Origin of the sequence: Burkholderia cepacia ATCC 25416, assembly GCF_001411495.1 — a bacterium.
In the GTDB taxonomy this organism is placed as follows: domain Bacteria; phylum Pseudomonadota; class Gammaproteobacteria; order Burkholderiales; family Burkholderiaceae; genus Burkholderia; species Burkholderia cepacia.
Genome location: NZ_CP012983.1, coordinates 1,142,000 through 1,196,214, shown reverse-complemented (window position 1 = coordinate 1,196,214; position 54,215 = coordinate 1,142,000). Strand labels below are relative to the sequence as shown.

General features: G+C 65.3%; 49 protein-coding genes (1 of these 49 cut by a window edge). 18 read left to right on the top strand and 31 right to left on the bottom strand.

Going from position 1 to position 54,215, the window contains the following annotated elements:
* Nucleotides 1-6: 6 nt before the first annotated feature.
* The 5 genes from APZ15_RS37545 to APZ15_RS37525 all read right to left on the bottom strand — a co-directional run bounded on the left by APZ15_RS37545 (nt 7) and on the right by APZ15_RS37525 (nt 5,321).
* Nucleotides 7-1,194, bottom strand: coding sequence for an FUSC family protein (locus APZ15_RS37545; protein ID WP_057056499.1), 1,188 nt, complete (start codon nt 1,192-1,194; stop codon nt 7-9).
* Between the two features lie 100 nt (nt 1,195-1,294).
* A complete protein-coding gene (locus tag APZ15_RS37540; RefSeq protein WP_027792352.1) occupies nt 1,295-2,218 on the bottom strand; it encodes a LysR family transcriptional regulator in 924 nt (307 codons plus the stop codon).
* Nucleotides 2,219-2,416: 198 nt separating this feature from the next.
* Nucleotides 2,417-2,941, bottom strand: a complete 525-nt coding sequence (locus tag APZ15_RS37535; protein ID WP_021164278.1) for a flavin reductase family protein — start codon at nt 2,939-2,941, stop codon at nt 2,417-2,419.
* Nucleotides 2,942-3,007: 66 nt separating this feature from the next.
* Nucleotides 3,008-4,234 carry an FAD-dependent monooxygenase gene (locus APZ15_RS37530; RefSeq protein ID WP_027792353.1) on the bottom strand — a complete coding sequence of 409 codons (1,227 nt, stop codon included), beginning with the start codon at nt 4,232-4,234 and terminating at the stop codon, nt 3,008-3,010.
* Between the two features lie 40 nt (nt 4,235-4,274).
* Entirely contained in the window at nt 4,275-5,321 is a 1,047-nt protein-coding gene (locus APZ15_RS37525) for an LLM class flavin-dependent oxidoreductase (RefSeq protein ID WP_230942759.1), read from the bottom strand.
* Nucleotides 5,322-5,606: 285 nt separating this feature from the next.
* Here APZ15_RS37525 and APZ15_RS37520 point away from each other — a divergent pair, with 285 nt between their 5' ends.
* The 4 genes from APZ15_RS37520 (at nt 5,607) to APZ15_RS37505 (ending at nt 9,774) form a co-directional block, all read left to right on the top strand.
* Nucleotides 5,607-6,407, top strand: coding sequence for a 2-amino-3,7-dideoxy-D-threo-hept-6-ulosonate synthase (locus tag APZ15_RS37520; RefSeq protein WP_021164281.1), 801 nt, complete (start codon nt 5,607-5,609; stop codon nt 6,405-6,407).
* Nucleotides 6,408-6,459: 52 nt separating this feature from the next.
* The gene (locus APZ15_RS37515) at nt 6,460-7,524 is read left to right on the top strand and encodes a 3-dehydroquinate synthase II family protein (RefSeq protein ID WP_027792354.1); all 1,065 of its coding nucleotides are present in this window, start codon (nt 6,460-6,462) and stop codon (nt 7,522-7,524) included.
* A 49-nt stretch (nt 7,525-7,573) separates the two neighbouring features.
* Nucleotides 7,574-8,674, top strand: coding sequence for a 3-dehydroquinate synthase II family protein (locus APZ15_RS37510; protein WP_027792355.1), 1,101 nt, complete (start codon nt 7,574-7,576; stop codon nt 8,672-8,674).
* A 77-nt stretch (nt 8,675-8,751) separates the two neighbouring features.
* Complete coding sequence (locus APZ15_RS37505) at nt 8,752-9,774, top strand: methyltransferase (protein WP_027792356.1); 1,023 nt, start codon at nt 8,752-8,754, stop codon at nt 9,772-9,774.
* Between the two features lie 33 nt (nt 9,775-9,807).
* Here APZ15_RS37505 and APZ15_RS37500 read toward each other — a convergent pair whose 3' ends face one another.
* A complete protein-coding gene (locus APZ15_RS37500; RefSeq protein ID WP_021164174.1) occupies nt 9,808-10,515 on the bottom strand; it encodes a FadR/GntR family transcriptional regulator in 708 nt (235 codons plus the stop codon).
* Nucleotides 10,516-10,817: 302 nt separating this feature from the next.
* Here APZ15_RS37500 and APZ15_RS37495 point away from each other — a divergent pair, with 302 nt between their 5' ends.
* Nucleotides 10,818-13,067 (top strand): TonB-dependent siderophore receptor, encoded by a 2,250-nt coding sequence (locus APZ15_RS37495; protein ID WP_226153388.1) that lies wholly within the window; start codon nt 10,818-10,820, stop codon nt 13,065-13,067.
* Nucleotides 12,995-14,143: an alpha/beta hydrolase family protein gene (locus tag APZ15_RS37490; protein ID WP_138143334.1), complete on the top strand. Its 1,149-nt coding sequence runs from the start codon at nt 12,995-12,997 to the stop codon at nt 14,141-14,143. The genes APZ15_RS37495 and APZ15_RS37490 overlap by 73 nt, the downstream gene beginning before the upstream one ends.
* Nucleotides 14,144-14,311: 168 nt before the next feature.
* Here the strand turns inward: APZ15_RS37490 and APZ15_RS37485 are convergent, their stop codons facing one another.
* The 4 genes from APZ15_RS37485 to APZ15_RS37475 form a co-directional block, all read right to left on the bottom strand.
* Nucleotides 14,312-14,923 (bottom strand): ATP phosphoribosyltransferase regulatory subunit, encoded by a 612-nt coding sequence (locus tag APZ15_RS37485; protein WP_080982144.1) that lies wholly within the window; start codon nt 14,921-14,923, stop codon nt 14,312-14,314.
* Between the two features lie 451 nt (nt 14,924-15,374).
* Nucleotides 15,375-15,881 carry a hypothetical protein gene (locus tag APZ15_RS41580; protein WP_138143333.1) on the bottom strand — a complete coding sequence of 169 codons (507 nt, stop codon included), beginning with the start codon at nt 15,879-15,881 and terminating at the stop codon, nt 15,375-15,377.
* A gap of 178 nt (nt 15,882-16,059) precedes the next feature.
* Nucleotides 16,060-16,356: a hypothetical protein gene (locus tag APZ15_RS37480; protein WP_138143332.1), complete on the bottom strand. Its 297-nt coding sequence runs from the start codon at nt 16,354-16,356 to the stop codon at nt 16,060-16,062.
* Between the two features lie 115 nt (nt 16,357-16,471).
* Entirely contained in the window at nt 16,472-16,969 is a 498-nt protein-coding gene (locus APZ15_RS37475) for a hypothetical protein (protein WP_027792360.1), read from the bottom strand.
* Between the two features lie 73 nt (nt 16,970-17,042).
* On the opposite strand from APZ15_RS37475, the gene APZ15_RS37470 reads away from it, so the two are divergent.
* Entirely contained in the window at nt 17,043-17,939 is an 897-nt protein-coding gene (locus APZ15_RS37470) for a helix-turn-helix transcriptional regulator (RefSeq protein WP_027792361.1), read from the top strand.
* A 162-nt stretch (nt 17,940-18,101) separates the two neighbouring features.
* On the opposite strand, the gene APZ15_RS37465 is transcribed toward APZ15_RS37470, so the two are convergent.
* Nucleotides 18,102-18,893 carry an SDR family NAD(P)-dependent oxidoreductase gene (locus tag APZ15_RS37465; RefSeq protein WP_027792362.1) on the bottom strand — a complete coding sequence of 264 codons (792 nt, stop codon included), beginning with the start codon at nt 18,891-18,893 and terminating at the stop codon, nt 18,102-18,104.
* Nucleotides 18,894-18,968: 75 nt separating this feature from the next.
* The gene (locus tag APZ15_RS37460; protein WP_027792363.1) at nt 18,969-19,733 is read right to left on the bottom strand and encodes an SDR family oxidoreductase; all 765 of its coding nucleotides are present in this window, start codon (nt 19,731-19,733) and stop codon (nt 18,969-18,971) included.
* Nucleotides 19,734-19,872: 139 nt separating this feature from the next.
* On the opposite strand from APZ15_RS37460, the gene APZ15_RS37455 reads away from it, so the two are divergent.
* The gene (locus APZ15_RS37455; RefSeq protein ID WP_027792364.1) at nt 19,873-20,817 is read left to right on the top strand and encodes a LysR family transcriptional regulator; all 945 of its coding nucleotides are present in this window, start codon (nt 19,873-19,875) and stop codon (nt 20,815-20,817) included.
* Between the two features lie 336 nt (nt 20,818-21,153).
* On the opposite strand, the gene APZ15_RS37450 is transcribed toward APZ15_RS37455, so the two are convergent.
* The 4 genes from APZ15_RS37450 to APZ15_RS37435 form a co-directional block, all read right to left on the bottom strand.
* Nucleotides 21,154-22,364, bottom strand: a protein-coding gene (locus APZ15_RS37450; protein WP_088611304.1) for an IS3-like element ISBcen6 family transposase whose coding sequence is annotated in 2 segments (ribosomal slippage) — nt 21,154-22,049 and nt 22,049-22,364 — 1,212 coding nt in all. Because the reading frame shifts where the segments join, the coding sequence is not laid out codon by codon here.
* Between the two features lie 167 nt (nt 22,365-22,531).
* Nucleotides 22,532-22,981 carry a hypothetical protein gene (locus tag APZ15_RS40485; protein ID WP_080982148.1) on the bottom strand — a complete coding sequence of 150 codons (450 nt, stop codon included), beginning with the start codon at nt 22,979-22,981 and terminating at the stop codon, nt 22,532-22,534.
* Between the two features lie 102 nt (nt 22,982-23,083).
* A complete protein-coding gene (locus tag APZ15_RS37440; protein ID WP_057056498.1) occupies nt 23,084-23,425 on the bottom strand; it encodes a hypothetical protein in 342 nt (113 codons plus the stop codon).
* Nucleotides 23,426-23,570: 145 nt separating this feature from the next.
* A complete protein-coding gene (locus APZ15_RS37435; protein ID WP_027792366.1) occupies nt 23,571-24,308 on the bottom strand; it encodes a transporter substrate-binding domain-containing protein in 738 nt (245 codons plus the stop codon).
* A gap of 837 nt (nt 24,309-25,145) precedes the next feature.
* Here APZ15_RS37435 and APZ15_RS41575 point away from each other — a divergent pair.
* Nucleotides 25,146-25,772, top strand: coding sequence for a hypothetical protein (locus tag APZ15_RS41575; protein WP_138143331.1), 627 nt, complete (start codon nt 25,146-25,148; stop codon nt 25,770-25,772).
* Between the two features lie 56 nt (nt 25,773-25,828).
* On the opposite strand, the gene APZ15_RS37425 is transcribed toward APZ15_RS41575, so the two are convergent.
* Nucleotides 25,829-26,707, bottom strand: a complete 879-nt coding sequence (locus tag APZ15_RS37425; protein WP_027792368.1) for a LysR family transcriptional regulator — start codon at nt 26,705-26,707, stop codon at nt 25,829-25,831.
* A gap of 108 nt (nt 26,708-26,815) precedes the next feature.
* On the opposite strand from APZ15_RS37425, the gene APZ15_RS37420 reads away from it, so the two are divergent.
* Nucleotides 26,816-27,565: an SDR family NAD(P)-dependent oxidoreductase gene (locus APZ15_RS37420; protein WP_027792369.1), complete on the top strand. Its 750-nt coding sequence runs from the start codon at nt 26,816-26,818 to the stop codon at nt 27,563-27,565.
* An 18-nt stretch (nt 27,566-27,583) separates the two neighbouring features.
* On the opposite strand, the gene APZ15_RS40480 is transcribed toward APZ15_RS37420, so the two are convergent.
* The 5 genes from APZ15_RS40480 to APZ15_RS41570 all read right to left on the bottom strand — a co-directional run bounded on the left by APZ15_RS40480 (nt 27,584) and on the right by APZ15_RS41570 (nt 31,011).
* Nucleotides 27,584-28,156 carry a YbhB/YbcL family Raf kinase inhibitor-like protein gene (locus APZ15_RS40480; protein ID WP_080981895.1) on the bottom strand — a complete coding sequence of 191 codons (573 nt, stop codon included), beginning with the start codon at nt 28,154-28,156 and terminating at the stop codon, nt 27,584-27,586.
* Between the two features lie 189 nt (nt 28,157-28,345).
* On the bottom strand, nt 28,346-29,278 hold the full coding sequence (locus APZ15_RS37415; protein WP_027792370.1) for an MBL fold metallo-hydrolase: 933 nt from the start codon (nt 29,276-29,278) through the stop codon (nt 28,346-28,348).
* Nucleotides 29,279-29,862: 584 nt separating this feature from the next.
* Complete coding sequence (locus tag APZ15_RS37410; RefSeq protein WP_027792371.1) at nt 29,863-30,249, bottom strand: hypothetical protein; 387 nt, start codon at nt 30,247-30,249, stop codon at nt 29,863-29,865.
* A 226-nt stretch (nt 30,250-30,475) separates the two neighbouring features.
* Nucleotides 30,476-30,709: a hypothetical protein gene (locus APZ15_RS37405; protein WP_027792372.1), complete on the bottom strand. Its 234-nt coding sequence runs from the start codon at nt 30,707-30,709 to the stop codon at nt 30,476-30,478.
* A 23-nt stretch (nt 30,710-30,732) separates the two neighbouring features.
* Complete coding sequence (locus tag APZ15_RS41570) at nt 30,733-31,011, bottom strand: hypothetical protein (protein ID WP_138143330.1); 279 nt, start codon at nt 31,009-31,011, stop codon at nt 30,733-30,735.
* Between the two features lie 339 nt (nt 31,012-31,350).
* Here APZ15_RS41570 and APZ15_RS37400 point away from each other — a divergent pair, with 339 nt between their 5' ends.
* The 5 genes from APZ15_RS37400 to APZ15_RS37380 all read left to right on the top strand — a co-directional run bounded on the left by APZ15_RS37400 (nt 31,351) and on the right by APZ15_RS37380 (nt 38,104).
* Nucleotides 31,351-31,992, top strand: coding sequence for an HAD family hydrolase (locus tag APZ15_RS37400; RefSeq protein ID WP_201800284.1), 642 nt, complete (start codon nt 31,351-31,353; stop codon nt 31,990-31,992).
* A 476-nt stretch (nt 31,993-32,468) separates the two neighbouring features.
* Nucleotides 32,469-34,259: an acyl-CoA dehydrogenase gene (locus tag APZ15_RS37395; protein WP_027792374.1), complete on the top strand. Its 1,791-nt coding sequence runs from the start codon at nt 32,469-32,471 to the stop codon at nt 34,257-34,259.
* An 81-nt stretch (nt 34,260-34,340) separates the two neighbouring features.
* The gene (locus APZ15_RS37390; RefSeq protein ID WP_063812871.1) at nt 34,341-35,969 is read left to right on the top strand and encodes an electron transfer flavoprotein-ubiquinone oxidoreductase; all 1,629 of its coding nucleotides are present in this window, start codon (nt 34,341-34,343) and stop codon (nt 35,967-35,969) included.
* 48 nt (nt 35,970-36,017) lie between these two features.
* Nucleotides 36,018-37,211, top strand: a complete 1,194-nt coding sequence (bktB, locus tag APZ15_RS37385; RefSeq protein ID WP_027792376.1) for a beta-ketothiolase BktB — start codon at nt 36,018-36,020, stop codon at nt 37,209-37,211.
* Nucleotides 37,212-37,249: 38 nt separating this feature from the next.
* Nucleotides 37,250-38,104, top strand: a complete 855-nt coding sequence (locus tag APZ15_RS37380; RefSeq protein ID WP_027792377.1) for a 3-hydroxybutyryl-CoA dehydrogenase — start codon at nt 37,250-37,252, stop codon at nt 38,102-38,104.
* Nucleotides 38,105-38,284: 180 nt separating this feature from the next.
* Here APZ15_RS37380 and APZ15_RS37375 read toward each other — a convergent pair whose 3' ends face one another.
* The 8 genes from APZ15_RS37375 to APZ15_RS37340 all read right to left on the bottom strand — a co-directional run bounded on the left by APZ15_RS37375 (nt 38,285) and on the right by APZ15_RS37340 (nt 51,296).
* A complete protein-coding gene (locus APZ15_RS37375; RefSeq protein WP_027792378.1) occupies nt 38,285-40,417 on the bottom strand; it encodes an AprA-related methyltransferase in 2,133 nt (710 codons plus the stop codon).
* A gap of 11 nt (nt 40,418-40,428) precedes the next feature.
* Nucleotides 40,429-44,256, bottom strand: a complete 3,828-nt coding sequence (locus tag APZ15_RS37370; protein WP_027792379.1) for an AMP-binding protein — start codon at nt 44,254-44,256, stop codon at nt 40,429-40,431.
* 89 nt (nt 44,257-44,345) lie between these two features.
* Entirely contained in the window at nt 44,346-45,242 is an 897-nt protein-coding gene (locus APZ15_RS37365; RefSeq protein WP_027792380.1) for an MBL fold metallo-hydrolase, read from the bottom strand.
* A 5-nt stretch (nt 45,243-45,247) separates the two neighbouring features.
* Nucleotides 45,248-46,246, bottom strand: a complete 999-nt coding sequence (locus APZ15_RS37360) for a ketoacyl-ACP synthase III (RefSeq protein WP_027792381.1) — start codon at nt 46,244-46,246, stop codon at nt 45,248-45,250.
* Nucleotides 46,243-47,373 carry a 3-oxoacyl-ACP synthase III family protein gene (locus tag APZ15_RS37355; RefSeq protein ID WP_161801381.1) on the bottom strand — a complete coding sequence of 377 codons (1,131 nt, stop codon included), beginning with the start codon at nt 47,371-47,373 and terminating at the stop codon, nt 46,243-46,245. The genes APZ15_RS37360 and APZ15_RS37355 overlap by 4 nt, the downstream gene beginning before the upstream one ends.
* The gene (locus APZ15_RS37350) at nt 47,352-48,239 is read right to left on the bottom strand and encodes a beta-ketoacyl-[acyl-carrier-protein] synthase family protein (RefSeq protein WP_027792383.1); all 888 of its coding nucleotides are present in this window, start codon (nt 48,237-48,239) and stop codon (nt 47,352-47,354) included. Before APZ15_RS37350 ends, APZ15_RS37355 begins: the two co-directional genes overlap by 22 nt.
* Nucleotides 48,236-49,900, bottom strand: coding sequence for an AMP-binding protein (locus APZ15_RS37345; protein ID WP_027792384.1), 1,665 nt, complete (start codon nt 49,898-49,900; stop codon nt 48,236-48,238). Before APZ15_RS37345 ends, APZ15_RS37350 begins: the two co-directional genes overlap by 4 nt.
* Before the next feature lie 724 nt (nt 49,901-50,624).
* Nucleotides 50,625-51,296 carry a TetR/AcrR family transcriptional regulator gene (locus tag APZ15_RS37340; RefSeq protein ID WP_027792385.1) on the bottom strand — a complete coding sequence of 224 codons (672 nt, stop codon included), beginning with the start codon at nt 51,294-51,296 and terminating at the stop codon, nt 50,625-50,627.
* A gap of 94 nt (nt 51,297-51,390) precedes the next feature.
* Here APZ15_RS37340 and APZ15_RS37335 point away from each other — a divergent pair, with 94 nt between their 5' ends.
* Both APZ15_RS37335 and APZ15_RS37330 read left to right on the top strand, forming a co-directional pair.
* Nucleotides 51,391-52,221 carry a Rossmann-fold NAD(P)-binding domain-containing protein gene (locus APZ15_RS37335; RefSeq protein WP_027792386.1) on the top strand — a complete coding sequence of 277 codons (831 nt, stop codon included), beginning with the start codon at nt 51,391-51,393 and terminating at the stop codon, nt 52,219-52,221.
* A complete protein-coding gene (locus tag APZ15_RS37330) occupies nt 52,218-52,703 on the top strand; it encodes an anthrone oxygenase family protein (protein ID WP_027792387.1) in 486 nt (161 codons plus the stop codon). Before APZ15_RS37335 ends, APZ15_RS37330 begins: the two co-directional genes overlap by 4 nt.
* Before the next feature lie 32 nt (nt 52,704-52,735).
* Here APZ15_RS37330 and APZ15_RS37325 read toward each other — a convergent pair whose 3' ends face one another.
* Nucleotides 52,736-53,536: an AraC family transcriptional regulator gene (locus APZ15_RS37325; RefSeq protein WP_027792388.1), complete on the bottom strand. Its 801-nt coding sequence runs from the start codon at nt 53,534-53,536 to the stop codon at nt 52,736-52,738.
* Nucleotides 53,537-53,626: 90 nt separating this feature from the next.
* On the opposite strand from APZ15_RS37325, the gene APZ15_RS37320 reads away from it, so the two are divergent.
* Nucleotides 53,627-54,215 carry the 5' portion of a DMT family transporter gene (locus APZ15_RS37320; protein WP_027792389.1) on the top strand. 320 nt of this gene lie beyond the right edge of the window, so only the first 589 of its 909 coding nucleotides appear in the window; the start codon lies at nt 53,627-53,629; its stop codon lies beyond the right edge, outside the window.

The window sequence follows — 54,215 nt, the reverse complement described above, 5'->3', positions numbered from 1 at the left end:
CCGAGATCACGATCGCGCACGCGGCGCGCACGCCGTTGCGCAGGGCCGCGCCCGTGTCGCGGTGAAAGCGCACCCGCGCGGGCCGGTAGCCCGGCGCGGGCGCTGCAATTCGACGAGCCCGTCGAGCGCCGCGCGGTAGTCGTCGATCTGTTCGATCAGCCGCTCGCCGGCGATCAGCAACGCCGCATCGTCGCGCGGATCGCCGAGCGCGATGCCGTCGAGGGCGTCGCGCAGGCGTTCGCGCGCGTCGCCGAGCAGCGCATGCGCGTGCGTCGCGCCGCCGGGGCCGTCGCCCAATGCGTCGGCGGCGGCCTGCCACGCGGCCGCGAGACGCGGCTGAAGCGATGCGACCGCGCGCGCGCCGGGGCTGTCGGCCGGCAGCGGCGGCATGCCGCCCGCGAGCGCGCCGAACAGCGATGCCATCCCGTGCCGCACGGCGGCCGCGCGTTGCGCGAGATCCTCCGATTCGGCCTTGCCGAGCGCGAGCAGATCGTCGATGCCGTAGATGCCGGCGAACAGCGCGTGCCGCTTGTCGTCGGCCGGTGCCGCCGCGAGGCCGTTGCGCTGCGCGGCGATGACCCGCGCGACGTCGGCGGTGACGCGCGTCACCAGCGCGTCGAGTTTCGCGTGCACGTCGCGCGTGCCGAGCAGCATCGACACGAGGCTCAGGCACAGCACGCCGATCGCGACCGTCGAGCCGCGCCCGATCACGTGTTCGAAGGTCAGCTCGGGATGTTGCATCGCGCCGTAGGTCGCCAGGCCGATCGTGTAGCCGGCCACGACGGTGCCCGACGCGCGGAAGTGCCGCAGCAGCGTCATGCCCGCGACGCAGACGCCGAGCCAGAACGCGAAGCCGAGGATGAACAGCAGCGGCTGCTGCGCGAAGCAGCCCATCAGCACGAACGCGACGACCATCCCCGCGATCGTGCCGACCACGCGCCACACGCCCTTGCCGATCACCGCGCCCTGGACGGGATTGATCACGAGCAGCACCGTCGACGCGGCCGAATACGGCGTTTCCAGTTCGAGCAGGTACGCGACGCCGAGCGCGAGCGCGGCGGCGATGACCGAGCGCGCGACATACGCGCCGCGCGGCGTGAAGATGTCGATGCGCGCGATCAGCGCCGCGGCCGCGCGAGTCAGGCGGCGGGGCGGCGCCGCGACGGCGCGCGTCTGATCTGCTGCGTCATGCACTGCAGTCGCTCCATGAGAAAGGACGAAGCCAGTCTACGGTCGCGCCATGCATGCCGAACAGTGACGTCTTTGCACTCGACGAGTGCGTGCAACGCATCCGTCATGCATGCGCCGCACGCAGCGCCGGCTGGCCGGTGCACAGCCCGCGCACGACACGCCGCAACCACTGGTGCGCAGGGTCGCTCTGGAAGCGCGGATGCCACGCCTGCGTGATCAGCACGGTTTCGAGCGGCACCGGCAGTTCGAACGTGCGCACGCCGAGCCCGGCCCGCACCGCGCCGCGCGCGAGATGCTCGGGCAGCGGCAGGATCAGGTCCGACGCCTGCAGCGCGAAGATCGCCGCATACGGCGTCGGCACGACGAGCAGCACGTGGCGCGCGAGCCCGCGTGCGGCGAGCGCGTCGTCGATCGGCCCCGCCGACTTGCCGCGCCGCGAGACGCCGATATGCGGCCAGCGCGCGAAGCGCTCGGGCGTGATGTCGTCGTCGAAGATCGGGTGGTCGTGGCGAGCGAGGCCGACGAAGGTCGTCGTGAACAGCGGCTGCACGCGAATCTCCGGCCCCAGGCGGCGCGACGCGCTGATGAAGAGGTCGATGCGGCCGCTGCGCAATGCGTCGTCGTCGATGTCGTCTTCCTCGGGCATGAAGCGCAGCATCGCGCGCGGCATCCCGCGCGCCATCTCCTCGAGCAGCCGGCTGCTGTGCAGGCCGACGAAGACGTCGTTCGCACGCACGTTGAACTGCTTGTCGAGGGTGCCGAGATCGATTTCCGCGGACGGCGCGAGCAACTGCGATGCGCGCTCCACGGTTTCGCGGACGACGCCGCGCAGTTCGAGCGCACGCGGCGTCGGCACCATCTTGCGGCCGGCCTGCACGAAGATCGGGTCGCCGACCGTTTCGCGGATGCGCGCGAGCGTGCGGCTCATCGCGGGCGGGCTGAGGTTCATGCGGCGTGCGGCGCCGACGACGCTGCCCTCTTCGAGCAGCGCATCGAGCGAAATCAGCAGGTTCAGGTCGGGTGCCATCGGCTTCTCCGTTTCATCGCGTGCATGCGGCGCAATGGTAGTGCGTGATGTGCGCGCGCAGCGTGACTGCAGCGCACGCAACGATTGCGTGCGGCATCACGCGTGACGCACGCATCGGTGGGGGGCGTGTTGCCTCGAGCAAACGGGCCCGGTGCGAACCCCGCGAACGAATGCTCGAAACAACGGCACGTGCGCCCGTTACCCGCCGCCGGCATCGGACGGCAGCGAGCGGACGGCGGCGAACGCGCCGTTCACGTACATCAGCGGGTTCACGTCGGCGGACATCGCGACGCGCGTGACCCGCCCGACCAGAATCGAATGCGAGCCGACCTCGACCTGTTCGAGCGTGTCGCAGAAGAACGATGTCTGCGCGTTCTCGAGATAGGGCAGACCTGTTGCCGCGTCGGTACGCCATGCGTCGTGCGCGAAACGCGCGTCGGAGCCCGTCGTGCTGCACGCGAGCGCGAGCGGCACGTGGCAGCTTCGCAGCGCGTTCACGCAGAAGCGCCGGCGGCCGGTGATCGACGCGTGAATGCTCGCGCGCCGGTTGATGCACACCAGCACGGTCGGCGGATCGAGCGCGACCGACGTGAACGAGCTGGCGGTCAGCGCGCACGGTGCGGCGGCGGCGCCGTCGCCGCCGGTCGTCACGATCGTGACGGTGGCGGCCACGCCGCGCATCGCCTGTTTCAGTTGCTGCGCAATGTCCACGGTGTTCGTCATGATGCGGTCCTGTCGCGAGGAGCCCCGGTGCCGCGCGGGTCGCGCCGCGCGGCACCGGGGCGGGCGTCAAAGCTGGTACGCGTCGGCCCAGGTCCAGTGATAGGACTTGAAGTCGGCGCGGCGCGACTTGAGCTCGGCGTCGCGCGCCTGCTGTTCGGGGCCGTCGGGCAGGTGGAACACGCCGCCGTTGCCGGCCGATGCAAGCTGGATCCGCGCGCTGCGGTCGATCCGCAGGCGCTGGTATTCGACCAGCGCGGCGCCGAGCGCGTCCTTCGACGCGAGCCCGGTCACGCACCGGCCGAGCACGACCGCGTCCTCGAGCGCCTGCGCGGCGCCTTGCGACTGGTACGGCAGCATCGGGTGGCATGCGTCGCCGAGCAGGCACACGCTGTCCCACACCCAGCGCGTGAGCGGCTGCCGGTCGTGCAGCGACCAGCGGCTCAGGTCCGACGCGCAGCGGATCAGCCCGACGAGGCGCGGATCCCAGCCGGCGAGCTCGGCCTCGAGCGTCGCGCGGTCGCCCTTGCTGCTCCACGATTCGCGCGTGCTGCCGTCGCCCGGCACGATCACGACGAGGTTCAGCAGCCGGCGGTCGCGCACCCAGTAATGGATCGCGTGCCGGCCGGGCCCGAGCCAGATCGTCACCTGCGGTTCCCGGACGATCTCGAACACGGGCGAGCGCGGGTCGATCGCATCGGCGTCGATCAGTGCGCGATACGCGTCGTCGCCGCTGTAGTGCGGCGCGTCGTCGCCGAGCAGCGCGTGGCGCAGCGTCGAATGAATGCCGTCGGCCGCGACGACGAGATCCGCGCGCCAGCGCGTGCCCGCCGCATCGACGAGCGTCGCGCCGTCCGGCCCGTATGCGTCGAGGCCGCGCACCGCGATGCCGCCGAGGACGGGGACCGGCGGGCCGGCCGTGTACGGGTCGCGCACGGCATCGAGCAGCGCGGCATGCAGGTCGGCGCGATGCGCGTTCCAGTACGGCGCGTTGAACTCGGCTTCGACATCGTCGCCGAGCGGGAAGGAACCGAGCAGGCTGCCGTCCTGCCAGCGGCGGCGGATCGTCGCGATCGGGGCGACGGCGGCCAGCCGCTGCCGGTCGAGCACGCCGAGCGTACGCAGCGCGCGCGTCGCGTTCGGCACGACCTGCAGCCCGGCGCCGACTTCCCGAAACGCCCGGCTCTGCTCGAGGACGGTGACCCGATGGCCGGCGCGCCGCAGCGCGAGCGCGGCGGCGAGGCCGCCGATGCCGGCGCCGACGACGATCGTGTCGAGTGACAGGGACGGTGTCATGGGCGAGCCCGTGGTGGATCCGGAAGGAATCGGCATGGCGTCATAGTCCCGGCAGCACGTCGCGGGCGAACACCTCCAGGTTGTTGCTCATCAGTTCGTACGGCTGCGCGCCGTAGTCGATGTGCCACAGGATCGCGTCGAGGCCGAGGTCGGCCTCGAGCGCGCGAATGCGCTGGCGCACGGTGTCGGGCGTGCCGAGCACGGCGGTTGCGTCGAGGTCGGCCGTGTCCATGCCGCCCATCTTGTTCTTCATCGCTTCGTTGTAGCCCTGGTAGGCCGGCGACTGCACCTGCTCCCACGACTTCGCCGCTTCCGCGAAATTGCGCCAGTGATGGCGCAGGCGCGGCTCCGCGAGTGCCAGCGCATGCGCGTCCGACGTGCCGATCATCAGCGGGATGCTGATCGCGACCTGCGGCTTGCGGCCGGTGTGGCCGTGATGGCGCTCGAACGTGTCGCGATAGAGCGCCACCATCTCCTGTGTCTTCGCGAGCGCGGCCTTGCGCGGCGGCGCGGCCATCAGCAGGTTGAAGCCGCGTTCGCCGATCCACTCGAAGCTGGACGGCGTGAGCAGCGCCGCGACCCACACCGGCGGGCGCGGCTGCTGCGTCGGGCGCGGCAGCGATTGCGCGTCGCGGTAGCGGAAGAACGGGGTGTCCTCGCTGGCCGATTCCTCGGCGAGAAGCCGCACCGTCGCGTCGATCGTCTGCTGGAAGCGCGTCTTGCTCGAGTCGAGATCGATGCCGAATGCATCGAATTCGTACGGCAGGAAGGCGCGCGCGAAGCCCAGCTCGAGCCGCCCGTTCGAGATCGCGTCGAGCTGCGCGGCTTCGGCCGCGAGCTGGATCGGATGATGGAACGACGCCTGGATGCCGCCCGTCATCAGGCGGATCGACTTCGTCTGCGCGGCCACGGCCGCGAGGAACATCAGCGGCGACGGGCTGTAGCCGCCGTACGGCTTCAGGTAGTGCTCGGTCATCTTTACGTACGTGTAGCCGAGCCGCTCGGACAGCGCGCTGAGCTTCAGCGCCTGGGCGTAATAGTCGGCCGCCGGGCGGTCGGCCGGGCCGGTATCGGGCAGGAAGGACACGCCGAACTTCATAGACACCTCACAGGTTGATGTGCTGCCGTTGTCTGCAAAGGGGAAGCGATGCCGCGACGAATGCGTCCCCCGGTCGGGAAACGGGATCGCTCGCAAGGCACTTGCAAGGATGATCCAATCATAGGATGATTGGGTCTATGCAAGTCTTACACGTCGCAAGATTTGCTGCAAGCGTTGCTCGGTTGTCGCTCCAGTTCCGCCCGCAAGCGGGCACCCCGGGGGCAGGCTGAAGTCGAACGGGCCGGCCTTTCCATTTCTGGCGAGGAATCACGGATGAACGCTCTTCTATCGGTTTCTGGCAAGGCGCTCAGGATGCGGCGGGTGGTGCGTGCCGCGTCGGGCAAGTGTCTGATGGTGCCGCTCGATCATTCGCTCGCGGACGGGCCGATCGCCCATCCGCAGCAGTTGCGGCAACTGGTTGGCGACATCGCCGCGCACGGCGGCGACGCGATCGTCGTGCATCGGGGCCGCGCGCGCTTCCTGGCGCCCGACGTGCTGAGCGATCTCGCGCTCGTCGTGCACCTGAACGGTTGCACGCGCTACGCGGAGGACGCGAACGCGAAGACGCTGTTCGCGAGCGTCGAGGACGCGCTGGCGAGCGGCGCGGACGCGGTCAGCGTGCACGTGAATCTCGGCTCGAAAACGGAATCCCAGCAGCTGCTCGACCTGAGCCGCATCGCGACCGAATGCGCGCGCTGGTCGCTGCCGCTGCTCGCGATGATCTATCCGCGCGGCCCCGGCCTCGGCGATCGTCCGCAGGCCGAACTGATCGCCCATGCGGCGAACGTCGCGGCGGATCTCGGCGCCGACATCGTCAAGCTGCCGTACAGCGGCGACGCCGCGAGCATGGCCGACATCATCGCCGGTTCGTCGCTGCCGGTGCTGGTCGCGGGCGGCGCGAAGCTGCCCGAAGACGAGTTCGTCGCGTTCACGTCGCGGGTGATGAACGCGGGCGCGCTCGGCATCGCGGCCGGCCGCAACGTGTTCGCCGCGCCGAAGGCCGCCCCGCTGATCCGCCGCCTGTCGGACGCGGTGCACGGCGTCGAGCGGCGCGCCGCGCACCTGGCCGCCTGATTCGCTGCGCCGGGCCGTCGTACCCGGTCTTTTTCGACCATCGAGGGTTTCCATGCATCGCTATCCGTGGATCGACCTGCGCGCGCTCGGCGCGCAGGCAGGCGCCGTCGCGGCCGACGCGGCGAGGGCCGGCGCGCGCCGCGTCGTGGTGGCCGAGGCCGGTCGCGATACGTGCGCGGCCGGCGCGGCGGCGCTATTGACCGTTTCGACGGCGGGCGTCGCGACGCTGGTCGACGATGCGCATGCGCCGCTCGCGGGCGTTCACGTGAGGATCGACGGCGCGGCCGATTTCGATGCCGCGCGCGCCGCGATCGCGCGGCACGCGCTCGTCCTGCTCGACTACGCGCTCGCGACCACGATGCCGCTCGAGCGCCTGCTCGAGGGTGTCCGCGACGCCGCGTGCCGCATCGTCGTGTCGCTCGCCGATCCGCACGGCGCGGCTTACCTCGCGCGCAAGCATGCGCAGTCGCCGGTCGACATCGCGTTCGCACCGCGCGATGCGGCCGCGTTGCGCGGCGTGCTGGCCGCGTGCGGCGAGCTGCGCTCGCGCGAGCCGCTGAAGCTGAAGGCATTCGAGGTGCAGCGCGTCGAGCCGCTCGGCGTCGGGCTGCATGCGGTGATCGACGGCTGTTCGCAGCTCGACGGCGAAGAGTGCGTGCTGGCCGGCGCGAGCGCGACCAGCATGCTGCTCGTCGTCGCGGCCGGCGCCGCGCACCCGCCGGGCCGGCCGCTCGTGTTCGGCATCGACGCGGGCTCGGCCGAATCGTTCGTGTTCTGCGGCGGCGACCGCGCGCGCCAGCTTTCGCTGCTGCGTTCGGGCGAGCGGATCCTGACGGTCGGCGCGGCGGGCGACACGCGCGCGATCGTGGTCGGCCGCGTGCGGATCGAATCCGCGCCGCTCGTCGCGTTGCACACGCGCAGCGCATCCGGCACGAGCACGCGTGTCGTGCTGCGCGGCGACCGCGCGGTGCGGTTCCGGACCGACGGCGGCACGGCCGTCGGGCTCGCCGATGTCGCGCCCGGCGTCCGGCTGGCCGGCTACGAGCCGGGTGCCGGCTGGGTGGATTGCCGGATGCGGGCCGCCGCGTCGCGTTCGGCCGTTGCCGTCAGTCGCTAGTTTCACCCTGTCATTCAACCTGCTTTATCCCCTTCGAAGGAGATTGGCCTTGAAGAAGCTTTCCTGGATTGACCTGCGCAACATCGGCGAGCTCGCGGACGAGATCACCGAGGAAGCGCTGCATGTCGGCGTGTCCGCATTCGTCGTGAAGGATGCGGAGCAGGCCGGGCGGCTGCCGCCGAGCGCGTGCAAGGTCGCAGTCGTCGATCGGCATCCGGCCGATGCCGCGCTGCTCGAGCAGGTGCAGATCGTCCTCGTGAAGGACGGACTGCCGGTCGATTTCGCGGTGCCGGACGGCGTCGAGCTCGGCGTGTTCATCGAAGTGACGGGCGAGGCGACGCTCACGCGCGCGTGCGAGCTGTCGGTGTCCACGCCGTGGCTGCTCGTCGAATTCCTGCAGGACCCGAGCAAGATCCCGCTCGAGATCCTGCTGGCGGCCGCCGATCGCGCGGCGGGCGAGCTGATCACCGTCGTCGCCGACCTGGAGGATGCCGAAGTGACGCTGAACGTGCTGCAGCGCGGCCCCGAAGGCGTGCTGCTCACGCCGACGCAGGTCGGGCAGGCCACGCAGCTCGTGTCGATCTGCAGCGACACGGTCGAGGATCTGCAGCTCGAGGAAATCGAGATCGTCGGGCTCACGCACCTGGGGCCGGGCGAGCGCGTATGCGTCGACACCTGCTCGCGCTTCGAGCAGGACGAGGGCATCCTCGTGGGCTCGTATTCGACCGGCATGATCCTGATCAGCAGCGAGACGCACCCGCTGCCGTACATGCCGACGCGCCCGTTCCGCGTGAACGCGGCCGCGCTCCATTCGTATGTCGTCGCGCCGGACAACCGCACCCGCTACCTCGCCGAGCTCGAATCGGGCGCGGAGATCCTCGCCGTCAACGTGCAGGGCAAGGCACGTCGCGTCGTGGTCGGGCGCGCGAAGGTCGAGACGCGGCCGCTGCTGCTGATCGAGGCGAAGAATGCCGCGAATCGCGCGATCAACATCATTGCGCAGGACGACTGGCACGTGCGCGTGCTCGGGCCGAATGGCAGCGTGCACAACATCACGGAGCTCAAGCGCGGCGACCGCATCCTCGGCTATACGCTCGATGCGCAGCGCCATGTCGGCTACCCGATCCGGGAATTCCTGCACGAGCAGTGATCCGCCTGCTTCGTTGACGATGCGATCGCCCGGTGCATCGTGCGCCGGCGCGGTCGAACCCTGTTCAGGAGTGCTTTATGGAAAATGCGGCAAAACAGGTGCTGGATACGCTGTTCGGGCGGTGGCGCAGCCGGATCCTGTATGCGGGCACGCGGCTCGGCGTGTTCGATGCGGTCACGACGGATGCACCGGTTTCGTCGGCCGCGCTCGCGGCGACGCTCGACGTCGACGAACCGCTGCTGTACCGGCTGCTGCGCGCGCTCGCCGCGCTCGGGCTGCTCGACGAGGACACGCGGCGCGGCTTCCGGGCCACCGCGGCGGGGGCGCTGCTGCACGCGGACGCCGCGAGTACGCTGCGCGATTTCGTGCTGTTGCAGGAGGGCCCCGAGCACTACGCGATCTGGGCGCACCTGCCCGACATGGTGCGCGAGGGGCAGCAGAACGGCTTCGTCCGCGAGTTCGGCGCGATGGCGTTCGACTATGCGAAGGATCACGAACGCTACCGAAGCGATTTCAAGCGCGCGATGTCGAGCTTCTCGACGGTGCAGTCGGAACAGGTCGTCGATGCGCTGCGCGATGTCACGTTCGCGCCGGGTACGCACGCGTGCGACATCGGCGGCGGCCAGGGGCACATGCTGTGCAGCCTGCTGCGGCGGTTCGGCGCGCTGACCGGTGTCGTGTTCGACCTGCCGGAGGTGATCGACGGCGACGCGGACGACTGGGCGCAGCGGATGGGCGTGAGCGCGCGCTGCAGCAAGGCGGGCGGCAACATGTTCGACGCGGTGCCGGCCGCCGACGTCTACCTGCTGAAGCTGATCCTGCACGACTGGAACGACGACGAATGCGTGGCGATCCTCAGGCGGGCACGCGAAAGCGCCCGCGACGGCGCGCGCGTGTTCGTGATCGAGCGGGTCGTGCCGGCGCCGGGCGTCGCGCATTTCTCGAAGCTCTACGACATCCACATGATGTGCTGGGGCAGCGGCCGCGAGCGCACGCGGGACGAATACGACGCGCTGCTCGTCGCCGCCGGCTGGCGGCCCGCGGGGCTCCGCTCCGCGCCGGACGGGCAGATCGATGTGATCGAGGCCGTCGCCGCGTAGCGCGCACCGGCCATACCGGGCGTACGGTGCCCGTCAGGCGGCGGGCGCCTCGCGCGTCTCGAGCCAGGTCATCTGCGGCTTGAGGATCGCGAGCGTCGCGCGCACCGCCTTGTTCTCGTCGCGCTGTTCGATCGCATCGAGCACCGCCTGGTGTGCCCGCATGTCCGGCTCGGGGATCTCGGCCTCGTCGAGTTCGACGAGGATGTCTTCCACGTTCGCGAGGATCGAGCCCGAGAAATAGCGATACAGCGCTTCGAGCGCGTGATTGTGCGAGGCGGCGGCCACGGCGATGTGAAACGCGCGGTCGCGCTCGACGAACTTCTTCACGTCGCGCGACGCTTCGCGCTCGCCGCGCGCCTTCAGCAGCTTGCGCAGCGTCACGAGATCCTCGTCGGTGCGCCGGCGCGCCGCGTAGCGCGCGCATTCCGTTTCGAGCATGCATTGCAGTTCGAGATGGTCGCTGCGCGCGGCACGATCGACGTTGCGCATCGTTTCGGCCGGATCGACGTTGCGGCGCACATAGGTGCCGTCGCCCTGGCGCACTTCGAGCACGCCGGAATACGCGAGCGTGCGAACCGCCTCGCGCACCGTATTGCGCCCGACTTCGAGCTGCTTCGCGAGATCGAGCTCGGTCGGAATGCGCTGGCCGACGCGCCAGATGCCGGAAGTGATGTTGGACTTGAGGATCTCGATCGCAGAATCGACGAGGGAGTGTCGGGTGGCCGGGGGCAGGCTTGACATTAAGTGTGTCGCTTGAAACTTGAGGGTGTCGCTATCCTATCATCCGATCATTCATTTGGTCGTTCAGGATAACGACATTCAAACGTGACATTTTGTTAACGTCAGACGAATAAACCTGCGGCCGATCGATGCATGCCGCACATTCGTCGATTGCGTCCACCGGCATTTACCCGCGCCGCGTCGGCGTAAATGATTCGCATTCGCTGTTCAGTCGAGGTCGCCGTTGCAAGAGCGGCCCGTCTCCGTACCCAAGGGCGCGACGTATCCGCCGACGCCCGTCTCCGCTTTCCGGATAACCCGACATGAATCGATCACACATCGGCCGCGATGCGCGGCCTGGATTTCCGTTGCCGTGCGCGGCGTTGCGGCGCGTGCCGGGCTGGGCGGCCGTACTGGCGTGCGCGGCTACGATGCCGATCGCCGCTTCGGCTGCCGCGCAAGATGCGCCGGACGCGGGCGAGCCCGCGGATGCGCCGCTGCTTGCGCCGATCGTCGTCGACGGGCGGCGCGAGACGGGCGTCGGCCCCGTGAACGGCATCGCGGCCGACGTGTCGCGCGCGGGCACCAAGACCGACACGGCGATCGTCGAGGTGCCGCAGGGCCTGTCGGTCGTCACGCGCGAACAGATGGACCGGCAGGATGTGCACAGCGTCGGCGAGAGCCTGCGCTACACGCCGGGCACGTACGCGGACTCGCGCCCCGGCGGCGTGCTCGAGAGCGTGTTCCTGCGCGGCTTCGGTGGCTTCGCGGCGGCGGCGATCAATCCGCAGATGCTCGACGGCCTGCCGCTGCCGAAAGGCGTGAACTGGGCCGCGAGCGTCGTCGATCCGTGGACGCTCGAACGCATCGACGTGTTGCGCGGCCCGGCGTCGGTGCTGTACGGGCAGGCGAGCCCCGGCGGCATCGTCGACATGGTCAGCAAGCGGCCGACGCGCGACGCGCAGCACCTGCTCGCCGTGCAGACCGGCAACCGCGATCGCGGGCAGCTCGCGTTCGATTTCAGCGGGCCCGTGACGCAGGACGGCACGTGGCGCTACCGGATCGACGGCCTCGCGCGCCGCGCGGACGAGCAGATCGATTACTCGCGGCAGCAGCGGATCGTCGTCGCGCCGTCGCTGACGTGGCAGCCGAACGCCAATACGAGTTTCACGCTGCTGGGTTCGTTCCAGCGCGATCCGCACAACAACTTCGCGGGCTGGCTGCCGGCCCTCGGCACGCTGTGGCCGGACGCGGGCCGGCGGATGCCGACGCGCTTCTATCCGGGGCTGCCCGGCTTCGACACGTACGACCGCACGCAGGCGATGATCGGCTACGCGTTCGAGCATCGTTTCGACTCGACGTGGAAAGTCCGGCAGAACGTGCGCTATACGCATCTCGACGTCGACTTCGCGGGCGCGGCCGTCAATTTCGTCGCGCCCTACCTGGCGCCGGGCGTGCTGAACCGTTCGCTGTCGTGGTCGCGCGAGCACGTGAACCATCTCGCGCTCGACAACCAGGCGGAGATGCGCATGATGACGGGGCCGGTCGAGCATACGGTGCTGGCCGGGCTGTCGTACGAGCATGCGGTGGCGAACCTCGTCGGATCGGGGTTCGGCGCGGCGCCGCCGCTCGATACGCGTGCGCCCGATTACGGGCAGCCGTTCGCGGCGCCGCCGATCGGGCAGCAGACGCGCCAGACACCCGACCGGATCGGCGTCTACCTGCAGGACCAGGTGCGCTGGGATCGCTGGGTTTTCACGCTCGGCGGGCGCGAGGAATGGTCGCGCACGACGACCGACGACCTGCTGCGCTCCGCGAGCGTGCGGCAGAGCACGCGTGCGTTCACCGGGCGCGCGGGGGCCGTTTATCTGTTCGACAGCGGCTTCGCGCCGTACCTGAGCTATTCGACGTCGTTCGAGCCGGCGCTCGGCACGCGCTTCGACGGCCAGCCGTTCACGCCGACGAAGGCGAAGCAGTTCGAGTTCGGGCTGCGCTACCAGTCGCCGGACCGGTTGCAAAACGCGTCGATCGCCGCGTTCGACATTCGCCAGCGCAATGTGCTGACCGCCGATCCCGAGCATCCGTTCTTCAACGTGCAGACGGGCGAGGTGCGCTCGCGCGGGATCGAGCTGGAAGGGCGGTCGCGCGTCTGGAAGCAACTGGACGTGATCGCCGCGTACACGTATCTCGACACGACGGTGCAGGCCGATACGGACGCGGCCGTCGTCGGCAAGCGCGTGGCGGCGGTGCCGCGCCATCTGGCGTCGCTGTGGCTCGACTACGCGGTCGACCGGCCGGGGCTGCGCGGGCTGAGGGTGGGCGGCGGCATGCGCTATGTCGGGCGCAGCGCGGGCGACAACGTCAATACGTTCGACGTGCCGGCCGTCGTGCTCTTCGATCTCGGGCTGTCGTACGACCTGGGTGTCGAGCGGCCGGCGTGGAAGGGGTGGCGCGTCGCGGCGCACGTGAACAACCTGTTCGACCGGACTTATGTGTCGTCGTGCTTTTCGGCGGGAGGATGCTTCTACGGCACGCGGCTGACGGTGACGGGGGATGTCAGTTACCGGTGGTGATGGCGGGTGACGATCAGGATGCCGGTGCCGGGTGTGCAGCCGGTGCGGGCTGTAAGCATGCGGCCGGCCCGGTTGCGGCGCCGCACGGATACACTGTCGCCTTCGCGGTACGCATCGCCACAGCCTCGCCCGTCATCCCTGGATTCGTGGAGAGATTGCCCATGAGCATCGTCGTTCGCCGAAACTCGATCGCCATCCCCCTGTGCCGGGTGCTGATCCCGGGCGTGTTGATCGCTTCCGTTGCCGGCTGCGCGGCGACGGCGGTCGAAGACACCGCCATTGCCCCCGATCTGCATGAAACCGTCGTCAAGGTGCCGGTCGACGAAGGGGGGAGCACACGCGACATCGTCGCCACGACCTACATGCCGGACGGCCCCGGGCCCTTTCCGCTGATCGTGCTGAGCCACGGCAGCCCGCCCGATCCGCGCGCACGGCCGAAGGTGGGACGCTACCGCGCGTTGCCGCAGATCCGGACGTTCGTGCAGCACGGTTTCGCGGTCATCGTGCCGATCCGTCGCGGGTACGGTGCGACGGGCGGTGTCGACGAAGAGGATGCGGGGTCGTGCCGGCATCCCGATTACCTCGCTGCCGGCCAGCAGGCCGCGCGCGATGTGCTCGCGGCCGTGCGGTATGCGCAGACGTTGCCGCAGGTGGATCGAAGCCGCATCGTGCTGGTCGGGCAATCGGCGGGCGGCTTCGCGTCGCTGGCGGCGGCGAGCTACGCGCCGCAGGGCGTGGTCGCGGTGGTGAACTTCTCCGGCGGGCGCGGCGGGAATCCCGCGACGCATCCCGGCATGCCGTGCGATCCGCGGCAGATGGCCGACACGATCGGGCATTTCGCGAGCACGACGCGCGTGCCGGTGCTCTGGCATTACGTGCAGAACGACAAGTATTTCGCGCCGGAAGTCGTGGCGACGTGGTTTGCCGCGTTTCAGGCGGCGGGCGGGCACGGGCAGATGATCGTCGAGCCGCCGTTCGGCAAGAACGGCCACGGGATGTTTGCGGTCAAGGAGGCGATTCCGATCTGGCTGCCGCATTTCGAGGCGTTTGTCGGGCCGCTTGTCGCGGTGAAGTAGGTGGGTTGGGGGGATCGGTTTGGGCCGGGGGGATGGCCGTTGGCGACCCACAAGGGACAGTCAAGATTGCGGAGAGCCGACGCTCGTGCCATCGCTTTACTATGTGTAGCCGGCGATATGGAGCTTGCGACTGTCCCGAGCCGCAAGCCGCGTCGGCATTGGACGTTACTACACAAGCCCCTGAGCGGTCATCGCTAACAACAGTCGTTCAGCGCCGATGCCGAAACCGGCTCCCTCCCGATAGGCGCCGCCACCAACCACTTGCTGTTGTGCGCCGAGTTCGGTGCAGCGCATTTCGAAGCCCCGACCGTTCAGATAGTAACTGAGGCCTCTGCGGGCCGAATCGTCGATTTCATAGCGAAGGCCGAGTGAATCGAAAAAGCCGGTCGCCACCTCCTGGCTACGTTTGACCACGGATTCCGGGTTGGGGCATAGATACTCAAATCCTAGTTGCGAGAATTCGCGGTAACGACCGGCTTGAGGTCGTTCATAGCGGTAGCATCGAGCGATATAAAACAACATCCGCTCCCGTTGTCGGCCCAGTAGCTCGCCGCATCGCTCCTGGAACAGTGCCGTCGCCTCGGGAATCAGGCAGCAAGCGCGTCCCTTCTTGTCGGGAAAGGCCCACATCTGGCCGATGATCTCGCTACCACCGGCTTTTTGAATGAATGTATCTTGCGACCACAACGCCGGGACAATCACCTCCTCTGCTCCGACGTTAATGAAGATAGCTCCGGAATTGGGTTTCCAGAGCGCGCATTTGCGCGGCTTCCTTGCCAACGATGAAGCGTGTTCCGCGAATCATGGTCATGAGAGTCCTCCTTGGGGTAAAAAATAAAAAAGGCGCCATAGGCGCCTTGGTCGTTTGTACAGGAAGGGGGAACTGCAATCCCGGATGTCCTGCTATGGACGTAACGAACCACGGCGCATCGAGTGACGACCGTGACGATGACGAGATTGGTTCGGGACGTTACGGAGTTCCATGCCGGTCATATTGGCACATTAATTTTGATTTGTGAATCAATCCACGTGCCCCGGTTGCCTGAGGTGATCTCAAGGGCCAAAACGACTCACACGGCTAAAGATCGTCGACGATCTATACTCTGTTGCCGACCGACCGCTTTTGGCCGCCAACCGACGGATGCGGCCGACGGTTGCCGACCCGTTGCGGTCAGTGGTATCGACCGATAGCCGTCGTTCATTCGCCTCTAAACATCTGTGCAGTCACCATTTAGCTGCTTGTAATGCGTACCCCTTCGCTTCTTAAGCGCTGCAGAAACTGATTCCGTGCCACAGATGCGCTAGCCCAAAGATCGACAAGATCCCCCTCCCAAAGAAGAAATGTAGCTCTTAGCGGTATGTAGATGTATGCGCTCATGCCGCAACGAAGCACTGTGGCGCAACACCCAAGCAGGTCATCTGCTTCGCTGGCCTCGAAGAGTTGGCCAAAGCCGTCCCACGGGTTTAGCTTGCCGGAGCATGTCGATTCCATTTCCGCCAATAGTGAATTCTCAAGCTCTCCATGCCTCGACCAATCCGTGACCTGGAGCAAACAGGTTCTCGGCGGCTCAAGATAGCTGCGAACGCCGTCGACAATCACGGAAGCTGCCCCGTCGTTTTCCGGCACTGCGAATTGCAAATACGATGTGTGGCCTAGCCCGGCCTTCCCGTACGGCGCTTCAATACATTCTTCGTATTTCAGCCACGTCGAACAATCGGAAGGGGACAGCGATTTCATGTCGGTACCCGAGCATGTTGCGCAAGTAGGAGGTAGATCCAATTGTCGACCAATTAAGTGATCGCGTCTAACGTCTGAAATTGGTCGGCTGCTGCCTTCCGCAGTTGCTTGCCGTAGGCCAGCGCAGTTACCCGAAATCGACCCGAAGCGGCCACGCATAGATCTCCAAAGCGGTCGTTTAGCATGCGCTCGCCTGACAAATACCATTGTCGACGTGGCGAAGTACGCCAATCCCAACTCCGTTGGCACCGAGCGGTTGACTGGACCGAACACCGGGCTGGACCGTCGCAAGCTTGTTGCCGGCGCCCGCGTTGTGCTGGCCGGCGGTCGCATCGAGGGTCATGTTCGCGGCCTCTACCGGATACGAAATGAGCACGAGGTGACTTGTCTTGACCTCGACTGTCTTCGCGAGCGTGCGGCTCGCCACGAAGCGCACGGGATCCGAATGGGTGGCGCGATCTTCTTTCGATACCATGAGCCAGCTTCGATCACTCCACCGACGTCAGATCAACATCAAGCCGATATCATTCGGATTACATATCTATTATCGTATTCACACGGCAACGGAAGCGTCGCTTCTTGCCCGTTCTCTAGATTTTCATCGAACGGGTGCCCTGCGGTTTCCTGCGAAGATAAAGCGCTTGAGCGATCAGCCCGAGAACGAGCGCGACGAGGAGCGCGGCTTGGGCACCGAGAAGCAGTGGCGACCTCGGATCGCTGACCAGCGGATGTCCGTCGGGCACACGCTTCAGCGTTTCGGTAACCGTGGGAACCATCAGCACGAATGCGGTCAACGTCAGACAGAAGGTTTCCAGGTAGATACCGGCTCGACCGGGCAGAGGCAGATACGCAACGCCATATCCAGCCAGTAACAGCACGACGGCTGCGACTCCGATGACGTAGCTGATACCTTGATGCGCTATGACGAACACGGTCAGGGAACCAATCAACATGGTAACGAAGTACACCCGCCCGGCAACTGAGCGCGGAACGATCCTGCCGTAACGCGCGAACATGTACACGGCCATGGGGATCGCAGGTAGACTGCCGAGAGTGTGTATCCAGCCGAGCGGCGAAATTCCAAACATGGTTTCAATCCTTGCCTTGCGTGATTTCGTTGGTGGTCGACGCTTACTTTAGGCTCACGAAACCCGAATTGACATGACTGAACCTGGGAAAAACTTGACCATTTTTCCGGATCGGGCGCTTGCTGGTCTGGCTAACGGTGATCTCCTGTCTCAGGTTCTTGCGCGTATGCGCATGACAGGCGACCGCATCTTTTCGTCGATGCTGCTGCCATTCGCGCAGTTGGACATGTCTGCGCGGGCGGCTCACGCGTACGCAGTCATGGAAGGCGTGGTGAAAATTGCCGGCGATGACGCAGACGCTTCCGAGATTCGGTCCGGCGAACTGCTCTTGTTGCCGCGCGGACCTGGCAGCCTGCGCATTTCCGCCCTGGACCAACCGGCGAACGTCGTCGTCTGCCACTTCTGGTTTGATCCGGCGAGCCAGCCGGATCTGCTTCTGACGTTACCCACCATGATCCACCTTCGCCAGGCGGAGACATGCGACTGGCTGCCGAACATCATGCAGTTTCTGCTGCATGAGGCGGACAATGACGAGGCGGGGTCCGCCTTGATGGTCTCCCGCATGATTGATCTCGTGGTGGTGCGTGCGTTGCGTGCCTGGGTTCATCATGGTCATGCATCGAACTGGTTGGGCGGATTGGCGGATAAGCGTATTGCCCGCGCTTTGAAGGCAATCCACGAGCAGTCGCCACGTGGTTTGACGATCGATGGTCTCGCTGCCGTCTCGGGCATGTCCCGCTCCAACTTTTGCGAACGTTTCAATGCGCTCGTTGGCAAGTCGCCGTTGCGTTACCGCAATGAATGGCGCTTGAGCGTCGCCCGCGACATGCTGGCGAAAGGTGACGCGCGCGTGGGCGAGGTTGGACGGTCGGTTGGTTACGAGTCGGAAGCCGCTTTCAGTCGTGCCTACAAGGCCTACTTCGGCCATGCCCCTCGAGAAGCGAAGCCATCCATCACGCCCGCTGAATGACCGCGCTGCCCACGACGCCATGAACGATACCGCCGCGAGAATGCAAAACAGCCGCCCCGTGCCTGATTGTCGCGGACGCCACAAACGGAGCGTTTCAGCCAACCGCATCGGGACATTGAGCGAGGCAACTGTCGAAAGCCCGGCTCAATGTCGGCCGGGGTTTTAAAAGGCGCTTTTTATAACGCCCCCGTCGGTTCGCAACGCGGCTCCCGTTGTGGCCGCCGAAAGCGGACTGGCGATATAGGCCACGAGCGACGCAACCTCCTGCGGCGAACCAAATCGCTTGATGAGCGATGTGGGGCGGACTTTCTCGAAGAACTCCTGTTCGAACGCTTCAAACGATTTGCCCTCGGCGCTTGCAAGCGCCTCCACGAACTCGCCCACGCCACGCGATTTCGTCGGCCCCGGCAGCACGCTATTGACTGTAATTCCAGTGCCGGCAACGGCTTCGGCGAGCCCGCGCGACACGGCAATCTGCGCGGCTTTCGTCATCCCGTAGTGGATCATTTCGGCGGGAATCTGCACGCCGCTTTCGCTCGAAATGAAAATGATGCGCCCCCAGTTTGCACGCTTCATCGCGGGCAGAAACAGGCGAGCGAGGCGTACACCGCTCAACACATTGACGTCGAAGAAACGCGACCAGTCGGCGTCGGGGATCTCCTCAAACGGCTTGGGCTCGAAGATGCCCAGGTTGTTGACCAGGATTTCCACGTCCGGATAACGCGTTGCCAGTTCGTCAGCCGCCGCGGCTGTGGCGAGATCGCCCGCAAAACCCGTTACGTCGCTGCCCGTCTCGGCTTTCAGTTGCGCGACCACATCATCCACTGATGACCGGGAGCGGCCATTCACGATCACGCGCGCGCCTTCCTGCGCCAACGTCCTGGCGATAGCGAAGCCAATGCCGGCGGTGCTGCCGCTGACCAATGCGAGTTTGCCTTGCAGATTCAGGTCCATGAGTCATTTCCTTTGCATGAGTGAGGTAGAACTGGCGGCATCGGCAGGTAGAAGCCGGATGCCGACAAAGAGGGATCAGGTCCGGGTAATGGACGCGCCACCGTCAACGAGTGATGCCGTACCGGTCACGAATGACGAATCGTCGGAAGCGAGATACAGCACCGACCGGGCAAGCTCTTCCGGCTTTGCAACGCGCTTGAGCGCATGCAGGCCCGTGACGAACGCCTGCGATTCATGGGTGTCGTTCATGCCGCGATACATGTCCGTGTCGACAGCGCCCGGCAACACCGCGTTCACGCGCACGCCTTGCGCGCCGTACTCGGCAGCAAGTGCCTGCGTCAAGCCGATCAGGCCCGCCTTGCTCGCCGCATAGGCCGCAGTGCCGGGAAACGCGAACGAATAACCGACGAACGTCGACGTGAAGATGATCGACCCACCGCCTTGCTTCACCATTTCCGGAATCTGGTGTTTCGCGCCAAGGAAGGCGCTCGTCAGATTGGTCGACAGCGCGGCATTCCAGCCTGCTTCGGAAATACCGGTGCTCGGCCCCATCTCGCCGAGCGTACCGGCATTGTTGTAGGCAATGTCCAGGCGGCCGAACCGGCTCACCGCGAGCTCGACCAGCGCCTTCGAAAAGTCTTCCGATTGCACGTCACCCGCCAGGTATGCTGCTTCGCCGCCTTCGCTGACGATCTCCGCGGCGAGTGTTTCGAGTTCCGCCGCGCGCCGCGCCGCGATGACCACCTTGGCGCCTTCCTTCGCGAACAGCTTTGCCGTAGCACGCCCAATCCCTGCGCTGGCGCCCGTGACGATGGCGACTTTTCCTTTCAAGCGTTGCATTTTCAATCTCCTGATGCACTTCGTCGGCCAGTGCCCCATGCATTGGCGCGTTGAAAGCAATATAGGCCTCAGTTTTGATTGTAGAAATGACCAAAATGTGCTTCTATCATTCAGCTTTTGTGAATGAATCGAGGTACTGATGGATCGTCTGCGCGCCTTCGAGGTTTTCGTGACGGTGGTGAGCCGTGGGGGCTTCGCGCGCGCCGCGGATGCGCTCGGCACGTCGCCCGCCAATGTCACACGCTATGTGAATGAACTGGAGGCGCATCTGGGCACGCGCTTGCTGAATCGCTCGTCGCGCACGCTTTCTCTTACCGAGGGCGGTGAGACGCTTTACGCCCGTTGCAAGTCGATCCTCGACGATGTCGCCGAGACGGAGGGGCTGGTCTCGTCGGCGTCGGTCGAGCCGCGCGGGCGGCTGCGCATCAATGCACCCGTGAGCTTCGGTATTTTGTATCTGGCACCGTTGTGGCCCGAGTTCATGCGGAAATACCCGGGAGTCGAACTCGACGTCGGACTGATTGACCGCGTCGTCGATATCGTGGACGAAGGCTACGATCTCGCCATTCGCATCTCACGTGCCGGTTCGACCAGTCATGCGGCCCGCAAGCTGGCGACGTCGCAAAACATTCTGTGCGCATCGCCGGCCTATCTGGCTCGCTTCGGCGTTCCGGCAGTCCCGGCGGAGCTGGGCGGGCACCGCTGTATCGGCTACACGTATGCGTCCACCGGCGACGACTGGCAACTGATCGACGAGCGCGGCAAGCTTCACTCGGTGAAGGTCGACTGTCACATGCATACCAACAACGGCGATACGGCGCGTGCAGCGGCCCTTGCCGGACACGGCGTGATCCAGCAGCCCACTTTCCTGATCGGCAAGGATCTCGCCGAGGGCCGGCTCGTGCATGTGTTGCCCCGGTACCGCTTGCCGGATATCGACATTCTCGCGCTGTATCCGAGCCGTCGGCACCTGAGCGCCAGAGTGCGCGTCATGATCGATTTCCTGGTCGACGCGTTCAGTGGCGTGCCTCCCTGGGACCGGAACGACGGAAATTGGGCAGGTGCTGCGCCGGCGACGGATTGAAAGCGCATCCGCGTCCAGTACATGCGCCAGCCATGTTCGGACGTTCGGGTTCAGAGCGTGCGCGATCGTTCTGCACCTTGGCGCACAGACATTCGGACGGCGGCCCCGGGCAGCCTTTGACCACAGCCCGCGACTATCTGGAAGTGCCATCGCCCGATGGATACGGAATTCGCGCGAAAGCTGTCTCTTCGCGCCTGGACATTCGAATGTCCAGGCGATGCGGCCAGCCGATGTCTGCGGCTGGCCGGCCTCGGTCGAGTGGTATTGGGGTAGTGTCGGACTGGTTGATGCCGACCCATAACGGCTGGAGTTGACCCTGTAATACCGGACACAGCCTCACACTAAGGTTGCTGAATCCATCGAGCGCCGGAACTCGCGAGGCGAGCGGTATTTCAGCGCGCTATGGGGATGCTTCTCGTTGTAATGCTCGAACGCGATGGCCAGATTGCGTGCAGCAGTCGCTGCGTCCGGCTTCGGCATGAAGGCGACGTAGTCGCGTTTCATCGTCTTCACGAAGCTCTCGGCCATCCCATTACTTTGCGGGCTGCATACCGGCGTGGTCAATGGCTTCAGGCCGATGGCCACTGCGAACCGACGCGTGTCGTCGGCTGTGTAGCCCGAACCGTTGTCGCTCAGCCACTCGATTTCGGACGGCGTATGCAGCTCGATGCCAAACCGATTTTCCACTGCAGCCAGCATCACGTCGCGCACGATGTCGCCGCTGTGGCCTGCCGTCGTAGCCGCCCAGCTCATCGCCTCACGGTCACAGCAATCCAGCGCGAACGTTACGCGCAGCGGCTCGCCGTTGTCGCAGCAGAATTCGAAGCCGTCCGAGCACCATCGCTGATTGCTGCGCTCGACGGCTACCTTGCCGTCGTGTCGACGTTGGGGCCGAGGTGGAATCGGTCGGCGCTGCATCAGCAGCCCATGTGTGCGCATGACGCGATAGATTCGCTTGGCATTAAACGGCGCCAGTCCGACCGCAACGCGCTCGTTGCGCAAGATGCCCCAAACCCGGCGATAGCCATAGCTGGGCAAATCGCCAATGACCCGGCGGATCTCCTCGACCGCGTCCGCGTCGTCACTCTGCCTCGATTGACGGCCATCGCGCCACGTCGCCGGACGCGACAGTCGTGCCGATACGTTCGAGCGCGACACGCCGAGAACTTCACAAACCAGTTTCACTGGTCGTCCTCCGGCAGCGAGGGCGAGTGCGCTATCCATTTTTTTGCCCGGCCGTACTCGACTGCTTCGCGGAGAATCTCGTTCTCCATGGTCTTCTTGCCGAGCATCCGTTGCAACTCACGAATCTGCTTGAGTGCATCGGCCAGTTCCGAGGCCGGGACTACTTCCTCGCCGGCCTTGACCGCTGACAGGCTCCCATCCTGGTACAGCTTGCGCCAGTGGAACAGTTGGTTCGGATTCACGCCGTGCTGGCGCGCGACCATCGAAACCGATTTCCCCGGCTCAAAACTCTCGCGAACCATCGCCAGCTTCTGCTCCGCCGTCCAGCGCCGCCGACGCTCCGGGCCCGTCAACACTTCCATCACTTCCTGCCTAGTGTTAGTCAAAAACACAGTCCTATGCCTACCCGTTATTGTAAGTGGGTGACTGTGTCCGGCGTTTCAGGGGGCTGCTCCAACGGCCAGTCAAATTTATCGGAAGCAGACGTTCGACGGAGTGCGTCGGCAAGTTGGCTGGATTGTTGGGTGCGTCATTGGAGAACGATGACCTTTCCGCCATTGCGCTCAAAATCAGAACGAGTCGTACGACGGACTTCCTGTGCTAATGACTCGCGGTGAAGAATGTCTCGAAAAAACAGTTTTGGTGGCTGATACGCTTTCCTGCTCCCTTGGAGCGAGGTGCCTTTGACGCTCGAAGTTACTTCTTCAACACGCGCCAGCCATGAGCACTTGAGGTCGGACCGCTTAAGAGCGGCGTTTATTCGGTGTTCAACCGCCAGGTAACCGTCTGGGCCATCTGCTATTGATCGGAACTCTTCTGCCGTTACCTGAGTAACTACGATTTCCGGTCGATCTGTGCTCGTTAACGACACCCATCCGAGAGTCGCCATGTCGGTGTCGGCAGAAAATTCAACAATGGGGAATTGCTTCGCGCTGGTGTTCGACTGTAACCATACGATTGTGTCGTAGATAGTGGCCATGGCGGAGAATTTCCGAATTAAGAAGCACAACCATTGTCAACGGTCTGAGAGGTGAAGTCGAACGGCAGAGACTGGCCGATCTGAGCCCAATAAACGACCGACTCAGGCGCATTGGTCATAGTTGTGTCTTATGTCGCCGCAGGCGCGATCAAATCGCTCGTGGTATTCGGCACAGAATCGTTTCTCGTTCGACGATAAGTTCAATAACGCGAGGAGATTCGCTGCATTGTTCGAGGCAGCAAAGGCTTCGAGTTCATGCGGAGCATCAGGGTACAACTCCCTCATTGGTTCGAGAGTGCCGGAGTTCCGAACGGCGTAGTCAATGACCCACATGCTGTAGACGACGCGTTCGATCAGCGTCAGGCTGTCGAAACCCTCAAGTGATCTTTTCTGAATGACTCGGTCGCCTTCGTCAATCAACCACGTTTCCAAATCGAGTTTCATAGGCGGGTCGGCACTATAGATGCCTTTCAGCAAGGCGTTGTTTGCGCTGGGTATGAAAGGTGTCGCCCTCGATGTGCGGCGATGGACGGAATTGTCAGCAATCTAGCTCCGCCTGTCGAGTGTCCGTTCGTGGCCGAAGCCCGTCTCACACCCCATGCGCGAGAGCGGAATCGATTTCATTGTTTGTCAAGCCGAATCTCGCCATACGAGCGCGATGCTCTTCTGAGCCCAGATATGAACGAAGTTGCCCGTTTACCGCATTGAGCAGAGCGCTGTTTCGTCTGCTAAACGAGAATGCGCCGAGCGGGAGCTTCTGCTGCGTGCCATTCGTTTGCGGCTCGTGCTCCACTGCCTCAAGCATTGAGCCTCCGATCCGATACGCAACTATGCGATTTCCCAAGGCTGTGCTTGCATACGCGTCGATCGCGCCCGAGAGAACCGCTTCGATCGCGTCGGCCTGTTGCTCGAAGATGACTATCTGGTCCTCGCTTACGCCTGACGTTCTCGCCGACTCGTGTTGCACCTGTCCGGCAATGACGCCAAGGCGCGCCTCAGGACGTTTGGCGAGTGACACGTAGCTGTTGAGCGCTTTCGGATTTCCAGTCCGAACCAGAAAGCCGTCTCCGATCCCCCATACGGGTACGCTGAACGCGACGATATTGGCGCGTTCAGGGGTAACGAAGAGCGGAACGTTCATATCCCAGTGACCTGCTTCAACGCCGGGTAGCAGTTCACTAAATGTCGTCAGGCGATGCTCGATCCGGGTAACACCGATCGCCCGAAGAACCGTATCGGCCAGATCAACGTCAGCACCCGTAGCAGTACCATCCGCTTCCGTCCAACCGAACGGTGGTTCTTCGATGTATGCAATCGTTACCTTCATCGCTGCGCCTCGCGAAATGGGAATGGCCATCAAACCTGGAGCTGATTGTTGACGATTCTACCTACGTGCGCAGATGTCGCTTTTTGGCCGGGAGCAAGCGGACGCAGTTGGCCCCGAATGTCCCGCAACACCGCTTTTCCAGCATAGGTGACCGAGCTTGAGACAGAGAGCGTCCTGTCTGAACTCAACGCTTCGACCGGCCGCGCGGTGGGCCGGGAATCGGTCCAGAAATCAGGACGTTACCGCCGGAACCCTTGCTCCACTACGCGAATCGACAAATTTAATGCGGACGTAGGCGAGTTGACGACATTACTTTAATGGGACCGTCAATAAAGTCGTCAATTCGCGGGACGGAGGCCTTGATCCATGAGAATTCTGGAGTGACGGAATTATTTTGCTCTACGAAAATCACAGAAAACTGTCCGAACGAGTGAGGCCACCTCTGTTTGCGACGCCTGGGGGGCGCATCACACCCTGTCCGATGCCAACGGCACATTCCTCGCCGTGATCCTGACCTGCGCGAACGCCAACGCTACTCGACGTCCGAGGATAAACGGCGGCTGTCCAGGTCCTTCAATGCCGGAAACGCGTCGCAGTCCCACGAGTGCAAGCCATACGACTTCCAAATGATATTGCGCCTGACGAATATTTCGAAGGTGGGTGTTCCTGGCGACAAGTTGCCCAGTCGCTTGACTATGTACGTCTTGCGCGTCGTCGACGATAAATTCACTGACGCAGGGCGAAGACCAGACTTTGCGCCTGTTTGATCGGCGCGGACATCATGTGCGCTGCTCAGCCTCATCCGGTATCAATCGACTGCGAATAATGGAGTGGATCATGGGACAGGGAAATCTGGCGACACCGATTGTCGTCGCAACAGGAATCGCAGTTGCGCTACTCGGCGGATGTGGCGGCGGCAGCGACAGTGGCGCATCATCCGGCAGTCAAAACGCAGCGGTCTCGGGAGCGGTTGCCGGGGGTAATCCGGTGGCCAATGCGACGATCACCGCCACCGACGTTAACGGGAAGACCGCAACGACCCAGGCCGGGTCGAATGGAGCGTATACGTTGAATGTTGCCGGACTGTCGCAGCCAATCGCGCTCGTCGCGACTGATCCGTCCGGCCAGGTCAGCCCGCTCGTCACGGCGCTCGCCCAACTACCCGCGAGTGGACAGACCGCGGTTGCGAACGTCACCACGCTGACCACGGCACTGGTCGCGTTGTTGACGCCCGATGGCAATCCGATGGATTTCGTCACGTCCGTGGCGCCGGTCACGCTTGCCAATACGGTGACCGCGGCAAGCGTGTCGAATGCGACCAGCACGCTCGATACCTACCTCGCCAATCTGCTCGGTGCGGTCGGCTTGCCCGCAACCTACGATCCGGTGGCCACGGCATTCACGGCCGACCACACCGGAGCCGACGCACTGATCGATTTGCTGCACGACGCCTCCGTGGCGTGATTCGAATGCAGCGCGACGGCAGCCGATGGCGCTGAGCGCCGGGGCGACGGGATACTTCATTTCGAGAGTTGCGCCGTAACGAAATCGACGAATACGCGCGTGCGCGTCGGCATGTTTTTTCCGAAAGCGTGAATAGCGTGCACGGGGACGCACGCGAGCGCCTGATCGGGTAGTACAGCCTGCAGCCTCCCGGCGGCGAGATCGTCCCGTACGGCAATTTCCAGTATTTGGGCGATACCCAGTCCGTTCAATGCCGCTACGCGCATTGCCTCACCGTTATCAGCGTCGAACCTGCCTTCGATGGAACTGGACGTTCCATCGGCGAAGTTCAAGGGGTACGGTCGGCCATTGAGCCGGTAGCGCACATGCCGATGTGCAGCGAGATCCGCAGCAACACGCGGTGATCCCCGCTCGCGCAGATATGCAGGCGCCGCAACTAACACCAGCCGAAGACTGGTGATCGGCAGCGCATACAGGCCGCTGTCTTCCAGCCATCCCGCCCTGATCGCGATATCGATGCGATCGCGGATCAGGTCGGCATGATGGTCGCTGACGCTCACGTCGAGTGCGAGTTCCGGGTGGTTTGGCAGGAGTTCCCGCGTGACGGGATCGAGCAAAAAGCGACCCAGTTCGCCAGGCAGGCTTACACGCAGTCTTCCTGCGGCGGCGGCCGGCGATCGCAATACTTCTTCGGCGCCCTCCAGGCCGCGCATCAGCGGGGCAATGCGCTCATAAAACGCCTGACCTTCAATCGTCAGAACGGAGGCCCTGGTCGAGCGCTGGAATAACGTGACGCCCAGGCGCTTTTCGAGCCTTGCCACGCTCTTTGACACGGCCGACGTCGTCGTACCCAAAGATTGCGCCGCAGCCGTGAACGAGCCCGTCTCGACGGAGCGAACGAACGCGGGAAAGCCGCTAAATTTATCCACGGACATGATGACAAAGTGGAAAGAGTGAAATGACCTACGAGTGACTTCAACCCACCAGAAGCCGTTGCTAAATTCTGGCTCTACGCCGGACAGGTGGAATATGACGGAGAAAACATGAATCGACTCGCAAACAAGGTTGCTGTTGTTACTGGCGCAAATAGTGGAATCGGATTGGCCACGGCCAGGCTGCTGATTGAAGAGGGCGCGAATGTCATTATGGTGGGCCGACGTCCGGATGCCATCGATGCGGCCGTGGCCGAACTTGGCGACCGGGCGATCGGACTGACGGGAGATCTCGCGAACCCGAAAACGCACGACGAAGTGGCCGCGCTAGTGTCGAGGCGCTTTGGAGGAATTGACATATATTTCGCGAACGCGGGAGTGAATACTATCGAAGCATCGAACGAAGTGAGCGAAGACTCCTATGATCGTCACTTCGCCACAAACACCAAAGCAATTTTCTTCGGGATACAGAAGATCACGCCACTCATGAGAGAGCGTGGTGCCATTCTATTGACGAGTTCGATCGCGAGTTCGAAAGTGTTCGAAGGACATGCAGTCTACGCGGGTACGAAGGCCGCAATCGAGGCCTTCGCGCGGAGTTGGGCTTTGGAGCTTCAGGCGCGTGGCATTCGTGTGAATGTACTGAGTCCCGGGCCGGTCGACACGCCAATTCTGACGAAGCTGGGTATCGCGTATGACGAGCGGCCGGCGTTCGAGGCTGCCGTCGCAGGGCGTATTCCGCTAGGCCGCCTCGGACTTCCTGAAGAACTCGCACGCGCGGCGCTCTTTCTCGTGAGTGACGAGGGCAGCTTCGTCAACGGCGTCAACTTGCGTGTCGACGGTGGCATGTCGCTCAGTTGATAGTACCCGTGGCGCGGCTCAATTCGCCGCGCTTTGGTAGGTCGCGACATAGCGAGCCCGAGCGATGATCTTCCCGTGCATTTGAAACGCAACGAGTGCAGGGCTAGATGCCGGGCTCACGTCGATATGCGGGATATCGAGTGCGTACGCGGTGACGATATAACGATGTGGCTTGCCTTGTGGTGGACACGGTCCGCCATACTTCGATTGGCCGAAGTCGGTCAGCGTTTCGGTGACCCCGGGCGGCAGCAGATTCACGTTGCCGGAGGCGCCCTTTTGCAGAGAGGTCTGCGAGGGCGGTATGTTGACAACAGCCCAATGGGTCCAGCCGAGACCGCCCGTCGGCGCGTCGGGGTCATGAATCGTCACGACGATGCTGCGAGTACCGGCTGGCGCGTTTGACCATGTCACGTGCGGTGACACATTCTCGCCGTGGCAGCCGAATCCGCTGAAGACTTGTTCATTCCTGAAACGGCCGTGATCCAGATCGGCAACTTTCAGCGCAAACGTTTCGGCGGTCGCGACGCCGGGCAGCGTTGCGAATAGCGCGCAAGCGCAAATAGCTTTTCGTGGCATGGGAATGGATCGCATGGCAGGCTCCTGTGGATTGAAGGGCTCCACGCGCCGCGTGCGCACATGGAGATAGCAGTCATGCTCGAAGAAATTCAGGTGCAGGTAACGCTTAACGACAGTGTCATGCACGGGATGCGCACCAGTCGCTTCCGGATACGGAAAGTGAGTCCAGATCGCGGTGGGTGATTATCAATTATCCGATATCGATTAGTAATCCCACGTAACAGGAACAAAGCGAAAGCTGTCGCCGTTCCTTGCAATGTGTCCGATGGATGGGAACGAGACGTGTGCTGCGGCAAGCAAAGCGCCCGTTTCCGCGGCTTCGTTGAACAGCGCGAGACGCACGTCCACTGCACCTTCAGGATCATGCTCGAAGCCATTCTGCCAATCCGGATTGTCGAAGTTGACTTCGAAAATCGCATCTCCTACGAACGTTAGCTTCTCGCCGTTTGATGTGACGTCCACGACGCAGTGCCCCGGTGTGTGCCCGCCCGTCACGCGCGCCGACACGCCCGGTGCGACTTCGACTGCCTGATCGAACTGCACGATATTCTCGCGGTAGAGTTCCACGAACTTCGCAGCAGCCTTGCGTAGCGCAGGCGGAACCGTCTCCGGCATCACCGTCTTGCTGAAGTCCGGGTTTTTCCAGAACTCTACTTCTGAGGCCGACACGTGGATGCGCACGTCCGGGCGTAGCCTGGCCTTGACGCCATCGACGTTCAAGCCGCCAACGTGATCCATATGCATGTGCGTAATGACGATGTCAGTGATTGCAGTAAGGTCGATACCTGCCGACTCCAGTCGCACTACTGACTGTCCGGCTCGCGTGAAGTATTCGAAACCATCACCCACGCCCGAGTCGATCAGAATGAGCTGCCCGCCGCTACGCACGAGCGCAATATTCAGCGCCCAGTCGAACATGTCTCGTTGCAGGAAACGACCATCGAACCATTCGTTGCGATCCGCTTCGCTCACATTGGTGGACATGGTGGAGGTGGGCAGCGGTAGAACGCCATCGCTGATCAATACGACATCGATGTCACCCACGCGCACCGCGTAACGGGAAGGTACGAGTTCAGCTGAACCCTGTTTGCCCAGGTTGGAAGTAACGGGCTGCACATTGCGAGTTGTCTTGCTCATGATCCATTGTCCTATTGCTTCAGTTGGGGGGATCCGGTACACGCGGCGCGGTTCACCTGAGCGACCACGGGTTTTGCGCGTATCGCTTTGCTCGCAATTCAAGCGAGCGTGTGACGCATTGTAGTGAGGGACGGGCGAGCGCCGGTAGGATCGCGAGTGCGTATGCCATGTTGTCTGGACGGCAACAATCCAGGTCGTACAGCTGGCGAAATGCAATGCCAGCGACAGAACATCTGACTTAATTCGGGTTTCTATCTGCCAGATGCGTCGCGAGAAGCAAGTGATCGAACGGGCCCAAAATGGTGCTTGACGGCAAACTCGATGACGCGTATCGGGCTGCTCGATCTTGCCATCTGACACGTGGACGAATCATGCACGCTAGCGCAGGGTCCGGGAAAGGTGGCCATGGTTCGCATCATGCGTGATGTGTGCGGACCGCATAATTCAGTGTCAAAAAGCCTTCTCGGACAGACACGGACGGTTCTGCGCTCAAACCCTGCAATGCACGCCTCGATTGCTGTAAGGTCGAATGGCAGCTTCCGAAGGCGAATTGGTCGAAAAAATTTCCAGATTTTTTGAACTACCTATAGGCTTAACTCGAGAATTTCACCACTTGCAGCAGCCGAATTAAAGAAATCACGCATTTCTACCAACTTAGAAATCAGATCCGCTCGCTGCATTTCCAGAGTGTATGTCTCTCCTTGTGGCGTCCATCTGTAGATGAAGCTGATCATCTCTTCCTCGCGCCCCTCAAGTTCGCAGATTTGATGCGCCAGCTCGCACGCGATCTGGCTAAGTGCAGCTGGTTCGGCCTCATCTTCCTCGAACTGATCGTATATCGTTCCGAGCGATGCGTTAACTCTGCACCAGAACCCTGACACGAACAGCCATTCCGAAGCGATTCCATCCAGAACGAAGACAGGCTCCTCAATATTTCCGGCGATAAAGAAGCGTGAACTCCTGGCGCTCATACACCACCATATTAATCCGTTGCTGACGTTCGATTGTCGTCGATTCAAGTCGTTGCGTCGACTGACCGCTTCTGGCCGGCTGCTGCCTTCCGCAGTTGCTTGCCGTAGGCCAGCGCAGTTACCCGAAATCGACCCATAAGAGACAGATGCAATTCCTGAAAGCGGCCACGCACAGCGACGTCGGCCGACGGGAAGTGGGCGCGTTGCGCCTCATGACCAACCCCTTTCACTCGGACGCCTCGTCGATAGCCTTCAGAATCATTTGTTGGTCGTCAATTACACTCTCATCTCCGGAAAAGCGGGACATCTCCATATGTCCGTCGTCGAACACGTCGATCTCGATACGCTCACCTGGCACAGTTATCGAGATCAGAATGGTGTCTGGGCGATGCCGGCCCAATGTATAAAAGAGGTGGCGATCGTCGAGGTCACTAAGCAATTCGTACAAGGCGTGCGTCATATATCCCCCGCCAAGATCAGCAGCTAGCCGTGAGAACCGAGTTGAAACAAAGCTGCAAAAATAATGGCAGTGAAGAACGCCAGCGCCGTCGCCCCTTGGATTCTGGTTCGCCGTACCATTTTGGCCGACACAATATCTTCTGCAGACATGTTGAGCCAGAATTTGTACCACCATTTCCAAGCCCTTGATCTGCAATAGAAGGCCAATATTCGCTCTGGACGAAATGCCATGATTGCGGATATCGCGGCGCCGTAAGCGATCACGACAAAGCCGAAAATGACGCGGTAGGTCGATTCGTTCACGTAGCTGTCTCAGGTCGACATAGCGAGGAAATAGGCAGAACGTCCGAAATTCGATCAACGAACCCATACTGTCACAATCTAGACTATCGACCGCAACTGGCTTGTCGGGGTTTGCACTACGTCGCGGGTTGTGCCAGCACCGCTAGGCCCACGCGCTAGGATATCGCTCGCATCCGGCTAACCACCAAAGTTTTTCTTCGAGATTGTCGATGATCCAGGAACGGATGGCGAAAGGGCGTTGTTGGCGCCGACTCCCGTCATTGCCCACCCACCCCGGCATCGCCAAACCCCGAAGATCCGTTTTTGCGGAACCCGATCCACCCGATGATGATAAAAGCCGTGTTCTTCGACGTCGGCGAAACGCTGATCGATGAAAGTCGAGACTGGAACGAGTGGGCCGACCATCTCGAGGTGCCGCGACGGGTGTTTCATGCGTTGCTCGGCGCGGTCATCGCGAGTGGTCAGCATCATCGTCGCGTGTTCGATCTCGTGCGGCCGGGTGTCGACTTCGTCGCATTGTGCCGGGAGCGCGAGGCGACCGGGAGCACTTATACGGTGACCGCGGAAGATCTCTACCCCGACGTCGTGCCGTGCCTGAAACGACTGCGCGAAGCCGGCGTGCTGGTCGGCATCGCGGGAAATCAACCCGTCGCGACCGAACGTGCACTCCGTGCGCTCGGCGTGCCGGCGGACATCGTTGCGTCGTCGGCGTCGTGGGGCGTCGACAAGCCGGATGCCCGCTTTTTCGAACGCATCGTCGCCGAGACGAACGGAATCGAGCCGTCCAGGATTGCCTACGTCGGCGATCGGCTCGACAACGATGTCGAACCGGCGCGGCGGGCCGGCATGGTTCCGGTGTTCTTGCGGCGCGGCCCATGGACAATCATTCAGTCCGGTTCCGGGCGGTTCGCGTCTCCCGTGCATGCGATCGACAGCCTTTCCGCGCTTCCGGCGTTACTGTCCGGAAGTTTGGGGACATAACCTTGATCAAGGACGCGAGGGCTGAATGACACCGACGCGTCGCAACCGGTCAGCGTGGGTTCGTGCTAGATGTGCTCGATGTATTTCGGCATCTTTCTGCGCTGGATGCCGTGCTGACGTGCTCAGCTTCGATACTCCCGCTGCCCGCTGCCCGCTGCCCGCTGCCCGCTGCCCGCTGCCCGCCACCCGAATCCGAATCCGAATCCGAATCCGGCCCCCCGATCACACCGTCCAACCAGCCGCCAACTCGTCATTCCCGCCCAAACCCGACTCCGGCCAAACCCGCACCCCGCCTGCCGCTTCCGCCCCCGCCCCCACATCCCGTGGCCGATTTTGTCACCAGGTGGGCCGAATATGACAATGGAAACCGGCTCGCACGGCATTAGGATGGGTCACCTCGCCGCCCGGAGCTGGCCGGTTTTGCCGTATCGGCCCCGTGGCGCGCCTCATTCACCGCCTGATTTGGAACATCGACCATGAGCTATAACGCCCCCGTCAAGGACATGCTGTTCGTGCTGAAGGAACTCGCGGGCATCGACACCGTTGCGCAACTGCCGGGTTTCGAGGATGCCGGTTACGACACGGCGCAGGCCGTGCTCGACGAGTCCGCGAAATTCTGCGGCGAGGTGCTGGCGCCGCTGAACGTCGAAGGCGACCGCAATCCGAGCAGCTGGAAGGACGGTGTCGTGACCGCGACGCCGGGCTTCGGCGACGCGTTCCGCCAGTTCGTCGAAGGCGGCTGGCAGGGGCTGCAGCATCCGTCCGAATACGACGGCCAGGGGCTGCCGAAGCTGATCGCGACGCCGTGCATCGAGATGCTGAACGCGTCGAACCTGTCGTTCGCGCTGTGCCCGCTGCTGACCGACGGCGCGATCGAGGCGCTGCTGACGGCCGGCACCGACGAGCAGAAGCAGCGCTACGTGCCGAAGCTGATCTCGGGCGAATGGACCGGCACGATGAACCTGACCGAGCCGCAGGCGGGCTCGGATCTTGCGCTGGTACGCTCGCGCGCCGAGCCGCAGGGCGACGGCACGTACAAGGTGTTCGGCACGAAGATCTTCATCACGTGGGGCGAGCACGACATGGCGGACAACATCGTCCACCTGGTGCTGGCGCGCACGCCGAACGCGCCGGAAGGCGTGAAGGGCATTTCGCTGTTCATCGTGCCGAAGTTCTTGGTCAATGACGACGGCTCGCTCGGCGCGCGCAACGACGTGCACTGCGTGTCGATCGAGCACAAGCTCGGGATCAAGGCGAGCCCGACGGCGGTGCTGCAATATGGTGATAACGGCGGCGCGATCGGTTACCTGATCGGCGAAGAGAACCGTGGCCTCGAATACATGTTCATCATGATGAACGCGGCGCGCTTCGGCGTCGGGATGCAGGGGATCGGCGTGGCCGACCGCGCGTACCAGAAGGCCGCGGAATTCGCGAAGGAACGCGTGCAGAGCCGCCCGGTGGACGGGTCGGCCAAGCAGTCGGTGACGATCATCCATCACCCGGACGTGCGCCGGATGCTCGGCACGATGCGCGCGCTGACCGAAGGCGCACGCTCGCTGGCGTACGTGGCCGCGGCGCACAGCGACATTGCCCACCGCCATTCGGACGAGGCGACGCGGGCGCGTCATCAGGCAATCTACGAATATCTGGTGCCGGTCGTGAAGGGCTGGAGCACGGAGATGGTGAACGACGTGGCGAGCCTGGGCGTGCAGGTGCACGGCGGGATGGGTTTCATCGAGGAAACCGGCGCGGCGCAGTATTACCGCGATGCGCGGATCCTGGCGATCTACGAAGGCACGACGGCGATCCAGGCGAACGACCTGGTGGGCCGCAAGACGCTGCGCGACGGCGGCGCGGTGGCGAAGGCGCTGATCGCCGAAATCGGCGAGCCTGTCGCGGCGCTGGGCAAGCTGGACGGTGCGGCGGCCGCATCCATGAAGGTGCAACTGGAGAAGGGTGCGAAGGCGCTGTCGTCGGTGGTGGATTACGTGCTGGCGAACGCGAAGCAGGACCCGAACGCGGTGTTCGCGGGCAGCGTGCCGTACCTGAAGCTGGCGGGCGTGGTGCTGTGCGGATGGCAGATGGCGCGTGCGCTGGTGGCCGCGCAGGCGAACCGCGCGAGCGACCCGGCGTTCTTCGGCGCGAAGATCGCGATCGCGCAGTTCTATGCGGAGCAGGTGCTGGTGCAGGCAGGCGCGCTCGAGGCGTCGATTGTCGGCACCAAGGGCAACGAGGGCGTGCTCGCGTTGACGGAAGACCAGTTCTGACCGGCTGACGGTCGGGACGCAGGAGGAGACAGGATTTTGACCACACAGGACTTGCTCGCGCAGTACGGCCCGCGCGAATCGATGGAATACGACGTCGTGATCGTCGGCGGCGGCCCCGCCGGGCTGTCGGCGGCGATCCGGCTCAAGCAACTGGCCGCCGAGAAAGGCACCGAAATCGGCGTGTGCGTGCTCGAGAAAGGTTCCGAGATCGGCGCGCACATCCTGTCGGGTGCGGTGATGGACCCGCGCGCGATCACCGAACTGTTCCCCGACTGGAAGGAACGCGGCGCGCCGCTCGACGTCGAGGTGACGGAAGACCGCTTCCTGTTCCTGTCCGAGAAAAGCGCGATCACCACGCCGAACTGGGCGCTGCCCGCCAACTTCCAGAACCACGGCAACTATGTGATTTCGCTGGGTAACGTCACGCGCTGGCTGGGCCAGCAGGCCGAAGCGCTGGGCGTCGAGATCTTCCCCGGCTTCCCGGCCGCCGAGATCCTGTACAACGACGACGGCTCCGTGAAAGGCGTCGCGACCGGCAACATGGGCGTGGGCAAGGACGGCGAGCCGACCGAGAACTTCCAGCTCGGCATGGAACTGCACGCGAAGTACACGCTGTTCGCCGAAGGCTGCCGCGGCCATCTCGGCCGCCAGCTGATCGCGAAGTTCAAGCTCGACGCGAACGCCGATCCGCAGGCGTACGGGATCGGCATCAAGGAGCTGTGGGAAATCGATCCGGCCAAGCACAAGCCGGGCCTCGTGATCCACACGGCCGGCTGGCCGCTGAAGTCGGACACCTACGGCGGCTCGTTCCTGTATCACATGGACAACAACCAGGTCGTGGTCGGCTTCGTGGTGGGCCTCGGCTACACGAACCCATACCTGTCGCCGTTCGAGGAATTCCAGCGCTACAAGACGCACCCGTCGATCCGTGCGTTCCTCGAAGGCGGCAAGCGCGTGTCGTACGGCGCGCGCGCGATCACGGCGGGCGGGCTGCTGTCGCTGCCGAAGACGGTGTTCCCGGGCGGCGCGCTGATCGGCGACGACGCGGGCTTCCTGAACGCATCGCGGATCAAGGGCAGCCACGCGGCGATCAAGACCGGCATGCTGGCGGCCGACGCCGCGTTCGACGCGGTGCAGGCGGGCCGCCAGTCGGACGAGCTCAACGCGTACCCGGATGCGTTCAAGCAATCGTGGCTGTACACGGAGCTGTACCGCGCGCGCAACTTCAAGCAGTGGATGGCCAAGGGGCTGTACCTCGGTACGCTGATGGTCGGCCTCGAGCAGAAGGTGATGGGCGGCAACGTGCCGTGGACGCTGCACCACAAGCATGCGGACCACGAGATGCTGAAGCCGGCGTCGCAGTGCGAGCCGATCGAGTACCCGAAGCCGGACGGCAAGCTGACGTTCGACCGGCTGTCGTCGGTGTTCATCTCGAACACGAACCATGAAGAGAACCAGCCGGCGCACCTGACCTTGAAGGATGCGAACGTGCCGGTGAACGTGAACCTGCGCACGTATGCGGGGCCGGAAGGGCGTTTCTGCCCGGCGGCGGTGTACGAGTTCGTGAAGAACGACGACGGCAGCGATCGCCTCGTGATCAACGCGCAGAACTGCGTGCACTGCAAGACCTGCGACATCAAGGACCCGACGCAGAACATCGTGTGGGTCACGCCGGAAGGCGGCGGCGGGCCGAATTACCCGAACATGTAACGCAACGTATCCCCGCGCCTGCGGGCGCGAACGAACCGGAGTGAGACGATGAGCAATGCAGCGAAAGAAGTCGTGGTGGTGAGCGGTGTCCGTACCGCGATCGGTGATTTCGGCGGCAGCCTGAAGGATTTCTCGCCGACCGATCTCGGGGCGAAAGTCGTGCGCGAAGTGCTGTCGCGCGCGAACGTGTCGGGCGATGCGGTCGGGCACGTCGTGTTCGGCCACGTCGTGAACACCGAACCGAGGGACATGTATATCGCGCGCGTCGCGGCGATCGACGGCGGCGTCGCGCAGCACACGCCCGCGCTGACCGTGAACCGCCTGTGCGGTTCGGGCCTGCAGGCGATCGTGTCGGCCGCGCAGACGATCATGCTCGGCGACGCCGACGTCGCGATCGGCGGCGGCTCGGAAAACATGAGCCGCGCGCCGTACACGGTGCCGGCCGCGCGTTTCGGCCAGCGCATGGGTGACGGCAAGCTCGTCGACATGATGCTCGGCGCACTGCACGACCCGTTCCAGACGATCCACATGGGCGTGACCGCCGAGAACGTCGCGGCGAAGTACGGCATCTCGCGCGACGCGCAGGACGCGCTGGCGCTCGAATCGCATCGTCGCGCGGCGCGCGCGATCGCGGAAGGGCGCTTCAAGGACCAGATCCTGCCGATCTCGATCCGCACGAAGAAGGGCGAGGTCGCGTTCGACACCGACGAGCACGTGCGTCACGACGCGAGCGCGGACGATTTCACGAAGCTGCGCCCGGTGTTCAAGAAGGAGGACGGCACGGTGACGGCCGGCAACGCATCGGGCATCAACGACGCGGCCGCGGCCGTGCTGATGATGAGCGCGGACGCCGCGCGCGCGCAGGGCGTGAAACCGCTCGCCCGGCTCGTCGCGTATGCGCACGCGGGTGTCGATCCGGCATACATGGGCATCGGCCCCGTGCCGGCCACGCAGAAGGCGCTCGAACGCGCGGGCCTGAAGATCACCGATCTCGACGTGATCGAGGCGAACGAGGCGTTCGCCGCCCAGGCATGCGCGGTCACGCAGGAGCTCGGCCTCGATCCGGCGAAGGTCAACCCGAACGGGTCGGGCATCTCGCTCGGTCACCCGATCGGCGCGACCGGTGCGCTGATCACGGTCAAGGCGCTGTACGAACTGAAGCGCATCGGCGGGCGTTACGCGCTCGTGACGATGTGTATCGGCGGCGGCCAGGGGGTTGCGGCGATCTTCGAGAACATCTGATAATCGACCGCTCAGCACCCGAACACACAGGAAATTTCATGGCCATCGAAATTGTCGGCGTCGTGGGCGCCGGAACCATGGGCAACGGCATTGCGCAGACCGCCGCCGTTGCGGGACTCAACGTCGTGATGATCGACGTCAGCGACGCCGCGCTCGAGAAGGGCGTCGCGACGCTGAAGGGCAGCCTCGAGCGGCTCGTGTCGAAGGGCAAGCTCGATGCGGCCGCACGCGATGCGGCGCTGGCGCGCATCACGACGTCGACCGACTACGCGCAGCTCGCGTCGGTCGATATCGTGATCGAAGCCGCGACCGAGAACGTCGAGCTGAAGGGTCGCATCCTGAAGCAGATCGAGGCCGTCGCACGGCCCGACGCGATCGTCGCGACCAACACGTCGTCGATCTCGATTACTGCGCTCGCTGCGCCGCTCGCCGATCCGGCGCGCTTCGTCGGCATGCACTTCTTCAACCCGGTGCCGCTGATGCCGCTCGTCGAGATCATCCGCGGGCTGCAGACGAGCGAAGCGACCGCGTCGGCGGTGCGCGAGCTGACCGAGCGTTTCGACAAGTCGCCGATCGGCGTGCGTAACTCGCCGGGCTTCGTCGTGAACCGGATTCTCGTGCCGATGATCAACGAGGCGTTTTTCGTGCTGGCTGAAGGCATCGCGTCGGCCGAGGAGATCGACGCGGGGATGAAGCTCGGCGCGAACCACCCGATCGGGCCGCTCGCGCTGGCCGACCTCGTCGGCCTCGACGTGTGCCTCGCGGTGATGGACGTGTTCGTGAAGGACTTCGGCGACCCGAAGTATCGGGCGTGCCCGCTGCTGCGCGAGATGGTGACGGCCGGGCGCCTCGGCCGCAAGACGGGGCGCGGGGTGTACGACTACAGCGCCTGATGCGCGAGCCGGGCGCCGGTTGCGTGGTGGCCCCTGTGTGAATCCGGGGCATTCATGAAACCGGCGAGCAGTACGGCGCGCACCCGCACCCCGGAGACTGGGCACCGATCCAGCCTCCGGGGTGTTTTCTTGATGCGATTCGCGGCCGTCGCCGCGTACCGCGTGGCACCGAACGGACCGTCAATCGGCAACGGCGGTATCGTCGACGTAGTTCGCGATACTGAAGAACCGATAGTCGCTCAGCAGATCGGGCGCCGGGAACCCCTCCGGATGAATCCGCCCGTAAATCGGGCTGTCGGGGCGCAGGCCGGCCAGGGTCAGCGCGAGCGTGAATTCGTTGAACGGCGCCATGAACTGGCGCGACACGAAATGCATGCCCCAGTTGAACACCGACGGAAGCTGCTCGGTGCGCAACCACGTGTCCGGGCCGCCCGGCGCCCGCGCGCACAGGTTCTCCGCCCACGGGCTATGTCCTTCCACGATGAGAAAGCCATGCTTCGCGTGGCGTTTCCAGCGGGTCAGGAAATCGATCAGATCCGCAGCCGCCACGTAACCGGGAACGAGCCCTTCCGCGTCGCTGTACGCGACCTTGAACGCGCGCTTGATCTGTTCAAGCCCGATCGGCAACGCTTCCTGATCCGATACCGTCAGGGCCCCCGCATAGTGCTGGTCGATCACCGCGCGCAGGCGTGCCCGATCGACGGTGCGGAGATGACGCTCGAGGATCGCTTCGGCGGCGTCCTTGCGCCGGATGCCCAGCCGGCGGTTGTGGACCAGGAACATGAAGGTGTGCAGCAGGTCGCTCAGCCGCGCCGGGCGCACGCTGCCGTCCGGCTGCGTGACGGTCAGGCCGCTGTCGGCCACGGCTTCGTCGTAGCGGTCGGGCTGGGAGATGTCGGCGGCGATCACGCGTACCTGCACGCCGGGGATGTCCTTCAGCGCGGATAGCGTGGCGGCGGCGCGGCCGCGCGCGGATGCGTTGTAGTCGGCGCCGATCACGAGCAGCGGATAGTCGGCGAGGTGCCGGCCGCGCCGCGTCGACGTGATGACGTATTCCGCCAGGCGCTTCACCGCGCTGCCGTCGCCGCAGCCCATGTCGGCGATGCCGGCGGGTTGGCGATCCAGCGGCGTGTCGTCGAACAGCTCGCGCAGGATCTTCGTCGTGATTTCCTGCGACGCCGGCCCCGATCCGGCGCCGCTCGACGCATACACGTTCATCACGCGATCGATGTGGCCGTCGCTGTCGATATCGAGCGGATCGGGGTTGCCGAACAGGAGCTCGTCGAGCAGCGCATACGAACGCAGATACGACGCGGGCAGCCCCGCATAAGGCGCGGCGATCGGACGGTGAATCCGGCCCGACTCGGTGAGCCGCACCTTTCCCTGGTCGATTTCCACCATGCCGAACTTGCCCATCAGCGCCCATGCCGCGTCCAGGACGACAGGGTCCGCCTGTGTCCAGGCGCCCACCGCGACCCCGGCGGGCTGCTCGTCGAGCTTGCCGAGGATGCCGGGCGCCGACTGCACGTACTGGCCATCCGGCTGCCTGTCGAACACCGGCATGTCGAGCGCGACCCAGGTCGGGCCCAGCAGCAGGCCGTCCATCGCCGTGCGCAGCTGTCCGTTCACCTGGCGCTCCAGGTCGGTGGCCGGGGGCGCAAGCTCCGGCCAGCCCGCCACGCAGGCCCGCGCGAGCCGCGCATACAGCAGGCTGTCTTCGGCCGCCACGCGCGTTCGATGACACAGTGCGTGCAGATGCTGGAGCACCGACGTTGCATTCGCCAGTTGCTCGAACAGCGGCCGGGCGTGCTCGACACACGCGACGACATATTCGCCGGCGGGCGTGAGCGCATATTCGGCGTCTTCGTCGCCGCGATCGAGGGTCAGCCAGCCGGCCAGGCTCAGCAGGTTGAAGGCGCCCCACAGAATCCCGAGGTTACGGGTCGGGTCGGGCTGGCGGGACGCCGCGAACGCGCGCATCGCGCGGGGCGCTCCGGCCCGCAGACCGTCGAACGCACCGGCAAACACCAGGCGCGCCAGCGTCGGCACCAGCACGATGCCGTTGGCCCAGTTGCAACTGCGCGTGTAGGCCATCACGCGCTGTGCGTCGTGCCGGCCGATGCGCAGCGTAGCCGCATGCGTGTGTTGTTCGAGCCTGACGGGCAGTTCCTCGTCGAGCACCTCGACGCCGATCGCGGCGCCGGCCGGCAGGCCGAGCAACGTGCGCGTTTCGTCGGGATAGGCGTCGAGATAGTGTTCGAGCTGCCGGGCCAGCGCGGTGGTGGAATCACCAAGGTCGAATCGGGCGTGCATGTTGGACGGTCTCACAGGATCGAAGGTTGGGCTGCAAAGGTTGAAGGGGCATCCGGATCGGCGTGCGCCACGACCGCCGCCGGCGCGGCGCCGCGAGTACGGGGCGCGAGATGGGCGGCCAGCGCGCGAATGGACGGGTAGTCCCAGACCGCCGATGGATCGACGCTCACGCTGAACGCCTCGCTGAATACGATCGTCATTTCGACGGCGAGGATCGAGTCGAAGCCGATCTCGGCGAACGTCGACTCGCGCGTCAATCGAAGCTTGCGGTGCTTGAGGCGCTCGCCCAGCCACGCGATGAGCCATTGTTCGACGGCATGAACCTGCTGGCGATCGAGCAGGCTCGCCGGCTCGCTCGCGATCGGGGCCGGTGCCGAACCGGCGTCTTCGCCGGCCGGCGTGTCGGGTGTGTCGGGCATGCCGGTGGCCGGGTGCTCGCCGGGATTGGCGTCCAGCAGCGGATCGACGAGCTGGCTTGCACCCGGGACCGTTTGCTCGATCGCGCCGATTTCGAGCCCAATCCGCGCGGCCCAGTCGTGCAATTGCGCCGACGTGGTCAGTGCGGATCGCAGACCGACCTGCCGCTGCGCCGCCTCGATCGCGAGTTCGTACCGGCGCTGCGCCCAGCGCAGCGCGCCGTCACCGATGCGCTGCTGCGCAGCCGCACGTTCGGTTACCGCGAGCAGCAATCCCCATTGCGCGACCGTGCCGAGCCAGTAATTGACCCAGACGGCGGCATGCGCGGCGCCGCCGAGTTTCGCCGCATTGGCGAGCCCGTCCCGCGACAGTTGGGCGCCAAGCTCGCGCAGCTCCGTGCCCAGCACGCCGGCGCCCAGCGCACTTTCCAGATAGCGCGGAAGCTCGTCGCTTCCGTTCAGCAGACGGCTGCCGAGGTGAACCAGCAGCGTCTCGGTCGGCCCCTCGAAGATGCGGGTCAGGCGCGCGTCGCGGAAGATCTGCGGCGCGAAGTTGGTCTCGATGTAACCGCGGCCGCCCAGGAACTGCATCAGCTCGTCGGCGGATTGCGACAGCAGCTCGGAGCCGAGAATCTTCGCGATCAGCAGGCAGTCTTCAGGCAACGTGACGCCGAGGTCCAGCTCGGTGGCCAGGTGCTCGACCAGCGCGTCGAGCCCGTCGATGCGGTCGCGCAGCTCGCCCAGGCGCAGGCGGCTCAGCGGATTGTCCAGCAGGAGCCCGGTGGCGACCTCGCGCCGCGCCCCGTAGCGATGCATCAGCTGCGCACAGCGTTTCATGCCGCCCACGCTGACGGCGGCGATACCGAGGCGCGCAATGTTCATCGCGTGCTGCGCCACGGACATGCCCTGGCCGATGTCGCCGAGCCGGCATGCGTCGCCGATCCGCGCCCGATCCAGATGCAGCGAATTCTGGATCATGCCGCGCACGCCCATCGTCAGCTCTTCGGCGCCGATCCGCACGCCCGGCGTGCCGGGGCGCACCGCCAGGCCGACCATTCCCGTGCCGTCGGCCTGCTTCGCGAACACGTTGATGATTCCCGCCCACGCGGACGAGCCGCTCCAGCGCTTGGTGCCGGTGACCAGCCAGTCGCCGGACGCGGTGCGCTGCGCGCGGGAGGCGATCGCGCGGACATGCGAGCCCGCGGCCGGCTCCGTGATCGCGAATGCGGCGAGCATCCGGCCGCTCGCGAGGCTCGGCAGCAGTTCGTCGCGCAACGCCGGCTGCGCGTGCCGCATGATCGGCACGATGCCGAGCGTATTGTTCAGGGCGACGAAAAAAGCCAGCGTCGAATCGATCGCGGCCAGTTGCGCAAACACGCGCGCCATGTCGCGGTGGCCGAGCCCGAGCCCGCCATGCGAGCGGTCGACCGGCATGCCGAGCAGGCCCCGGTTGCCGAAATCGAGCACGACGTGCGGCGGAATGGTGCGTCGCTCGTCGATGGTTCGCGAATCGATCCGCGTGCGGGCGTAGTGCCTGAGCCAGTCGTTCAGTTCGTCGACGGTGGCGGCGGCGTCGCGCCCGCGATCGTTGGCCGCCGGCTTGTCGGCACCGGCGGCCGGGCGCGCGGGCTGCCCGCGATCGGGAGCCGGCGTTTGCGTGCCGGCGTCGACGTCCCACTGCGCGAGGATCGTCAGCGCGCCGTCGTGCAGCTGCGTGCGGCAGGTGCTGCGGCGCACCTTGCCGCTCGACGTCTTCGGCACGCTGCCGGGCGACACCAGCACGATCCTGCTCGGCCCGATGTCGAGGCGGTTCCAGATCGCCTGGCGAATCGCGTCGATGAAGCTGTCGAGATTGCCCTTGCGCTGCGTGCGCTCGACTTCGGCCACGACGATCAGGCGTTCCGCGTCGGCCTGGTCGTCCATGAAGGCCGCGCAGCCGTTCGGCACCAGTTCCGGCACGCCGACGATCAGCGCGTACTCGATGTCTTCCGAGTAGTAGTTGCGGCCGGCGAGGATCACCATGTCCTTGAGCCGGCCGGTGACATACAGTTCGTCATCCAGAATGAAGCCGAGATCGCCGGTGCGCATGAATGCCTGGTCGCGATCGCCGGCCAGCGTGTGACGGAAGGTCGAATGCGTCTGCTCGTCCAGCCGCCAGTAGCCGGCGGCGACGCTCGGGCCGGCCACGCAGATTTCGCCGATGGTCCGGTCGTCGCACCGGGCGTTGGTCTCCAGGTCGCGCACGATCACCTGCTGCTCGCCGTCGGTGCGGCCCACGCCGACCAGAACCCGCTCGCCCGGGCGGTCCAGCGGCTGCGGCGACACGCCGAGGGTCTCGTTGCGCAACACCACCGATTGCCGTTGGAGCGCGGCCTGGTCGACGCACAGCGTGCGGACCGGGTGCCGTTCCGTGCGGCCGGCGACGTACAGCGTGCCCTCCGCCAGCCCGTAGCACGGCAGGAATCCGTCGGCGGCGAAGCCGGCTGCCGCGAAGCGCTGCGAGAAATCCGTCAGGGTGCTGGCGCGCACCGACTCGGCGCCGTTGTACGCGGCCCGCAGGCACGACAGGTCGAGCGTCGCCAGTTGTTCGTCGGAGATCCGCCGGCAGCACATCCGGTACGCGAAATCGGGCGCGCCCGTCAGGTCCGCGCGGTACTGGCTGATCGCGCGCAGCCACAGGTACGGATGCTGGATGAACCGTTCCGGGGCCATCAGCACGCTGCGGAAGCCGCCGTAGAGCGACGTCAGGATCACGCCGATCAGGCCCATGTCGTGATACGGCGGCAGCCAGCTGACGATCGTGCTCGACTCGTCATACGCAAGCCATTCGCGTATCAGCCCCAGGTTGTGGATCAGGTTCGCGTGACTCACCATCACGCCTTTCGGTGTGCCCGTCGTCCCCGACGTGTATTGCAGAAACGCGATGTGGGACGGCTGCACGCCGGCGGGCGAATCCACGGGAGCCAGCGCCTGCGCGCCGCCGACGTCGAGCAGCGTGCTGCCGGACGCGTCGGTATCGGCGAGCCAGGTCGAGCAGCGCGCGTGGTCCTCGGCCGAACAGAGGATCGTGTCGGCGCCCGCGTTTTCGACGATGCCGGCGATCCGCACCATATGCTGCCTGTTGCGCGGCGGGTAGGCTGGCACCGCGATCGCGCCCGCATACAGGCACCCCATGAAGGCGCCGACGTAATCGAGCCCCGGCCGGCACAGCAGCAGCACCCGGTCGCCGACGTCGACCGCGTTCTGCCGCAGCAGCGCGGCGACCCGGCGGGCGCGCGCGTCGAGCTCGGAGAAGGTCATCGATTCGGCCCGTTCCTGCTCGGGCGGCCCGCTCAGGAACACGTAGGCGGTGTGGTCGCCGCGTGTGGCGGCGCGGTTCTGAAGCAATTCGCCAAGCGTAGTCGGCAAGGTCGCAGTGGTCATGATGTCGTCGGAAGAGGAATGAAAACAGCGAGCAGGGGCCTCGCACCGGCCGGCGCCCGTGCGTTGCCGCGGCGGACATCCGGATACGGCTATTCGGCGCGATGGAACAGGTCGATCATGTGCGTCATGCTTTTGAGATGCAGGAAACGCGGCACGACCTTTTCGCTTCTTGCCGCGTAACGGGCCGTCCACTGGTGGGCCAGTGCCTGCGTGGCGGCGGCGTTGCCGCGAACCGCGCGTGCGTCGGCCTCGCGTGCATCGAGGCACGCGCGCGCATGCCGTGCGGCCGACCGGGCGAGCTCGCCGGTGAGGATGCCGTGGTGCCCCAGGGCAAGCCGCGGTGCATGCAGCTGTTCGATGACGTCCAGCGAGTGCCGGTACGCAAACAGGTCCTGAAAGACCAGCGGCAGCCAGTGGGTGGCGTCCTGAAACTCGCCGAGCGCATCCGACACGAAACCGATATCCAGCTGCGGGCAGTAGTAGCCGAACTGGCAGCGGCTGTGGCCCGGCAGCGCGATCGTGCGGATCTGCATCCCGTCGCCGATATCGAGCTGCGCGCCCGGATTGACCGGGTAGAACGGCAGGTCGGACAACTCGGTGAAATCGGCGCCGGCGGCAGGTTCCCACGACCGTGACGCGTGCTCGTCGAGCTGGCGGATGGTGCGGCACGCCGACGGGCTCTGGAACGCATCGAACGCGTCGGGCGAACCGGACACATGGAGCCACGGCATGCGCGACTTGAGCGTCATCAGCAGGCTGCAATGGTCATAGTGCGAGTGGGTGATCAGCCAGTAGCGCAAATGCCGGATGCCGCCGAAGTCCCGCAGCAGGTCGTGAAGCTGCTGCCATACGAGCGCCGTCATGCCGCTCAGGCCGCCCTCGATCAGCGTCGCGGCCTCGTCGTTGACGATCACGTACAGCGGCACGTCGGCGGTGCCGATCAGCGCCAGCCGCGGCTCGATCCACCCGGGGGATGCGTTCAGCATGTCGTTCAGCTCCGATAGAGCGCACAGGCCCATGTCGCGCCCGCGCCGTAGGTCACGAGGAGGTTGAGCTGGCCGGCCGGCATGCGGCCTTGCTCGCGGGCGAGGGAGAGCGCGACCGGAAACGCCGCGCTCGCCATGTTGCCCAGTTGATCGACGGAGATCATGCAGCGCTCGCGGGGCAGCCCGAGCCGCTCGATGACCGCGTCGAGGATGCGTAGGTTCGGCTGGTGCGGCACGACCAGACCGATATCGCCGATCGTCAGCCGGTGCTTGTCGAGCATCTGCCGGCACGCGTCGACGATGCGGCGCGTCGCGTCTTCGAACATCGGCGCGCCTTTCATCCGGAAGTGGTGGCGGCCGGCCGCGATGTCGTCCGCGTCGATGAAGCGCGGGCGCCGCGCGCCGGGCGCCTCGGTGGCGAGCAGGTCGAACTGGGTGCCGTCGGCGCCGAGCGTCAGGTCGATCAGCCCGCGCGCCGGCTCGTCCGTCGCCTGCAGCAGCAGCGCGGCGGCGCCGTCGCTCAGCAGGATCGACAGGTTGCGCCCGGCGTTGCTCGTGTCGATGCGCCGCGACAGCGCCTCGGCGCAGACCAGCAGCACGTTGCGATACAGGCCGCTCGCGAGGAAGTGGCGCGCGATCTCGATCCCGTAGAGCCCGCCGCTGCATTGCGCGCGGATATCGAAGCACGGCACCTCCCGCAAACCGAGCCGGGGCTGGATGTAGCACGCCTGCGACGGATCGTGATGATCGGGCGACAGCGTGTTGACGATCAGCAGGTCGACGTCGTGCGCCGTGACGCCCGCGTCGGCCATGGCGCGTTCCGCGGCCGGGCAGGCGAGATCCGCCAGATGCTGATCGGGGCGGAGATAACGTCGCGCGACGACGCCGGTGCGTTCGCGAATGAACGCGTCGCTGGTGTCGATCATGCCGGCGACTTCGTCGTTGCCGACGATCCGCTCGGGCAGCGCATGGCCGAACCCGGCGATGACGAGACGGGCGCTCATGCCTGACCCTCCTGTTCCGTCACGGCGGCGACCGTGCCGCCCGCATCGGACACGACGGTTTCGCCCCAGCGCCACAATTGCGCACCGAAGCCCCAGCCCGCGCCCGCGCCGGCAATCACGACCTTCGATCCCGGCCGGATCACGCCCTGCCGGATCGACTCGGCCAGCGCGAACGGCACGGCGGCCGACACGAGGCACGCGCAATCGGCCACGCGAATCACGTACTGATCGGACCTGAGCCCGAGCCGCTGCGCCCATGAGCGCACGAGCAGCGCGGACGGCTGGTGGAACACCATCGCATCGATGTCGGCGATGCCGGTGCCGCTCCGGTGCAGCAGCCGCTCGACGATGTCTGGAATGGCCACCGGCATGAAGCGCGAGATCGCCTCCTGCGCTTCGGGCTTGAGCGTGAAATACACGCCGAACGGGTTGTCGGCGCCGGTTTCCGCGTCGTCGTCGGCCGCGGCCTGCGCATTGCGCCACTGCATCGTCACGAGGTCGTAGCGGGTGGCGTCGCTGTGATACGCGGCATCCAGCCAGTCGGCGCCGTCGGGGTCGACCGGCTCCGCGACGAGCACGGCCGCGGCCGCGCCGTCGCCGAAGTTCGTCGACGACTTGCTCGTGTAGTCGACCACCGCCGACATGCGCTCGGACGAGCACACCAGCGCCCGTTTCACGCGCCCCTGCTTGATGAGGTTGGCGGCGAGCTGCAGTTGCAGCACGAAGCTCGCGCATTCCATCTCGATATCGGCATCGAGCGCGCGCGTGGCGCCGAGCCGGTCGCGCAGCGCGCGAGAGAGCCGCGGCGCGAACCGGCGCCGGCCGTCGGCGAGCGACACGAACGGCGACGTCATGTTGAACAGCACCAGGTCGAGTTCGGCGGGTTCCACGCCGGCACGCGCGAGGGCGTCGCGTGCCGTGCGCTCGGCCAGCGCCAGCTCGGATTCGCCGGCATCGGGGTCGATCATGTGGCGCGATTCAATGCCCCAGAATTGCCACCATTCCGCCGGAATGGGCTCGACGCCCGCGAAGACGGGATCGTCGTTGGGTACCTGGCGGGCCGGCAGGCGGCAGGCGAGACTTGCGATTCGGACGTTGTGCACCGTCAGACCTCCATCGTGCTGCAGGCGATGCGCGGCCGGAACGGGTCCAGTGTCATGGCGATCACCGTCCGTTCATCGTCGCGCAACGAAATCGAATCTGCGACGCGCGACGCGAGCCACGCGGGCAGCTGGAACGGGTTCGGAATCTCCCCCGGGCCGGTGACGACGTCGACGCGGAAAGCATCCCGCGCGCCGGTGGCGATCGACGGCCATCCGCCCAGCCACGATTCGCAGAACAGCGTGGCGGCACGCCGGTCGATGCGGCTTTGCGCCGCGTCGAGCATCGCGTTGACCGCGGCGCTCGCATTGGCCGGTTCGGCGTCGAACCGGCCGGTGGTGCGATCGAACCGGCTTTCGAAGCGGGCCAGCGACAGGCTGCCGTTCACGCGCCGGGGCGCGAGCGCGTCGAGCGTCGCGAGCGGCGGGGAATCGAGATCCGCGTAGCGGCTCGCATAAGCGCGGTCATGGCCGGACGGCGTCAGCACGATCGCACCCGCACCGTCGGCGAAGCCGCTCTCGGCCACCTGCTCGACGTCCGCGAGCGCTTCCGCGCGAACGACGAGGGCGCGCCGATAGCCGAGCTGCCGGCAATGGCTTTGCGCGAGATCGAGTGCGAGCGTCCAGTCCGCATCGAGCAGGTCGAACACGGCCGCATGTCGCGCACGCAGGTCGCGCTGCACGGGGTGCGCCAGGCGCGGGCCTGCGATCGACGGGGCGTCCGCCATCCGGCTGGGGGAGATCGACAGGCTGACGATCAGATCCAGTTCCGACGGCAGGCAACCGGCTTGTTGCAGCGCCTGCCTGGCCGCCTTGATCGCGTAGTCGTTCGCGCAGGATTGCGCGGTGGTCGCGGGGGCCGGAACGGCCGCCGCGGCGCCGAGAATTTTCATAGGATTTCTTCGCTTTGGACTGCTTGATTCAGGGAACGCGCCGCGCCATGACCCGCCTGCCGGAGCACGGCGCGCCGCAATTTGCCCGATTCGTTGCGCGGCAAACCGGCGGGGTGATAGGCCACGCGATGCGGGCACTTGTATGGCGCAATCACGCTTTTCACGTGCTGCTGAAGCTGCGTCGTCAACGCGTCCGAGCCGTCGACGCCCGGGCGCAGCACCACGTGCGCGCAGATGAGCGTGCCGCCCCGTTCGTCGACTTGCCCGACGACGCCGCATTCGGCGATATCCGGATGGCGCAGCAGCGCCTGCTCCACTTCGCCGGGCGACACCGTGTAGCCGGAGGTGATGATCATGTCGTCCGCGCGTGCCTGGTAGAACAGATAGCCGTCCTCGTCCAGGTAGGCGCTGTCGCCCGTCAGGTTCCAGCCGTGCTTGACGTAGTCGCGTTGCCGCGTGTCGTTCAGGTAGCGGCATCCGGTCGGCCCCTGCACGGCCAGGTAGCCGATCTCGTAGGGCGGCAGGCACTGGCCGTGTTCGTCCACGACGGCAACGCGGTAACCGGGCACCGCCTTGCCGATCGCGCCGTCCTTCGTGCCGGTGTCGCCCGTCGACGCGAAGATGTGCAGCATCTCGGTCGACCCGATGCCGTCGATCAGGTGCAGGCCGGTGCGGATCTGCCACGCATCGCGCGTCCATGGCGGCAGCGCCTCGCCCGCCGACACGCATTTGCGCAGGGACGAGATGTCGCACGGGTCACGCTGGTCGAGATGGTCGAGCATGGCCCGATAGGCCGCCGGCGCCGTAAACAGGATGCTGACCCGATGCCGCTCGACGGCGGCCAGCAGCTGTTCCGGGCCCGCTTTCGGCAACAGCACGACGCTCGCGCCGACGCTGACTGGAAACAGCAGCAGCGCGCCGAGGCCGAACGTGAACGCGAGCGGCGGCGATCCGCAGAAGACGTCGTCGGCCGTGGGCCGGAGCACGTGCTGCGGAAAGCAGTGGCAGGCCGCCATCACGTCGCGATGAAAATGGACGGTTGCCTTCGGTTCCCCGGTCGTTCCCGACGTGAACGCGATCAGGCAGGGATCGTCCGCGCGTGTTTCGGCGGCCGCGAATGCCGCCGAATGGCCGTCGAGCCAGCGCGCGTGCGGATGCGTGTCGTCCGTGTCGTAGCGTCGAACGTCGCCGCGCCACTGCAGGCTTGCCATCGCCGCGTCGAGTTCTGCGGACAGCCCGGCTTCGCAGATGACGTGCGTGACCCGGGCCCGCCCGATGATGGTCGACAGTTCTCCCGCACGCAGCTTCGGCATCGTTGCGACGGCGACGCCGCCGGCCTTGACCACGCCGAACCACGCGGCGGCCAGCATCGGGTGATTCGCGCCGTGCAGCAGCACCCGATTGCCGGCCACGAGGCCCCCGTCATGGACGAGCAGATTGGCGATCCGGTTGGCGGCATCGCGCAATTCGCGATACGACCACGTGATGCCCGACCCGGTCGTGATCGCCACGCGATCGCCCCAGCCGCGCTCGTCGACGGCGGTATCCAGCAGCGCGGCAGCGCAATTGAGAAACGGCGGAAACTGCAGCCCCGGCAATTCGAAGACGAACGTCGGCCAATCCTCGGCAGGGGGCAAATTCGCGCGGCAAAAGTCGTCCATCGTCAGCGCTCGCAAGAGTGTGAGTTCGAAGTTCGCGATAGCGGTGCGGTGCCGCGCGGGCCGTGCGCCATGACCGGACGCAGCCCGCGCAGCCTGAGTCGCGATGCCAAAGAGATGTGGTCGGGGCGGCAGGCACCTGTCGCCGAGCGACGCACGGCGTGCCCGGTCAACCGGATGAAGGCTGGCCGGTTTCGGTGGAGTGATATCGTCTCATTTGATTTTCAAAATAAACAATAATCGATCGGTTTAATTCAAATTCACCTGAATCTGAAATTCATCGATCAATCTGGTCGGCGTCAAAAAATCCTGGCGCAAGCTTAGCGGAAGCAATATTGAAAAGTAAATGGAAGAATCGATGGATGATTGTGATTATTGATTGAAATCGATTCCATTGATCATCGTCATCTTTTAATTAATCTATTCCGGTAAATCATCTCGCGATTTGTTGACTCCGGCGGAGTCTGGCTGCCGCAGCGCTGAATAAAGCGTCGCGGAGTTCACCGGCGCGAAACGCGCGTCGCTTCACGAAGCGGATTGCATTGCGCAAAAAAACGAAAGCTCCGCGCTTTCGAGCGTCGCGGAGCTTTGAATCGGTTTTAACGGGGAATCAGGGATGCGGGCGCCGCGGTCTCGCGTTGCGCCCTTGGTTTTTGTAATTATATTGGCGAATATTCAATAATGAACGGGGAATGAGAATTTCCCGATTATGAAATTCGTGTGCGGCCTAGCTGTCGAGCACGGAAAGATTTTCCGGCAAGGTTTGCTTGAACATCGCGAGAATCCTGCGCGCCGCCTTCGGCGGCAACTCGATCGCATGTCGCACGGCCGCGGCGATCAACACCATCGTCAATTCCGAGAACGCCGCCAACTGCGCGTCGGGCACCGCCGGTGCGAGTTCCCGCAGCGCATCCGCCAACAGCCCCGCCAGAAACTCGCCGTCCGCCCGGTCGAGCGCCTGCAGTGCGCGGTCGGCCTGCGTGGCCCGCCAGATGTCGCGCATCAGCGGCTCGTCGACGAACATCCGGTAATAGCTGTCCGTGATGCGGGCGAGCGTGGCGTGCAGGTCGTCGAGCGACTTCATCGCGGCGAGATCGCGCCGCACGCAGTCGTGCCCGGCTTCGTTGTAGCGCTCCGCGAGCGTGCCGATCACGGCCGCCTTGTCCGGGAAGTATTGGTACAGCGAACCGAACGAGATGCCCGTGCGCTCGACGATGTCGCTCATCCGGAACGCGTCGCAGCCTTTCTCGATCATCACCTCCGACGCGCTCGCGAGAATGCGCTCGAACCGCTCGCGGCTGCGTTGCTGCGTCGGTACCAGCCGCGCGCGCGCCGGGGTATCCGATGCCGCTGCCGCCGCGTCGGGCTCGTCGTTTTGCCCCGATTTTTGTCGGCCCATGCCGCCTCCGGAAAAACTTGACGTTGCTAATGCGAGAGTCTATCGTGTTTTCGAAACGCGAGACATTCTCGCATTTTGATCAAAGGAGACGGTCATGTCGGCACTTCCCACCCTCATCGTCGGCGGTTCGGGCAAGACGGGCGCCCGCGTCGATGCACGGCTGCGCGCGCGCGGCATCGCGACCCGGCCCGTGTCGCGCACGTCGGCCGTCCGCTTCGACTGGACGGCGCCCGAGACGTGGCCCGCCGTGCTCGAGGGCGTGTCGGCCGCGTACGTGACCTATCAGCCCGATCTGGCGGTCGTGGGCGCGGTGGAGGCGATCGCCGCGTTCGCGCGGCTGGCGCGGGAAAGCGGCGTCGAGCGCGTCGTGCTGCTGTCCGGGCGCGGCGAGCCGCGTGCGCAGGCCGCGGAGGCCGCGCTGCAGGCGTCGGGCGTGGGCTGGGGCGTCGTGCGCGCGAGCTGGTTCAACCAGAACTTCTCCGAGGGCTACCTGATCGACGGCGTGCTGGCCGGCGAAGTCGCGCTGCCGGCCGGCGCGGTGCGCGAGCCGTTCGTCGATGCGGACGACATCGCGGACGTCGCGGTGGCCGCGCTCACCGAGGCGCGCTTCGCGAACCGCGTGATCGAGGTTACGGGCCCGCGCGCGCTGACGTTCGCCGAAGCGGTCGGCGAAATCGCGCGGGCCGCCGGCCGGCCGGTCGCCTATCGCGAGATTCCGGCCGATGCGTTCGTGGCCGGATTGCGCGAGGCCGGCGTACCGGAACCGGTCGTCGCGCTGCTCGACGATCTGTTCGGCGTGGTGCTCGACGGGCGCAACAGTGCGGTGACGCACGGCATCGAAGCGACGCTCGGGCGGCCGGCACGCGACTTCGCCGACTATGCGCGCGCGACGGCCGCGACCGGCGTGTGGAGTGCACGATCATGATCGCGTTCGTGACGCCCGTCTTGCTGTGGGGCTCGGCCATCGGCTGCGGGCTGATGGCCGGCGTGTACTTCGCGTTTTCGACGTTCGTGATGACGTCGCTCGGACGGATCGCGCCGCATGCCGGCGTGGCCGCGATGAACGCGATCAACGTCGACATCGTGCGTTCGCCGTTCATGCCGCTGTTCCTCGTCACGACGCTGATGGCGCTGGCCCTGGTCGTGATCGCGCTGCTCGATCGCGGCCAGCCGGGGGCGATGGCGGCGCTCGCGGGCGGCGTGCTGTACGTGTTCGGCATGTTCGCGGTGACGATGGCCGTCAACGTGCCGCTCAACGATGCGCTCGCCGCGGCCGATCCGTCGACCGCGCACGGCGCCGCGCTGTGGACGCGCTACGTGCACGACTGGACGAGGTGGAATCACGTGCGCACGGTCGCGTCGGCCGCCGCATGCGTGTTCTTCATCGCGGGGATCGCGGCGCGGTAGCGCCCCCGTCGCGCACGGCCGCGCGCTACGCGCTACGCGTAAAACGCCGACGGCGACACGCCGAAATGCCGCTTGAACATCGCCGAGAACGCGCTCTGGCTGCTGTAGCCGTGATCCATCGCGACGGTCAGCACCTTCTCGCCGTGCGCGAGGCGCTTGAGCGCGAGCAGCAGCCGCGCCTGCTCCCGCCAGCGGCGGAAGCTGAGCCCCGTCTCGCGCCGGAACGCGCGATGCAGCGTACGCACCGACAGGCCGAGCCGGTCGGCCCATTCGGCGATCGTGCGCGGATCGTCGGGCGCGGCGACGAGCGAGTCGCAGATCGTCCGCAGCCGTGCGTCGTGCGGCCACGGCAGGTACAGCGGCAGCAGCGGCGCGACCGTCACCTCGGCGAGCAGCAGGTGCATCAGGTGATCGTGGCGCGAGCCCGGCGCGTAGTCGAGCGGCACGTCGACCGCGGCGAGGATCAGCTCGCGCAGCAGCGGATGCACTTCCACCACGCAACTGCGCGAGGGCAGGTGCTCGACCGTGCCCGGTTCGACGAACACGGTGCGCATCTGCACGTCGCCGCTCATCTGCACCGTGTGGTCGAGGCCGGCTTCGAGCCACACGCCGCGCGTGGGCGGCACGACCCACGATGCGCCCTCGGACTGCACGTGCATCACGCCCTCGATCGCATAGAGCAGTTGCGCGCGGCGATGGCAGTGCGTCGGTATCGACGTGCCGTGCGGGTACGCCGCCGCCATCGCCGACACCGGCATCGGCGTCGATTCGTAGCGCAGGTGCGCAAGCGGCGGGGTGGGCTCGAGTGTCCGATTGGCGACAAGTCCTGACATTTTGGCGTGAGACAGGCAGTTGGGCGGGCGGGCACGATGGCGTTCCGATTCACGCCCGCACCCTGCCACGATATTAATCCGTCAAACGCGATGAACAAGCCTCCTTTTCTGTTTCCCTTCTGCGCGATCGCGCTGTGGGCCGGCAACGTGGTCGTGTCGAAGCTGTCGGCATCGACGATCGACCCGTCGGCGATCACGTTCTACCGGCTGCTGCTCGCCGTCGCGCTGATGAGCGTGTTCACGCTGCGCCCCGCATGGCGCAACCGCGCGGCGCTCGTCGCGCACCTGCCGAAGCTCGCGGTGCTCGGTTTTCTCGCGATGGCGCTGTTCCAGAGCCTGTCCTACGAGGCCGCGAAAACGACGAGCGCGACCAACATGGCGATCATCACGGCGCTCGTGCCGCTGATGACGATGGCGCTCAGCTCGCTGCTGCTCGGCGATCCGCCGGGGGCCGGCATGATCGGCGGCGGGGTGCTGTCGCTCGCGGGCGTCGTCTACCTGATCGCCGAGGGGCACCCGACGACGATCGCCGCGCGCGGCGTGCACGCGGGCGACCTGCTGATGCTGGCCGCGTCGGCCGCGTATGCGCTGTACGGCGTGCTGCTCAAGCGCTGGCGCATCGGCGCGCTGCCGGCGTGGCAGTCGACCTACGTGCAGGCGCTCGCCGCGCTCGTCTTCA

Bases quoted from the DNA above. Each gene is read 5' to 3' on its own strand.
- APZ15_RS37540 (WP_027792352.1), bottom strand. From the start codon at position 2,218: ATGGCACCCGACCTGAACCTGCTGATTTCGCTCGATGCGCTGCTCGAA.
- APZ15_RS37535 (WP_021164278.1), bottom strand. From the start codon at position 2,941: ATGACGAACACCGTGGACATTGCGCAGCAACTGAAACAGGCGATGCGC.
- APZ15_RS37530 (WP_027792353.1), bottom strand. From the start codon at position 4,234: ATGACACCGTCCCTGTCACTCGACACGATCGTCGTCGGCGCCGGCATC.
- APZ15_RS37520 (WP_021164281.1), top strand. From the start codon at position 5,607: ATGAACGCTCTTCTATCGGTTTCTGGCAAGGCGCTCAGGATGCGGCGG.
- APZ15_RS37515 (WP_027792354.1), top strand. From the start codon at position 6,460: ATGCATCGCTATCCGTGGATCGACCTGCGCGCGCTCGGCGCGCAGGCA.
- APZ15_RS37505 (WP_027792356.1), top strand. From the start codon at position 8,752: ATGGAAAATGCGGCAAAACAGGTGCTGGATACGCTGTTCGGGCGGTGG.
- APZ15_RS37500 (WP_021164174.1), bottom strand. From the start codon at position 10,515: ATGTCAAGCCTGCCCCCGGCCACCCGACACTCCCTCGTCGATTCTGCG.
- APZ15_RS37495 (WP_226153388.1), top strand. From the start codon at position 10,818: ATGAATCGATCACACATCGGCCGCGATGCGCGGCCTGGATTTCCGTTG.
- APZ15_RS41580 (WP_138143333.1), bottom strand. From the start codon at position 15,881: ATGAAATCGCTGTCCCCTTCCGATTGTTCGACGTGGCTGAAATACGAA.
- APZ15_RS37480 (WP_138143332.1), bottom strand. From the start codon at position 16,356: ATGGTATCGAAAGAAGATCGCGCCACCCATTCGGATCCCGTGCGCTTC.
- APZ15_RS37475 (WP_027792360.1), bottom strand. From the start codon at position 16,969: ATGTTTGGAATTTCGCCGCTCGGCTGGATACACACTCTCGGCAGTCTA.
- APZ15_RS37470 (WP_027792361.1), top strand. From the start codon at position 17,043: ATGACTGAACCTGGGAAAAACTTGACCATTTTTCCGGATCGGGCGCTT.
- APZ15_RS37465 (WP_027792362.1), bottom strand. From the start codon at position 18,893: ATGGACCTGAATCTGCAAGGCAAACTCGCATTGGTCAGCGGCAGCACC.
- APZ15_RS37460 (WP_027792363.1), bottom strand. From the start codon at position 19,733: ATGCAACGCTTGAAAGGAAAAGTCGCCATCGTCACGGGCGCCAGCGCA.
- APZ15_RS37455 (WP_027792364.1), top strand. From the start codon at position 19,873: ATGGATCGTCTGCGCGCCTTCGAGGTTTTCGTGACGGTGGTGAGCCGT.
- APZ15_RS40485 (WP_080982148.1), bottom strand. From the start codon at position 22,981: ATGGCCACTATCTACGACACAATCGTATGGTTACAGTCGAACACCAGC.
- APZ15_RS37440 (WP_057056498.1), bottom strand. From the start codon at position 23,425: ATGAAACTCGATTTGGAAACGTGGTTGATTGACGAAGGCGACCGAGTC.
- APZ15_RS37435 (WP_027792366.1), bottom strand. From the start codon at position 24,308: ATGAAGGTAACGATTGCATACATCGAAGAACCACCGTTCGGTTGGACG.
- APZ15_RS41575 (WP_138143331.1), top strand. From the start codon at position 25,146: ATGGGACAGGGAAATCTGGCGACACCGATTGTCGTCGCAACAGGAATC.
- APZ15_RS37425 (WP_027792368.1), bottom strand. From the start codon at position 26,707: ATGTCCGTGGATAAATTTAGCGGCTTTCCCGCGTTCGTTCGCTCCGTC.
- APZ15_RS37420 (WP_027792369.1), top strand. From the start codon at position 26,816: ATGAATCGACTCGCAAACAAGGTTGCTGTTGTTACTGGCGCAAATAGT.
- APZ15_RS40480 (WP_080981895.1), bottom strand. From the start codon at position 28,156: ATGCGATCCATTCCCATGCCACGAAAAGCTATTTGCGCTTGCGCGCTA.
- APZ15_RS37415 (WP_027792370.1), bottom strand. From the start codon at position 29,278: ATGAGCAAGACAACTCGCAATGTGCAGCCCGTTACTTCCAACCTGGGC.
- APZ15_RS37410 (WP_027792371.1), bottom strand. From the start codon at position 30,249: ATGAGCGCCAGGAGTTCACGCTTCTTTATCGCCGGAAATATTGAGGAG.
- APZ15_RS37405 (WP_027792372.1), bottom strand. From the start codon at position 30,709: ATGACGCACGCCTTGTACGAATTGCTTAGTGACCTCGACGATCGCCAC.
- APZ15_RS37395 (WP_027792374.1), top strand. From the start codon at position 32,469: ATGAGCTATAACGCCCCCGTCAAGGACATGCTGTTCGTGCTGAAGGAA.
- APZ15_RS37390 (WP_063812871.1), top strand. From the start codon at position 34,341: ATGGAATACGACGTCGTGATCGTCGGCGGCGGCCCCGCCGGGCTGTCG.
- bktB (WP_027792376.1), top strand. From the start codon at position 36,018: ATGAGCAATGCAGCGAAAGAAGTCGTGGTGGTGAGCGGTGTCCGTACC.
- APZ15_RS37380 (WP_027792377.1), top strand. From the start codon at position 37,250: ATGGCCATCGAAATTGTCGGCGTCGTGGGCGCCGGAACCATGGGCAAC.
- APZ15_RS37375 (WP_027792378.1), bottom strand. From the start codon at position 40,417: ATGCACGCCCGATTCGACCTTGGTGATTCCACCACCGCGCTGGCCCGG.
- APZ15_RS37370 (WP_027792379.1), bottom strand. From the start codon at position 44,256: ATGACCACTGCGACCTTGCCGACTACGCTTGGCGAATTGCTTCAGAAC.
- APZ15_RS37365 (WP_027792380.1), bottom strand. From the start codon at position 45,242: ATGCTGAACGCATCCCCCGGGTGGATCGAGCCGCGGCTGGCGCTGATC.
- APZ15_RS37360 (WP_027792381.1), bottom strand. From the start codon at position 46,246: ATGAGCGCCCGTCTCGTCATCGCCGGGTTCGGCCATGCGCTGCCCGAG.
- APZ15_RS37350 (WP_027792383.1), bottom strand. From the start codon at position 48,239: ATGAAAATTCTCGGCGCCGCGGCGGCCGTTCCGGCCCCCGCGACCACC.
- APZ15_RS37345 (WP_027792384.1), bottom strand. From the start codon at position 49,900: ATGGACGACTTTTGCCGCGCGAATTTGCCCCCTGCCGAGGATTGGCCG.
- APZ15_RS37340 (WP_027792385.1), bottom strand. From the start codon at position 51,296: ATGGGCCGACAAAAATCGGGGCAAAACGACGAGCCCGACGCGGCGGCA.
- APZ15_RS37335 (WP_027792386.1), top strand. From the start codon at position 51,391: ATGTCGGCACTTCCCACCCTCATCGTCGGCGGTTCGGGCAAGACGGGC.
- APZ15_RS37330 (WP_027792387.1), top strand. From the start codon at position 52,218: ATGATCGCGTTCGTGACGCCCGTCTTGCTGTGGGGCTCGGCCATCGGC.
- APZ15_RS37325 (WP_027792388.1), bottom strand. From the start codon at position 53,536: ATGTCAGGACTTGTCGCCAATCGGACACTCGAGCCCACCCCGCCGCTT.